We start from the raw sequence: 52,422 nt of genomic DNA on the forward strand, positions 1-52,422 counted from the left end.
GCGCCCGGGTTAAGCCATTAAAGGCCCCCATGTATTCCAGCCGGTCCAGCGGATGGGTCTCGTTACCTTCCTTAATCGGTGTATGTGTAGTGAACACAACCTCTTCCCGTGTAGCCTTCCAGGCTTCTTCAAAGGTACTGCCGCCGGACATCTTCTCCCGGATCAGCTCGATTGCAGCAAGCGCCGCATGTCCTTCGTTGAAGTGATAGACATCGATGGGAATGCCCAGGGCGCGCATGGCTTTGACGCCGCCGATGCCCAGAACGATCTCCTGGGCAATCCGCTCCTCCCCGAACCAGCCGTAGAGCTGGCCGGTAATCCAGGCATCGCTGTTCTCCGGGATATCGGTGTCGAGCAAATAGAGCGGACGGTTGCCGAAATGGTCGGTTTTCCACACTTTGCAGACTACATCGGTCTTTCTGACTTTTACCGTGACCTTGACGCCTGTATCTTCCAGGAAGTCGTACACATAGTTGTGGTAAGAGTCGTAGGGGTTACCGTCTGCATCAATCTTCTGGTCCGTGTAGCCCTGCTTCCATTTGAGTCCGATAGGGATGATGGGTGCCCCGATATCCTGCGCGCCCTTGATGTAATCTCCGGCCAGAATGCCTAAGCCTCCGGCGTACATTTTGAAATCGGAATGCAGTCCGTACTCCATGCTGAAATAAGCTACTGACGGTAAGTGGTTGTCGCTCACTTGATAAGCCTCCTAAATGCGATTTAGATGGTACTGCGAATAAGAATTACTGCAGGCTGTATCTAAGATGCAAACGTTTGCTCAATAAGGCAGGACGGGCTCTGGAAGCGATTGCACCATCATTCTAGCATATTTATCCTTAAAAAGCACAGCGAATTTTCGGTGACAACTGGCTGCCTGTGGAGCCGATAAATAAAATTTGATTAACCTGCCGGAAGGCCATAAGATAAGGGGAGAATAAATGTACAAGGTTCATCTAAATCATAAGCTAAACCATAAATCAAACAATAAACCAAGTGGTGGTGTAAAGGATTGAGTATAGTCGTAATTGGAAGTCTGAATATGGATATGGTCGTGCGGGCAGAGCGTGCGCCGGAGGCCGGGGAGACCCTGTTCGGTCAGGGATTTGTTCTGTCTCCAGGCGGAAAAGGGGCGAATCAGGCCGTTGCGGCGGCCAGACTGGGCGCGGATGTGACGATGATCGGCAGAGTGGGGAAAGACGCTTTTGGCAGCGGGCTGCTGGAGATTATGGAGCAGGAGCGGGTGCATACTGCGTATATCTCACAGAGTGAATCCCAGGCTACAGGGGTTGCTTCCATTGTGGTGGACGGGTCCGGAGAGAACCGGATCATTGTGGTGCCTGGTGCGAATATGGAGATGAAGCCGGAGGATATTGAAGCGCTTGAGACCGTGATCAGCGGGGCCGGGATCGTGGTGATGCAGCTGGAGACGGATCTGGCGATGTGCGAGGCTGCGGCAGCGATGGCGTCCCGGCATGGGATTCCGGTGATTCTTAATCCGGCTCCGGCCCAGCCGCTGAGTGATGAGCTGCTGCACCATGTGACCTATCTGACTCCGAATGAGACAGAGGCGGGGATTCTGGCTGGCATCTCTGTGGAGAATGTGGAGGATGCAGAGCGTGCGGCCCGGATTATGCTGTCAAAAGGGGTCCGGCACGTCATTGTAACGCTTGGCTCCAAAGGGGCGTTAATCGTGGATGCTGCCGGAAGCCGGCATGTCCAGGGGTTCCCGGTGCAGGCGGTCGATACGGTGGCAGCCGGTGATTCCTTCAACGGGGCTCTGGCCTGGCAGCTGACCTGCAGTAGGACACTGGAGGAAGCGGTCCGCTTCGCCAATGCTGTCGGTGCGCTGGCGGTTGGCAAGACCGGTGCGATTGCTTCTCTGCCCAGACTCGAAGAGGTGGAGCAGTTCCTGCGGACAGCTGCTGATGCGAAGCCTCATGAGCAGTAGATCCCAGCAGATTCCGTATGTGAGATAGAGTAAGCAGATGCTTATAGACAAATTAAGCGGGGAGCGTCAGAGGAAGCTCTGAGACTCCGGGTCCGCTAAGGAGCTGACACGTTTGAGCGGTACAGTAACTGTTAAGAATATAACCCTCGGAGAAGGGATGCCCAAAATCTGTGTTCCGCTGGTCGGAACGACGCGGACGGAGCTGCGTGCAGAAGCTGAGGCGCTAATCGCACTGGCGCCGGATGTGGTGGAGTGGCGCAGTGATTTCTTCACGGAGGTGGAAGATATTAATGCCGTGACCCAGGTGCTGGAGGATATTCAGCGCCTGCTGCCGGAGATTCCGCTGATCTTCACCTTCCGCAGCGCCAGGGAAGGCGGCGAGAGGGAAATCTCCTCAGCCTATTACTTCCGGCTGATCCAGGCAGCGGTAGAGAGCGGGCTGGTGGATATTGTGGATGTGGAGCTGTTCCAGGAGGAAGCGGAGGTCCGCAGACTGATTGCAGCAGCACATGGACAGGCGGTGTTCGTGATTCTCTCGAATCATGACTTCGACGGGACGCCGTCCGAGGATGAGATTGTCTCCAGGTTGCGCCGGGCGCAAGAGCTGGGCGGCGATCTGCCGAAGATTGCCGTAATGCCGCAAGGTCCAGCCGATGTGCTGACCCTGCTGGCGGCGACGAACCGGATGCAGGAGCAGTATGCGGACCGTCCGATCATTACGATGGCGATGAATGGGGAGGGCGTGATCAGCCGGCTGGCCGGAGAGATCTTCGGCTCGGCGCTGACCTTCGGTGCGGCGCATAAGCCTTCGGCACCGGGGCAGGTGGCGGTTGCCGAGCTGCGCGGTGTGCTGGAACTGCTGCACCGCAGCTTGTAGCGGCTGCCGGTTCGGAAGCAGCAGGAGTGGGGATAGACAGGGGTGTTTCCGGCCGGTGAAACGGTGGAAGCACCCTTTTGCATACATAGAGAGTATTGCAAGTGGCGTGCGGAGTTTGAAACTGTAGCTGTCCATGCCCTACAATGGAGGCAACTAAGTAGAAGGGGCGGAGCGCCGATGACAGAATTGATTCTGGTTGTGGAGGACGAGGTGAGAATTGCCCGTCTGCTGCAGATTGAGCTGGAATGCGAGGGATACCGTGTGTCCATTGCCGGTAGCGGCCATCAGGGGCTGGAGATGTACCAGGAGCAGCAGCCGGATTTGCTATTGCTGGATGTGATGCTGCCTGGATTCAGCGGCATAGAGCTGCTGCGGCGGATCCGGTCGGGCGATCCCGATACACCTGTTCTGCTGCTTACAGCCAAAAGCTCTGTGGAGGATAAAGTGTCAGGCCTGGACCTTGGGGCCAATGATTATATTACGAAGCCGTTTCAAATTGAGGAGCTGCTGGCGCGTGTCCGTGCTGCGCTGCGGCTGGCCACGGGGCAGAGGAGAGAGGAAGCCGTCAATCTGCTGCTGGCAGATGATCTGGAGCTGAACGAAGCTACGCGGGAGGTGAAGCGGGCAGGCCGAAGCATCGAGCTGACTCCCCGGGAGTTCGACCTGCTGGTCTACCTGCTGAAGAATAAGCGCCAGGTGCTGAACAGGGAACAGATCATGGCCGCCGTCTGGGGGTACGATTATTACGGTGATACGAATATTGTAGATGTCTATATCCGCTATGTCCGCAAAAAAATTACGCTCGGCCACGAGCCTGAATTGATTCAGACCGTGCGGGGCGTTGGTTATGTGCTGAAGGATACCCCATGAAGCTGCGGAGTACCATTCATCTGTATTCCAGCGTGCTGTTCGCCGTGCTGCTTATCCTCATGAACCTGTTCATCTACGCCCTGTTCAGCCGGATGTCACTAGACAGCCAGCTCGGGCAGGCAACTGCCGAGACGGCCAGAATCGCTGCCGCGATGAGAAAAGCGGGAGACGGGGTAACGGCACCGGAGCTGCTCCGGGCTTATGTGCCTGTTGAGGGAATGCTGCGGCTGCTCTCTGCGGACGGTAGCGGACCGGCGCCGGTTACCTCAGCGTCCGGGCAGGAGGTCAGCCGGATGAAGCCGGTCTACCATTCCGGGAAGCAGGCGGAGCAGGTCCGGGTGGACGGACGCTTGTATGCGTTCGTGAGCGTTCCGGTCATCTGGACGGACGGGAACGTGCTGAATCTCCAGATGACCAAAAGTCTGGAGAGCACGATGGATACATTACGAGTGCTTCGGATGGTCCTTGCCGGGGCTACGCTTGCGGCGCTGCTTCCGCTGCTGCTCTCCAGCCGCCTGTTGTCGGGCCTGATTATGCGGCCCATCGTCCAAATGACGGCAACCATGCGGGAGATTCAGCGCAGCGGGAAATTCCGCAGGCTTCCGCTGGAAGCACACTCGAAGGATGAGCTGATAGAGATGGGGCATACCTTCAACGAAATGATAGGCCTCTTGGAGAGCAATTATGTGAAGCAGGAGAAATTCGTGTCGGATGCCTCCCATGAGCTGCGGACACCGCTGACGGTTATTGAGAGCTATGCCAGTCTGCTGAAGCGCAGAGGGCGGGATCACCCGGAGCTGTTCGAGGAATCGGTTGAGGCCATCCATTCCGAAGCTGTGCGGATGAAGGAAATGACGGAGCAGCTGCTGCTGCTGGCGAAGCACCCGGAGCAGTGGGAGCTGGAGCTGAAGGTGATGGATCTGGAGGAGCTGGTGCGTTCTTCGGCGAAGGCTTTTCATAATGCGTACGGGAGAGAGGTCATGGTTCAGGTCGAAGGGCTGGCTGAGGGCTACAGCGATGAAGCTAAGCTCCGGCAGCTGCTATTCATCTTCCTGGATAATGCCCGTAAATACAGCGATGAGCAGATAACTGTGCGTATTGAAGCTGCCGGGCAGGAACGGATGATTGTGATTACCGACCGCGGCATTGGAATTCCGCTGGAGGAGCTGCCGAAGATATTCGACCGTTTCTATAGAGTGGATGAGGCGAGAACCCGTGAGAACGGAGGGGCAGGCCTGGGGCTGTCACTTGCCGCAGAGATCGCGGGAGCGATTGGAGCGGAGCTGTCTATGGAGAGTACGGTAGGACTGGGAACCTCGGTGACGATCCGCATGACTGCGGACCCCAGGGGAGGTGGACAATGAAGCAGAAACCAACGAACAAGAGCAAGATGTACAAGGCAGTTATAGGTATGGTTGTCTTCCTGTTGCTGTCTGTGGTTGCCTTCTGGATATTTGGCAAGGATTCGGAGCCGCTGTTATCCAGAGATCAGGCTACGCTGGCTGTGCTGAGCGAATATCCCGGTAAGGTAGACAGTCTGAAGCTGCAAGCTGGAGCTTATGTAGCAGAGCTTCAGACGGAGCAAGGACGGTATGAGCTGAAGCTGGACGGAGTGACCGGCGAGATTCTCTCCATCGTGCTGCTGAAGCGCACGGACGAACCGGCGGTGCAGCCTACGTCTGCCGCTACTCCAGCTCCATCTGGCGGAGCTGACGCGACCCCGTCACCAGCACCTACCCCGGCAGCGCAGAGCGTAGTCTCCGAAGAGGAGGCTGTCAGGCTGGCTCTGCTTGAGGTACCGGGGGAGCTGGACGATGTGGATACGGGAATCGATGCGGCGGGCGCTTATTATCTGGTGGAGATTCATACTTCAGACGGACGGGAGGCCGTAGTCCAGGTGAATGCAATCTCGGGCCATATTATGTCTGTGACCTGGGAAGAGCCGGATGGGGACGATTCCTAGTGTTCTGTTTATTTGTTTTCTCAGCGAATTCTAATGTTGCTCCCGCTGTTCTCTCAGATTGTAGCGTTATAGTTACTACATGAAGCAGCGAAGAATGAACTTAGGAGGCGTTAACATTGAAGACAAAGATATGGAGCAGTATCACGGCGGCAGCACTTATTCTCGGCGGCGCTTATGGTATAGGTGAGCTGAAGGGGAGTACGGCAGAAGCAGCTGCATCCGTGAAGAGCCAGAGTCAAACGTTGATCAGTGTAAGCCGAGCTGAGCAGATTGCCTTGAAGGCAGCTCCGGGACAGGTGGAGAGCATTGATCTGGAGAAGAAGGCCGGCGGCACGTATTACGATATCGAAATTCAGCAGACCAAGCAGGAGATAGATGTCCGGGTAGATGCATATTCGGGAAAATTGATCAGCGTGCGCAAGGATGCAGATGATGATGACTCTCATAAGGCAGCTCCGGCCTCAGGCGGGAAGCTGATTACCGCAGGCAAGGCGGCTGAGGTGGCTCAAGCTGCTGTGAAGGGGACGGTCACCGAGATTGATCTGGACCGGGATCACGGGGGCGCTGTCTATGAGGTTGAAATCAGGAACGGGCAGGTCAAGACAGAAGTAGGTGTCGATGCGTATACTGCCAAGGTTGTGTACACCGATACCGATTCCGACGAGGATGATGATTGAGTCAGAAGAGCGTTTCAGCAGAAGAAAAGAGAGGCAGCCGTTCAATCCGGCTGCCTCTTTGCTATGCCAAACGATTACGTCTACTGCTTCGCTCCCGTATACACGTGGACAGCATCCCGCAGGAACGCGGCCATGCCCGGACGGCGCTGGTCGTAATAAGCCGTGAAGCGCTCATCATCGACATACATCTGGGCAACGCCGGCGTGGGCTTCTTTGGTGTACGTATCCCAATAGAAGCTGAGCCACTGGCGGTGCAGGTCAGCGGCCTTCTGCGCCAGCTCGCTGGCCGAATCCCCTTCCTCCATCGCTTGCTCCAGTGACGCGAACATGTCAGCCTCTAACTGCTGAAGGGCAGTATACTGCTCCTCGGTCATATGGCTGAGCTTGCGGTTGGACTGCTCCACAGCTTCCGCGCCGTATTTCTCCCGGATCTCCTGTCCGTATTTCTCTTCGTTATCTGCGATCAGCTTCTGCTTGAAGCCGGCGAATTTCTCCTGATTACTCATTGAACTTCTCCCTTCTGTGTGTGCAATGGTCTGCTCGACGTTCGCGATGAGCCGGTCCAGCTGTTGTCTCCGCTGAAGCAGCTGGTCATGGTGCTCACGCAGGGCGCGGGCGCCGTCGAAGGAGGGCGATTGGATAATATCTCTGATCGCCTCCAGGCTTAAGCCCAGCTCCCGGTAGAACAGAATCTGCTGCAGCAGGTCCACCTCGGCCTGGCCGTAGATCCGGTATCCTGAGGAATTGATTCTGGCCGGCTTCAGAATGCCGAATTCATCGTAATACCGCAGGGTCCGTGCACTGATCCCCGCAAGTGCCCCCAGCTTCTGCACCGTATATTCCATGGTCCTGCTTGCCTCCTATCTGTCTCTCGCGTCTCCGGCAGAGGATGGTCTTCAAGGCCTCCCCGCCGGGTAAGCGGCCGCTTACAAATCTAACTGTACACTTTGACGTAACGGCAAGGTCAACTCTTATTTGGTAGAATAACCAGACTGCGGGGCGGGTAACCGTCGGTGCTGGAAAAGCAAACAGCGGCAACCGCCCGGGTTATGCCTCGGGAGATTGCCGCTGCTGCGCGGGCATATGGGGTTATTTCTTGCCAAGCTGGGCGGCGAAATACGCCTTAAGCTCTGCCAGCTTCCGGGGGTCCGCCAGGGCATCCTCCGCAGGGAAGTAATGCTCGGCAACCAGCTCCCAGGTGGGGACGATTTTCTGGGCGGTCATCGCTTTGATGGCGATCTTAACCGTCTTGCGCTCTCTGGCGTTCGAGAAGGTATCGACATAATGCTGTGACCGCGCAAAGTCCAGCTCGCTGAAGACTGCGCGGAAGATCTCCGCCGTCATCTTAGCATCGTCAAGCGCGCGGTGGGCGGAGCCGGAAGGCTCCAGGCCGAAGAGGGCCATAGCTCCTTCGACGCTGATGTCGTTACTGAGGCCGCGGGCGCGCAGGACGCCCTTGAGCAGATCGAAGTAGGTGGCCTCCATCCAGTAGGCATCATCCATCTTGTGCATCCGCACATCCTGGATAATCCGTTTCATATCCTCGCCGCCCCAGGTTAAGAGCAGCACGCCGTCAGTACTCTGGTCAAGCCACGCTCTGAAGGCGGTAATAACCTTCGGGAACCGGCTGGCGACGTCGATATCCTCCTGGGGGATGCCGGTTTTTTTCTTAATGAATGAATTCAGGGTGGAGAAGTATATGGGTCTGATTAAGGCTGAGAATTCATCCTTAACCTGCAATGAAGCGTCTAACCGGACCGCTCCGATCTCAATGACCTCCATGGGATGCTCGCTGGCAAATTTGCGGCCGTTGAATTCGATGTCCAGAATAATATAATCCACAGGTAATGCCTCCGTTTCAGTGACTGGCGCCAAGATTGCACGAAAATGCGCCGACCCTTCTATTTTAGCAAAAAAAGAGGCTGCATGGGAAATAAGGAAGAGTGGGAAGCAAAGGTTAGTAATAGGAAGATGTCGAATAGGTCAGGAGAAAAACTAACGGGGCAGTGAACTTAAGGCTTTGACCAGTTACCGGGAGGAACCAATGTTGGATCTGAACAGGGAAATCTATTGGATTGGCGGTTCGGCTTGTGCGGGAAAGAGTACACTTGCCAAGCGGTTTGCAGAGGAGAATGGTTTTGCGCTCTATGCCTGTGACGAACATGTCGGGATGCATTTGCAGCATATTACAGAGAAGGCTCAGCCTGTAATGTACAGGGTGTCGCGGATGGCGATGAATGAAGTGTTTTTCACCAGGAAGATTGCGGAACAGTTGAAAACTTATATTGAATATTTGCGGGAGGATTTCTTGTATGTACTGAGCGATGTGGCGGGTGGGGGAAGCGATCCGGTTGTTGTAGAAGGAAATCAGTTATTACCAGATCTGATAGAACCTCTCCTGAGGCAAAAAGAAAGAGCAATCTGGATGATTCCGTCAGAACAATTTCAGCGTAATCAATACAGCAGGCGGGAATGGATTCAAGGCATCTTACAAGCTACAGAGAATCCTGAGCGTTCTTTTGAAAATTGGATGAGGAGAGACGCGTTGTTTGCTGATAAGGTTAAACGGGAAGCGAAGGATCGGAAGCTGAAGGTGCTGGAGGTGGATGGAAGCCAGACCCTGGAGCAGAATTATAATGTTCTTTCCGGTTGGTTAGGGTGTGACATTTATCTCTAAATTGGGTAATGAACTAGATAATCTGTCGAATAGAACTATTGAGCTATTGAGCTATTGAGGTAAGGAGGGAAGGCCATGAAGCTGTATGTAACCGTCAAAAGCCTGGGCAAACGCAGGCCGGTGCTTGAGCGCAAGGAGCTGCTGCTTGCGGCCCGTCCGCAGACGCTTCGCGCGCTGATCGCGGAGATTGTTGCCGGGCAGGTGCAGGCGATGCTTGAGCGGCAGGAGCGGGGGGAGTTGATCCCTTACCTGACTGCAGGTGAAATTGCGGAGCAGGGCGATAACGGTAAGGTCGGGTTCGGCACGGTGTACGGCGAGGCAAAGCCTGAGCTGGAGAAGGCGACGGATGCGGCACTGCTTGCCTACGAAGACGGATTGTACAAGGTGTTTGTGCAGGAAGAGGAATGTACTGCGCTGGATGAGCCGCTGAGGCTCGAAGAGGGCGATGAGCTGACGCTGATCCGGTTCACGATGCTGGCCGGAAGATTATGGTGAGGGAGATGACAGGATGAAGATCGGAAATGAAGAGTGGGAGACTCAGTGGTACGCGGATGTTGAGAACAAAGCCAAGGGGCTGAAGGGGGAAGGCGCGGAACTGGCAGGCCTGCTCGCGGAGTTCAGCAAGAACCGCTACCTTCATGAAGGGGAAGATTCGCTGGACCGCTTCCTTGTTATCATGGATGATCGCGCTGCGGCGGCTCAGGCTGATTTTACCGGATACTGGGGGCCACTGATTGGGGTCATGCAGCAGCTGTACAGCGCACATACTGTTGAGCTTACAAGGTACATAGTTAATCATGCAGTGGAGTACCCTTATTCCATAGGGTATCTGCGCCGGCCGTTCCGGACCCGGGAGGTTCAGGCGCACCGGATGCAGATCCTCCGCAAAATCAATGCTCTGATCTATATGGAGCTGATTGAATTCTCGCTGCCGGAGTATCTGCAGGGGAATCATGAAAAGGATTACAGTACATCCTACCGTGTGGATATTGCCGTTCCCGATGTAATAGCCTATGAGCTGGACCGCAGCGGCAGCGGAATGGAAAATCTGCTTAAGGATGCGGTGTACGGGGACAACCAGGGGGCAATGCTCAGCCGCAATATGATAAAAGGTGCATTCCTCAGCCATAATCAGGCTGCTGTTCAGATGATTGGCGAGCTGCTGCTCGCTGCCCGGCTGCAGGAGGGACTGCGGCAGTCCATTATGGAGACAATGGATGAGGGAACAATAGAGAACAATCTCTATATGCTTAAGGTGATTCTGGATAATGATCTCGTGCGCTACAGCTCGGTGGTGCGTGCCCTGGGCGTATGGACGGGCATGGGATTGGAAGCCCAGAACCAGCGGGTGGCGAAGCAGTTGATTGAAGGAGCTTATCAGGTGCTGACAGATGAAGCGCTGCGTGAGGAATGGCTGACCAGCGAGAATGCCAACCATGTCTACCTGAGCTTGTGGGCGACGGCAGTCTATGAGGAGAATGAGCTGATTGGCAAGGTGGATATCCTGATGGAACAGGGCCAGTCCTACCAGAAAATCGTAGCCCAGTATGTACTCTCGGGTAGCCAGAACCGGGAGGTGCGCCTGAGCAGCGCCCGGAAGTATCTGAGCGAGCAAGAGCCGGAGCTGCTGTACTGGATTCTGACGAACTATAATTATGATTATAACCGGATGTGGAGAGGGCCGAAGGATAATGGGCCGAAGATCGAGGTCGTAACCAGCCCGCAGCTTGAGGATAAAAGCGAGCGGCAGCGCGACTTCGGTCTGCTGAAGCACATCTTCCTGAACCCGGACAGCCGGGAGCTGACCGGCACCTCCAAGGTGCTGGATTTCCTGCAGGTCAGCTACACCCGTGATCTGCCGGTCCAGAAGATGCTCTATCTGATCTCCTATGATATGGACCCGGCCTGGGTCAATGAATTGCTGGCGCTGAAGGACAAGCTCAGCACGGACATACGGGGGGAGCTGCTGAATTACTTCGTGCAGCATACGGAGGATACCGTACAGCGCGAATTCATCTTCGTCAGCCTCTCTGACAAGAGCATAAAGAACCGGGAACTGGCGCTGGACCTGGCGCAGGAGCTGACGCTGGCAGAGGATGAGCTGCTGATGGCCGAAGGGCTGCTGAAGCTCAAGACGGGTACGCTTCGGCAGAGCGTGACCCGGATGCTGCTGAATCAGCCGGATGAAGCGCTGAAGGACTCCGTCCGCAGACTGGTGCAGGGCAAGAATGCCCTGCAGCGGCAGGCGGGACTGGAGATTATGACGGTGCTGTTCGAGGATGAAGAGCGGCAGGCGCTGTTTGAAGCGGTGCGGCCGCTGGCGGATGAACTGGTGAAGCCGTCTGACCAGGAGCGTGAGCTGATCGCCAGGCTGAGCCGGAAGAACGAGTACACGAAGGCGAACGGCTTCGGCATGTTCGATCCCAAGCAGTCTGAGAAGTGGCTGACGCAGGGGCCGGTGCTTGACGGGTTCGCCTGGGATCAGGTGTTCAAGCTGTCCTTGGAGCAGATCAATACGTTCCTTAAGGGACTGGACAACACGATCCACAAGCACCGCGATGTGGAGTATGAAGTTGAATACTACAGCGGATACAAGGATACGCTGCTGATCGGGACCAACCTCAGACCGCTGCAGGGGTACTTAATTAACGATGAGGAGACCGTCAAATCCGCCCTTGAGCAGTACCCGCTGCATGAGGTATGGGCTGAATATTGGGATAAGAGCGGCTGGAGCGCCCGGGATCTGATAGAGCTGAACTTCTATATCAGCCTGGAGGAGCTGGATGAGACCCTGGAGAACTATGACGGCTACGATACCTTAGGGATCGATGATAACGAACTCAGCAAGCAGAAGCTGCTGTCCGGCTGGCGTAAGGAGTTCGCAGCTAAGATCTACCCGCTGGAGCAGACCGAGGCTGTGATGAAGCTGGTGGACAAGCTGAAGTACAGATGGCAGGTGGAGTCGCTGCTGGATGCGTTCCGCGCGGACCATAAGAGCCCTGAGGGCTTCCGTCTTGCCGATGGTGCGGTGAATGCGCTGCTGGCCGCGTTCCCGGAGGAGAAGCTTGCTGTGGACTGGCCTTTCCTGTCTGTGTTGGCAGATCCGTGGATCGATATGGTGCAGAAGCTGTGGGACGGAACAGAGGAGTTCAAGGAGATGTTCCGTACCTGCTACAGATTCGAGGGCATCAGCGGGGACGGAGAACGGTCCAGCATTATCGGGCTGAAGCATTATGTCCAGGCCTTCAACGATGGGATCATTGGCGAAGAGACGCTGCTTAAGGAACTGCTGCTGAGTACGGATGCACGCAACCATATGAGCTGGATCAGCTCGCGCAGGTACGATTGGATTGAAGACAGTCCGCAGATGGTTGCGCTGCGTGCACGGATTATTGACCGTCTGCTGGCCATTGAGCTGGGGCGCGGCGATCTGCCGACCGAGGTGACCGGCATGACGATGGGGCTGCAACGGATCGAGGGGCTGGAGTACTGTATCCGCATCCTGTCCGGGCTGAATAAGGATACCTTCGTGCGCGGCTACGTGTACGGGTACGGCAACAATATTACGAAGAAGGAATCCTTCAGCCATCTGCTTAAGGTATGTTATCCGCGCGAGGGCGATAATGCGGAGCGGCTGAAGGCCTTGCTGCAGGAATACAAGCTCACTGATCAAAAGCTGCTGGAAGCCGCTATGTACGCCCCGCAGTGGATCGAGATTATTGCCGAGTACCTTGGCTGGGAAGGGCTGCGCAGTGCCGCCTGGTACTTCCATGCCCACATTAACGAGAGCTTCTCGGCCGAAAAGGAGACGGTGGTGGCGCATTACTCGCCGATCACGCCGCAGGAGTTCAACGACGGCGCCTTCGATGTGAACTGGTTCCAGTCAGCCTATAAGGAGATTGGACAAGAGCGGTTCGAGCTGCTCTATGACTGTGCCAAATACATCTCTGCCGGTGCGAACCACCGCCGTTCCCAGCTGTTCGCCGACGCCACGCTCGGCAAGCTGAACCTGGAAGAGATGAAGCAGTCTGTAGAGCAGAAGCGGGGCAAGGATCATCTGCTCAGCTATAGCCTGATTCCGCTGGGAGAAGACCGCGAACAGGATATCCGCATGCGTTATGAGTTCATCCAGCGCTTCCTGGCGGAGAGCAAGAAGTTCGGCGCACAACGCCGCGCCAGCGAAGGCCAGGCCGCACAGATTGCCCTGGGCAACCTGGCTCGCAATGCCGGATATGCCGATGTCACCCGCCTGATCTGGGATATGGAGGCGCGCAAGCTGGATGATTATGCTGCGTACTTCGAGCCTTATGAGCTGGACGAAGAGACCTTCGTCTCGCTTAGTATCGATGAAGAAGGGCAAAGCGATTATGCAGTGACCAGCAAGGGGAAGGCATTGAAGTCGGTGCCCGCACGCTTCAAGAAGCATGAGTGGATCGAAGCGCTGAAGGAGGCCAAGAGCGAGCTAACCGGACAATTCCGGCGCGCCCGGGCCGAGCTGGAGCGGTCGATGGAGTCCGGCAGCAGCTTCACACCGGCAGAGGTTGCCGGGCTGAGCCGGAACCCGGTGCTGGCTCCGCTGATTAGCAAGCTGGTGCTGATGAGCGGCGATGCTCTGGGGTATTACGATGCGGATCAGGGGGCACTGGTCAGTCCTGCGGGCGAATCTACGGCACTGAGCGGGGAGACGGCGCTGCGGATTGCCCATCCGCTGGATCTATACCGCAGTGGACAATGGAGCCTGTATCAGAAGGATCTGTTCGACCGTCAGCTCCGCCAGCCGTTCAAGCAGGTCTTCCGCGAGCTGTATCTGCCGAATGAGGATGAACTGGCCCATGGCGTGTTGTCCCGCCGTTATGCGGGCCATCAGGTGCAGCCGAGCAAGACGGTCGCCCTCCTGAAGGGGCGGCAGTGGACGGTCAGCTATGAGGAAGGGCTGCAGAAGGTGTTCTATGCCGAGAACCTGATCGTCCGGCTCTATGCCATGGCGGACTGGTTCTCGCCGGCGGACACTGAGGCGCCGACACTGGAGACGGTGCAGTTCTTCGACCGGAAGACGTACAAGGGCGTGCCGCTGGATCAGGTGCCGCCCATGTTGTTCTCGGAGGTTATGCGGGATGTGGATCTTGTCGTCAGCGTGGCCCATGTCGGCGGCGTCGATCCGGAAGCGAGCCTGACGACTGTAGAGATGCGCCGGGTGATCGTCAGCGAGTCGCTGCGTCTGCTGAAGATTGGGAACGTCCGGCTGGATGGCAATTATGCGCGTATAGACGGTACGCTGGGCGAGTATGCAGTGCATCTGGGCAGCGGTCAGGCGTACAAGCAGGCCGCAGGCGCCCTGTCGATTATCCCGGTGCATTCGCAGCACCGGGGCCGGCTGTTCCTGCCGTTCCTGGACGAGGACCCGCGCACAGCGGAGGTACTCTCCAAGGTCGTGCTGCTGGCCGATGATACGAAGATCAAGGACCCGCAGATTCTGGAACAGCTGAAGGCTTAAGCTATATGCCGTACGTACGGGGCTTGCGCTTATGCTTCAGCTGCGGAAGCCCTGTAGAAATATGCAAACACCTTAGGGCCCGGAGTAGGATTGGAATTGCATTTTTGTGCATTTGGATATGTATATTGTGTGTGATGTCTCTTTGTTTTGTAATTTTATATATTGGTCATGCAGGAGAAAAGTCATAATACAGCGAATTTCTACATGCAGACAGTAGGTGGGAAATGAGGAATGTATGATGAAGAACAAGCTGAAGTTAAATTTGCAGATTCTGCAGGATGCTTACTCTTCTTTATGCGGATTGACGGTTATGATTACCAATCAACAGGACGAACGCTTAACAGAGCCTTCAGGAATGACTGATATGGTGGGCTTATTATTAGATTTCCAGAGTAATTCCCTTGAAGATAGCATTGTGAAAATTATGGGCAAAGTACAGGGCATACCAAAGCCAATTGTATACGAAACGATTACAGGGTTTAAGCTTCTGGTTGCCCCCATTACAACCAGAGGAAGACCACCGTATTATATTATTGCAGGGGTTATGATAGATAGAAGCATCAAAGAATTGATTGCCGCCAGAATATATGAAACGCTCCCTTCGGATAAATGGCAGGACTGGACCCGCGCCCTCGATGGTGTAGCAGCATACAACAAACAATATGTTGAGAATCTCCTTAATCAGTTAGACTCCCTTGCAGGTGCCGTGACGGCTTTACTCGAGCATGAGCAGGAAGACAATAAAGCTTTGAATAATCTGCAGTTGTTGAATCTTGTAAATCTGATGGATTCGGCAAGCCCGGTTTGGATGCAAGGGGTACTTGATATCTTTGTACGTGTAATGGGACTTGAATTTGCTGGATATGCCAGTAACCTATCCAATGATGAACAATATACCGTAATTGAAACAACCGGAATTCATATCGATAATCCTTTAATGGGAGCTTCGTTTTTTTTGGGTGAAGGTTTTTTGGGGCAGGTAGGGCTCTCCAAGCAGATGGGGTATTGGGAGAAATCAGACCGGGATCCGCGGATTTCTTTTTTTACGTCAAAGGGAATTAAGCCTAAAGTTATTATCTGTTACCCGGTTAAGTATAAGAATAGGCTGTTCGGGCTGTTGTTTGGCGGAGATTCGTTAAGGCAAGAATTATCAGAAGAGCAGGCGGATCTGGGCATGCTGCTGGCTCAGCAACTCTCTTCTTCTATATATCACTTGGATAATGAAGCAACCTATGAACGGAGAAGAATGCGGATTGAGGCCTTCGTGGAAATCTCCCGGACCATTGTGTCAGTCGAAGGCAGGGAGAACTTCCTGCAAATATTCATGGAGACCGTCCAGCAGCAGGTCGGCAGTTCTTTTGTTTGTCTGTTATTGCATCTGCCGGGTGAGAAGGGCATGCAAATATATACGGCTTCCACTGCTCCTAGTGAGCTGTACAATGATTATGCAGCCGATATTGAAACAACCTATTTTGGCGGCGGGATGCCATCATTGAATACGCTTGGCAGACCTGTACAACGGGATTGGAAAGGAAGAAGCCTGGTTGAATTCCCAGTGGCCGCCGAACAAAGATTGCTTGGGGTGTTCACGGTCCAATTTCAAAACGAAGCCCAGAATAAGGAGTTTACAATATTTTTACAGGCAATCAATACATTAATAGTCACAAAGCTTCTGGGAGCTGCAACAGAGGTTCCGGTCGATAAACAGAATATTATAAACATATTGCATGATATGTTGTTAATGTGGAAGCCCGAAGCGTATAACAAAGGAATCCAAGTGAATGCGCTTACACGTGGTTTGCTAATAGAGTTGGACCGTTCTGCTGAAGAATTGGAATGTATGGCTCAGGCAAGTCTGCTCGCTGATTATGATCCGGAACTGTTAGCAGGTTATGTCGGGGACATCCCTGCTATAGGTTTACTGCGTCAATTGCAGAGCTACAGATCAGGCCAGACTGGAGAGAATGAAGCAAGAAGAAGCAGGTCCTATTCATTCCTGGGAAAAGCGCTGCTGATGGTTCTCTGGTATATCGAACGAGGAGAGCAGGGGTGGAGGGAATCCCTTCCTATTCCTATAAATGACCCATCCCTGCGAACCGTTGAACATTATTTGTCCGCATTGTCTGCATCGCCAGCACCTCTTTCTCCACTTGTCAGCAAAGGCAATCTGACTTCGAGGGAAGAGGAAACTCTGCAACTTGTCTTACAGGGGCTAAACAATAAGGAAATTGCTGAGAAGCTCTATATCAGTACCCATACCGTTAAGAATCATATCACTAAAATATACGAGAAGCTGGGTGTCAACGGCCGGGCCCAGGCGATTTCTCAAATGTATAATTCATCCCTAACCTATAATATGAAAAAGCAATGAACCCGTATAATTCGTGTTCGTTGCTTTTTTTTTGCTGAAGGGGAGGGAGAAAATTCCTATAGAGAACAGGGATACACTGTCGAAGAACAGGAACTAGTGATGATAGGCACAAGGGCCTAGTTCGATGATGATGTAAGAGAAATATTTCACATATTCAACCGTTTGGAGCAGAGGCATAACAAAGGATAAATTGGTAAAAATGCAATTTGCAATTAAAAGAATTTACTTAAAGGAGTGTTTCATGTGAAATTAAACATCCGCACTAAATTATTGGGAAGTTTTTTGGGTGTTATAGCTATGCTTCTTGTGATCAGTGGCTTATCAATTGTAAAGATGGAGCAAATGAACAGCAATTCAGTGGAAATGCGTAATTATAATCTCCCGACATTAGTCAATATGGAGAGTATACAAACGAATCTTTATAAACTCCGTGGCGATTTGATGAAAATCGTACTGGAAACGCGTGTTGCAGAATTCAGTGAAATACGTGCAGCCATTCAAGAAGACCAGGATAATATTGCTTCAACAATCAAGGCTTATGCAGAGCTTGCACTGAGCGCTGACCAAAAATCATCGCTGGAAATCATCAAGCAGAGTGTGGAGAAGTATAATGCAATTGTTCCGGACGTTATTGAAATGGGAACGAAAAATGATAACGTTAATGCCTATCAGACCATGCTTGATTCAGTCCCTGATTTGCAATTGGCGCTGGATACAGCAAATCTGGCAGTCAAAGATGTAGTAACAGGAGCAAATAACACTATTGAAGCCACTGAAAGCAGCTATAATTCCGGAAGAACTACCATCCTTATCTTTGCTTTTCTGGCGGCTGCAATTGCTGTCACACTGGCTTTAATGATCTCTCAAGGAATTGTGGGACCCGTATCCAAACTTCTGGCTGTAATGATGAAGATGGCAGACGGCGATCTCAGGGAACAGATTTCGATTAAAAGCCGTGATGAATTCAGCAAGCTTGCAGCGGCAGCAAATGAAATGATATCTAATTTAAGAGGATTAATCGGCAATACCGCAGAATCTGCCCAGAACTTAGCTGCTTCTTCCGAGGAGATATCAGCAACTACCGAACAAATCGCCGGCGGCAGTCAGTCACAGGCCCAGGCTGCCCAGAACATCAACCATCTGATTCAGGATCTGCTCAGAGGCATCGATGAGGTTGCAAGGAATGCTGAGCAGGTGTCGGAGCTGTCCATGCTGACTCGTCAAGGGGCCGAGGAGGGAAGTATCGCTGTAAGGAATTCCAGTCTGGGCATGAATAACTTGTCGGAGAAGATGGAGCTGCTAGAGCAGGACTCCCAAAAAATCGGTGAGATTATTGAAGTAATTGATGAGATCGCCGAGCAGACCAATCTGCTCGCCTTAAATGCAGCAATAGAAGCGGCGCGTGCGGGAGAGCAGGGAAGGGGCTTCGCCGTTGTTGCCGATGAGGTCCGTAAGCTGGCGGAACGAAGCAGTGAGGCCACCAAACAAATCGCCTATATCATCCGGGGAATGCAAAAGAATACGGTACTAAGTGTACAGGCTGTAAACGAGGTCTCGGCCTTGTCAGACCAGACGGAAGGCTTAATCCAGGGCATAGCATCCCGTGTAAATGAGACGACCCAGCAAATTACAGGTATTGCGGCGGCTTGTGAGGAACAGGCGGCGCAAACGAGTGAGGTGCTCGTATCTATTGGGGCAGTAGCAGCAGGAAGCCAGCAATCGGCAGCAGCGGCACAGGAAACAGCTGCTTCCTCACAAATGCTTGCTACACTGGCTGATGAGCTGAATGGCGCAGTAGCAGCCTTCAAGCTGTAAGGAGGGAAAGTCATGCTAACAGCAGATTCTGACCAATATATCGTATCCAGGCTGGGAAGTGAGAAGCATGCCTTTAATATCCGGGATATTGATGAAATAATAAAAATGGAGCATATCACGGGGGTACCTAATAGTAAGAGCTTCATTGAAGGAGTTATTAATCTGCGTGGCAAGATTGTACCGGTGATCAGTATGTGCAGAAGATTTGGTATTCCCGAGACTGCTGCAGGGATACAATCACGAATTATTGTAGTGCGGTATAAACACGAGGCTATGGGCATTATTGTGGATGCTGTAGAGAAGGTGACTTCTTTCCAGGAAATTGAGTCTCCTTTGGAATCCCATGAAATAGACGGTGCCCAGTATATGGATGGGATCGGGAAAAGCTCTGAAGGTTTAATTAGTATTCTGAATATCGAGCGGTTGTTCGGTGAAGGGTAACGCACAAAGGAGAGCGAAGAAAATGAATGATTATCAGAATAATTCCGCATATTTGGGAGTGTTTCTGGATGAAATGCAAGAGCAGCTTCAATGCTTGGATGAGTACCTCTTGGTGCTCGAGAGTGCGGGTTGTCAGGAGATTGTCATACAAAATATTTTCAGGGCTGCACATACCTTGAAGGGATCCTCGGCGGTAATGGGATTTAAGCAGCTTAACGGATTGACACACCAGATGGAAAGTGTCTTTGATCTGATCCGTGGCGGCCAACTGGAGGTATCTCCCGAACTACTGCACATCATGTTTGACTGTATTGATTTCATTAAGCAGCTTCGCCAGTCCATTCTGGGCGGGATGTTGGAAGAGGGGGACACTTCGGAGCTGATACGCCGGTTGGAAGAAGTCCGGGTTCCCGCTGCAGCCGAAAGCACAAAACGTGAGGCTGAAGAGAGAAAAGCTGCACCTCCTCCCCTGCATATTGTTTTTGACGATGCACGGAGAAAACAAATTCAAGCTGCTTTGGATAACGGATCAGAGGTAATGGCAATTCATGTTCAGTTGGCTGAAGAGGAGTCCATGAAATATGTACGCGCTAAGCTGGCGGAGATCAATCTGAAGGAGCAGGGGGAAATTGCTGTTTGCTTTCCGGCATTGGAATTGATCGAAAAGGATACATCTTTTTCCGGAACTATTGTATATATTCTGATTACCAGACAAATGCAGGAGGACATTATTGCCAGTCTGAATCAAATCTCTCAGATTGACTCAGTGCGTATGGAATACATTACAAATTTAAATCTGGATACCTTTGTAGAAGGAGTAGTTGTGCCTAAGGTAGAAGAATCTAATAATCTGCTAAAGGAGACGGCCAAAACTAAAGAATCCACAAGGGCCCCCGAAAGTAAGGTACAGGTAGCACAGACGGTCCGTGTTGATGTGGAGCGGCTGGAGGGATTGCTCAATCTGGTGGGTGAGTTGATCATTGATAATACGAGACTGCACAGTATACGGGCGAAATTAAGCGAGCAGTTCAAAAACAATGTCGATATCAATCTGCTGAATGACATTGCCAATCATTTGAATATGGTTATTTCCGATCTTCAAGATGGCATGATGAAAACGCGGATGCTGCCGATAGAGCATTTATTCGGCCGCTTTCCGCGGATGATTCGAGACCTGGCACAAAAGTCGGATAAAAGTATTGAACTCATCATCGAAGGCAAAGAGACGGAGCTGGACCGGACCCTGATAGAGGAAATTAGCGACCCGCTCATTCATATTCTGCGCAATTCTGCCGATCACGGGTTGGAGGGTCCAGAAGAACGTGCAGCCAAGGGCAAATCTCGCAAAGGTATCATAGTACTCCGGGCAAGTCATCAAGGAAATATGGTCGTGATAACCGTTGCCGATGACGGCCGGGGAATAGATGCCCAAAAAGTAAAGGAAATGGCGGTTCGTAAAGGATTTGCTACGGCTGAAGAGGTTGCCCGCATGAGTGAAAAAGAGCTGGTGCTGTTAATTTTCCGTTCAGGGGTATCTACAGCACAGCAGGTTTCAGATTTATCCGGCCGCGGGGTTGGAATGGATATTGTGAAATCGCATATTGAGAAATTGAATGGTGTCATTGATATTGAAACGACACCTAATGAAGGAACGGTGTTTACAATAAAAGTCCCCCTGACCCTGGCGATTATCCGCTCCCTGCTCATTAAGCTGGGGAGCAGCACCTTTGCGGTTCCGTTAGTTAATGTTATTGAAATTTTTAGGCTGAGAACCGCTGATATTCTCACAGTACAAGGGAAAGAAGTATGTGAATTCCGTAATCAGGTGTTGCCCCTTGTCCGTCTGCACCGCAAGCTGCAGGTGCAGGAGGAGCCGGGTGCAAGTAAGGAGCGTCTATTTGTTGTAATTGTCGGATTAGCAGATAAACGTGTATGTCTGGTCGTGGACCAGACCATTGGCAACCAGGAGATCGTGATCAAATCACTGGGGAATTATATCGGCAACGTTTCTTATATCGCGGGTTCAACTATTCTTGGAGACGGCCATGTAGCGCATATCCTGGATGTAGGTTCTATTGCTCGTGAAGCAGGATCTTCCTATGATAGGGTTCTGCCAGAAGAGGCTGAAGGCAAACAGCCTTATGACGAAACCGGGAAATACGTAACCTTCAAGATGTCGGCAATGGATTTTGCCATTCCGATCCGGAAGATGAAAGAAATTGTGCCTGTACCGGAAATTCATCAGCTTGTTTCAGCGCCTCCTCATGTTCTGGGGATGATTAATCTACGAGGATTATTGTTTCCGGTATATGATATATGTCTCCGGTTAGGTATGAGTGCTCACGACCACTCTGCCAGCTCCCGGATTCTGATCTGTGAAGTCTCAGGTCATGAGATAGGCCTTCTGGTTGATGAGGTTTCGGAGGTTCGTCTGCTTCCCAAGGCTCATTTGGACGAGGCACCGGATCAGGTAATGCGGAATTCCGAAATGCTGGATGCCATTTATAAAAATGATCAGCAGTTTATTCATTTATTGAATTTAGAAAAGCTGTTAAATCTGGAGCCTAAGAGAAAAGAGGTAGGATAGATTAATGGAGAACTCTTTACACGAGAAGATACAACTGTTGAAATGGAATAAAGATATAACCCTTAAGAATGTAGAAGAGTTCCACAGGACCATCCAGAGGCTTTTAGAATGTGAATCGAGAGGTCTTATCCTTGAGTTGACAGATGTAGCCTACCTGAACAGCGCTGCACTTGGAGTTATAGCTGATGCTGTACTGACTGCAGGTCGTACCGGCAAGGAACTGGTTATTGCAGGTGTACAACCTACCGTAGGTGAAATACTTGAAATTGTTCACTTCAGTACTTTCATGAAGATATTCACGGAACTTAATGATGCTTATGACTATTTAAATGGCGGGTTAAAATGAACAACCTCTCAGATAAAACATATGGTCAAATTCTCGTTATTTATAACCGCGATGATATAGTTCTTGCCATAAAAACTACTAGGAAAATAGCGCAAATTTCAGGCTTCTCAGAGCATGAATCCATCCTGCTGCAGTTGGTAACCGAAGAGGCATGTATGAATGCATTTGAGCATGGAAGTTCTTCAGACATATGCAGGTTCAGAGTTTCTTGGCTGGTCGAATCGGATATCATGGAGATTAAAGTTTGTCAGAGTGGCGGATCCTTTGAATTACATCATGAACAGGTCTCCCCTTTTGGATTGCATGGCAGGGGAATGATGCTCATTCACGGAATTATGGATGAAGTAAGGTTAATCTCTGAAGATGCCTATGTAACGCTTTACATGACTAAGAAAAGGAGAGTGACATGAACACTAGATGGTTATACCCGCTCAGAGAATGGTGTGTCAAAAACAGATTTCTTCTGATTCTCTTCATAATAGTTGTCTTGAATTTGTATAATCTTTTATTTGTAAATAAAGGGTTTAGTTATGATTTTATTGTCGGCTTTGTGAGCCAATGTGTTATTCTGACTTCACTAATTCTCTTACACAGGCAGCATGAAGGGAGTACAAAGAAGCTAAGGGACAGTGAGCAGCGGTATGAATCGTTATTTTTGTATAACAATGCAGGAATTTACGTGGTGGATCTCAATGAATTAATCATTAGTGTAAGCCCTAATCTTCTGGATAACCTCGGATATTCAGAGGCAGAGATTAAGAGTACTCCGTTTATCAAGTTACTCCTTCCGGAGGATGTGCCGATAATTAGGCAGACCTTTAGGAATATTATGAATGGAAGCATACTTTCCACTTCACGAAAATTGCAATTGATTAATAAGAGCGGAGAGATTCAAATCTTTGATATATCGAGTGTCGCTCTTATGGCAGAAGGAGTGATCCGGGGAGTTATCGGTTTTGCTAAGGATATTACAGAATTTGAAAGAATGCAGGAAAAGCTGAAGGTAGTACAGGCGCAGCTGAATACTATTTTGGAGAGTATTGATATTATACTGTGGTCATATGATGTGACTCAAGATAAACTACTTACCATCTCTCAAGCATGCGAAAGGACATTCGGCTATACTCCAGAGGAGTATTACCGATACCCCCATTTATGGTCGGCGCAGATTTATGATAAGGACAAGGATATGGTTAGTGCCAGAATGGCTGCTGCTGCAGACGGGGAAACCTATACTACGAATCTGGAATATCGTATTGTCCATTCAAGTGGGGAAATCCGATGGGTTGAAAGCCGGTTATTCCCCTTTTATACTGCAAAGGGTGATTCAGTTATCGTGAATGGAGTGGTACTGGATATTACCCATAAAAAACTGATTGAGAAAAATATTCAAGTTGATCTGGAACTGGCCAGACAGGTGCAGAAGAGCGTACTCAGTCGACCGGTGAGCACGCCATTATTTTTAATTGACGCCAGATACATACCTTCGCAGAACCTTGGAGGTGATATGTATGCCTGGTACCGTATAAGTGAACATCGGTACGGTATTCTGATTATGGATGTTATGGGACACGGTGTTTCTTCAGCACTCGTATGTATGTCTATACGTTCTCTTCTTAGAGGGATTATTCAGGGCAGTATAAGTACGGAAGAAGTGATTACAGATTTAAACAATCATATGAACAAGCTGTTTAGCGAGTCAAAGGAAACAGCCAATTTCTATTTCACAGCCATATATTTGATCGTGGACACAGAGACGAGTTCAATCGAATATATCAACGCGGGCCATCCCAGCGGTATGCTTATGGATGACAGCGGAGAAGTGTTCCATTTGAAATCCTCCTGTCTTCCAGTCGGCATTATTCCCCACTTAAATGCAAAAAAGCAGACTATCCAATTTACAGGGAAGTCCAGAATACTATTGTATACTGACGGTTTGATCGAGAAGCCTGGTTATATGTTGAAGGAACAGGTTGAAGGAGTAGTACAAGTAATGAATGATACTAGACATGAGCCGATTGCTGTACTGCTGGACAAACTGCTTGAATCCGGTAGAGAGAATAATCTGTCCGGTCTGGAAATGCCGGATGATGTTTGCATGATCTGCATGGATATTGGCAGCGAAGCAGGGCCTAATCCCGGATCACATACCCCGGCCCGGGCGTGATCTCTCTGAAGCCGGCCATGTGGCGGGACTGGCAGGGGATTGGCCGGTTGCTGCCAACCAATATAATATTACGGAGGTCCGCCGCACCTTCTGCCGGGAGGGCGAAGGATCGGGTGTAGGGATACACTTCACGAAGTGTGGTATGGATGGCACTGATGAAGCGGTCATTACCGCTGCGGCCCATCAGATTCATGATGATCTGGCCGTGTCTGTTCAGCTTGGCGCGGGTAAGGCGGAAGAACTCCAGCGTGGTGAAATGGGGCGGTGTCCCGGCAGCGGTGAAGGCATCAAGCAGGATGTAGTCATGGCCCTGGTCCGGGGCGGCTTCCAGCAGGCTGCGGCCGTCACCGATCAGGATGTTATCCTGCGTGTAGCCAAAGCGGGTTCTGCTGTACTCCACTACCTTCGTGTTCACCTCAGCCACCGTAAACTGCTTCTCGGCGAAATAACCGGCAATCGTCCCAATCCCGTGTCCGATCAGGAAGACATGCTCGAAATAAGGATTACCCGCTTCCATCAGATGGATCATCGCCCGGGGATACTCGAAGATCACCCGGCGCGGATGGTCCAGATCCATTGCGCCTTGAACAGCTTCCCCTGAGAATTGCAGAACCCGGAACCGTCCGGTTTCACCATATAGCTCGGTTGTATCGTAGACCTCGAGGTCCTGAGAGTCGTGGTTAGTATGGAGTGGTGCGTGCAAGCGGATCAGACTCCTTCTGCAGATGGAATGCGTTACAACCTTCATAGTAACATAAAAGCATAAAGCAGCCGCAGGAAGGGCCTCCCTGCGGCTGCTTGTGTTTCTCAGAGACTGCTTAGGTTTACTTAATGTACCAGACTCTCTAGTTCGGGCTGTAGCTTGTGCCGTAGGGCGTACAGCATGGCGGCACCGACCAGGAAGGCAGCGGCATCGGCAATGACCAGCGACCACACCACTCCATGGAAGCCATTCGTCTGGTTGGCGAAGAAGAGCACAGGAATCAGGGTGACCCCTTGAATAATCGACATTACGAACGCGGCTGTTCCCTGCGCGGTAGCTTGGAAGATCCCCATGAACAAGGTGGTCAGCCCTGAAATGAATAAGGACAAGAAGGTGACATGCAGAATGTAGCTGCCCATTTGAATCATTTGCGGGTCCTGGGTGAACAGACCGATCAGATGGTCGGATATCAGATAGACGATGATGCCGAATACGGCAGCCATGGCGGCCATCGCTTTTACCGTGAATCCGATGGTATGCTTCATGCGCAGCTTATCCGCTGTGAATGAGAAGGCAATGAGCGGCACCACTCCCTCGCACAATCCCATCAGAATAAACTCGGGAAATTGCAGCAATCTTGAGGATATCCCGTAAGCGGCTACAGCCGAATCTCCATATTCGATCAGGAACAGGTTGAAGATCAGCGACATGGCTCCCAGAAAGACACTCATGATAAAGACCGGAACGCCGATTTTGAACACATTGCTGAGAATATCCTTGGTGGCCTTGAACCATTTGAAGGAGATCGCCAGGAATTGGCTTTTGTAGCCCATATGGAAGGCGTAGTAGGCACTCGCAACCATGTTGGCAACAACCGTTGCCGACGCTACGCCAATTACACCCCAGTGGAGCACGAAGATGACCAGAGCATCGAGCAGGATATTAACCACCACGCTGAGCATCATCCCGATCATGGACACGATGGCTGCACCCTCGGAGCGGACCATATTCTCCAGCGTAAAGAACAACACAACAAACGGCGCGCCAATCAGCATGACTGTGACATAATCCTTCGTGAATCCATAGGAATCCGGCGTTGCCCCCAGACTGTGAAGGATCGGGCCGATCAGCGGTAGACCTGCGGCCATCACGAGGAGGCCAAGCAAGAGACTGCTGTAAAAGGCGAAGGAGGACACTTGCTTGACTTCATCATATTTGTGCTCGCCAAGCAGCCGCGAGATGTAGGTGCCGCTGCCGATCCCCACCAGATTGCCCAGTGCCATAATGATGGCGAACAGCGGTAAGGTCAGGGCGAGTGCGGTCAGCATGGCCGTATTGTGGAGAGTGCCCAGGAAATAGGCATTCAGAATCGAATAGATGACATTCATGGAGGTGCCTAACATCATGGGCACGGCGAAATGGGCGACAGCTTTGGTGATAGGTGCTTTTTCAAAATAATAAAGGTTTTCGGTATCCATTAGGGATCACTTCTTTCACTGATTTTTGTCAATCTAACGGCGTTAGATTGAACCTTACAGTGTTAGATGATATCATGAACCTAAGAGACTGTAAAGCATAAACTTACACTGTTAGATAAAAGGGCGGATAACGATGAAAAAAGCACAACCTCAAATCTCGGAGGACCGGATTCTGGAAGCTTCATGGGAGCTTCTTAAGGAGGGGGGCATCGAGAAATTCAGCATGCGGCGGCTGGCGGAACGGCTGGGCATTCAGGCTCCCTCGCTGTATTGGTATTTCAAGAGCAAGCAGAACCTCTACCAGCGGCTGTCCAACCACATCTCCAGAGTCATCCTGGAGGAGCACCGCCCGGAGGGCGACTGGAAGGAACAATTGACAGGATTTGCGGTAACGGTACGGAGCGTGCTCAGCCGGTATTCCTGTTCCACCCAACTTATGATGATGACACTGCCCCACGAGCCGGACATTATCCGGTTCAACAACCGGATGCTGCACTGCGTGGAATCCACGCCGCTTGAGGAGGCGCAGAAGGTGCAGGTGGTCACAACACTGGTGAACTTCGTGTTCTTCTTCGTGCTGGACGATTATGAGCATGAGCGAAATGTCGCTATGATGGCTAAGGAACAACAGGAGCCTCCGGGTGAGGAACTGCTTCGCCTGATGGAATCGATGAGCGATAAGGAGGTTGGGTTGTTCCGCAGGATGTTCAAGAACGGACTGTTCGAGCTGCTGGGGACTGACGGGGCCTTTGAATTCGGACTGAGGCTGATTCTGCTCGGGACGGAGCAGGTGATTAAGGAGCATGAAGAGCAGCATAAGCAGAAGTAAGCAGAAGTAAGCGCAGGGGAAGATAACAAAAATAACAAATGATACATTGGTGACTGGGGCTTAATATAGGGGGGCATGTGTTTGAGGGGTTCGATGAGATGTTTGTTTTGTTTGTATTGTAGCTACCTTGAATATTGTTATTGCTAACATTATTATAACAAAATATAATTAGGGTAGCTAAGCGCCGAAATGCGCAAAAACAGTATAGGAGGAACTATGAAACAACTACAAATCGACCTGTCGAACTGGGAGTTCAGAGCCTGCGGAGATGATGAATGGCTTACGGCTGTGGTACCGGGAACGGTGCATACGGATCTGCTGCGCAATGGCGTTATCGATCAGCCCTTCTATGGAACGAATGAACATGAGCTGCAATGGATTGATAAAAAGGACTGGGAATACAGAACCGGATTTGTATTAGAAGAGGCATGGCAGACGCTGGCGGTAACTGAGCTGGTGTTCGCCGGGCTGGATACGTATGCCGATGTGTATGTGAACGGGGTGCATGCCTTGTCCGCAGACAATATGTTCCTGTCCTGGACCGTGAATGTGAAGGGGCTGCTGCGGACAGGTAAGAATGAGCTCCACATCGTCTTCCGCTCGGTGGTGACTGAGGATCTGCCGAAGCTGGCGGCGCTGGGCTACGCGCTGCCTGCGCCGAATGACCAGTCTGAGTTAGGTGGTCTTCAGGAGCAGCGGATCAGTGTATTTGCCCGCAAAGCGCCGTATCATTACGGCTGGGACTGGGGCCCGCGATTTCTGACCAGCGGAATCTGGCGGGAAGCTATGCTGACGGGCCGTAACGTTGCGGCGATTGAGGATCTGTACATTCGCCAGCATGCAGTGAATGAGCAGGAGGCCCGGCTGACGGCCGTGATTGAAGCGGATGCACCGGAAGCATGGAACGGAATGCTGCGCGTGAGCACTGAAGGGCAGGAATGGATGAAGGCGGTTACGCTCGTTCCGGGCAAGCAGTCGATAGAGCTTGAACTGGTGATTGACCGCCCGCGCCTGTGGTGGTGCAACGGCCTGGGCACGCCGGAGCTGTACCATTTCCGTGCAGAGCTGCTGCAAGAAGCGCAGGTTGTAGCAGTATCGGAGGCAACGACGGGGCTTCGGGAAATGAAGCTGGTGCGTAAGCCGGATGCGCAGGGGGCGTCGTTCCATTTTGAGCTGAACGGGGTGCCGGTCTTCGCCAAGGGTGCCAATCATATCCCGAACGACAGCTTCATTACAGAGGTTACGGAAGAACGTTACCGCCATGAGATAGCCACGGCCGTGGAATCCAATATGAATATGCTGCGGGTGTGGGGCGGCGGATTCTATGAAGAAGAGGTATTCTACCGGCTGTGTGATGAATACGGGCTGCTGGTCTGGCAGGACTTCATGTTCGCCTGCAGCATGTATCCGGGGGATGAGGCGTTCCTGAATAATGTCCGCGCAGAAGCGGTATATAATGTCCGCAGATTGCGTAACCACCCGTGTATCGCGCTCTGGTGCGGGAACAATGAGATTGACTCGGCCTGGTCGCAGTATGAGGAGTACATGGGCTGGGGCTGGAAGGAGAAGCTGAATGCTGAGATCCGCCAGATCTTATGGGCTGCATATGAAGAGATTTTCCACCGGATTCTGCCGGAAGCCGTTGCTGCGAACCATCCGGGTATGGACTACTGGCCGTCTTCACCGCTGCGCGAGCTTACCGGTGCTCAGGATCAGCATGCCACGCGAATTAAGGGTGACGGGGATGTTCACTATTGGGGCGTCTGGCACGCCAAGGAGCCGTTCGAGAACTATAATCTCAAGGTGGGCCGCTTCATGAGCGAATACGGCTTCCAGTCCTTCCCGGAGCTGAAGTCGGTGCTGAGCTATGCAGAGGAAGCAGAGCTGGCGCTGGAATCGAAGGTAATGCTGGCTCATCAGAAGAATGGAGCGGGCAATCAGCTGATTAAGGAGTATATGGATATGTACCTGCCGCAGCCGAAGGATTTCCGGGGCTTCTTGTACATGAGCCAAGTGCTTCAGGCCGAGGCGATCCGCATGGCTATGGAGAGCCACCGCCGCAACAAGCCTTATTGCATGGGCACGCTGTACTGGCAGATGAATGACTGCTGGCCGGTAGCCTCCTGGGCGGGCATGGATTATTACGGGCGCTGGAAGGCGCTGCAATATACGGTGCGCCGCAGCTTCCAGGAGGTACTGCTGTCTGTAGACAGCACGGACGGGGAGAGCGTCAAGGTCTATGGGGTGTCTGACCGGAGGGAAGCCTTGGACGCAGAGCTGGTGCTGCGGCTGCATGATATCAGCGGCGTACTGCTGCGTGAGTGGTCGCAGCCGGTAACCCTTGCTGAGGATTCGTCAGCTGTGATCTTCACGCTGCCGCTGGCCGAAGTGCTGGAGGGCCGCGAGCCGGCTAGTGTGCTGCTGGTGGCCTCGCTGCTGGAGAGCGGGCAGATCGTGGAGCAGGGGACAGAGGCAAGGCAGGTGCAGGAACAAGGACCGGAGACAAGGCAAGTGCTGGAGCGCAAGGAGCATTACTTCGCGGCTGCCAAGGATATTCCGCTAAGCCAGCCGGTTATCACGGTGACAGAGGTACCGGGAAGCGGCGGGCAGAGCTTCACGCTGAGCAGCGATGTGCTGGCGCGGGGGGTTCATCTGACTGTAGAAGAAGAGGGCATCTTCTCCGATAATTACTTCGATCTGCTGCCGGGCGAGCCGAAGACGGTGGAGTTCTCGCTTAGAAGCAGCGGCAATGGAGGGGGCGACTTCATTCCGGCAGCTCCGACGGGGCTTGTGATCCGCTCGATGGCGGATTATATCTAATCAAGAACTCTCACGCAGATGCAGACACTTCCGCAACCGTGGACTTGCCCGCAACTATGATTCCGCTGCAGCCGGGATTCCTCTGCAGCGGGGATTCCTCTGCAGCGGGGATTCACCTCTGGAGCCGTGGCTCCCCTCACCCACAGCCGGCTTGCGGACTGACATGAACTTATTTGCTCATAAACTAATCTGATTTCTGTTCTTGCGGACTCAGAAGACCTTATTGTCTTACGGGCTGGCCGTTTCAAGGTGAAATTGCACGAATAGGGGCCCCTGAGTCCGAATGATAGTGAAAATCGGCTATTTAAGCCGGATAGCGGATTCTCAGTCCGCCATGAGCTGGGCATCATGCTTGGGTATATGGACATTATGATTCAGTATCATCCAACAAACAGCGGTCCTCCAATGACGGGGGACCGCTGTTTTTGAATACCCAGCCGTCTTCAGGCCGGTTCGATGAACATCTCACCCAGAATCTGCCGGGTGCGGTAAGCATGCGCAGGAAGCGCATCGGCGGTGAAGGCCTCCACCTCATCCTGCCCGATATCGTACATGGCCTCGATTTCTCTGGAGAAGAGAAGATGTCCTCCGGCCAGCAGCTCCGGCATAGCCGGTAGAGCAGCAGGAGCAAGAGGCTCAGGGATAAGCTGCTGCAAGGCGTCCACGTAGTTTTGCAGGGTACGGGACCCGACGAGCTTGATGCCTTGGTTCTCTTCATTGACCATGACAAGGGTCGGGAAGCCGCGTACGCCGAGCTGGGCTACCTTCTGGAAATCCTCCTCCAGCAGTTCCTGTGCCGCTTCCAGTCCTGCGGCCTGAACGATGTCATCGCCCGGTAATCCCAGACTATTCACAATATCCGTGAGTACCTCGTCTTCCCCGATATTCCGGTTGAAGACGAAGACGGCTTCTCTCGCGCTCCGCAAGTAGGCCAGCTCCTTCCCCGGATGTCTCTGCTGGATAACCTTGAATACTCTGGAGGGCGGATAAGAGGACATAATCGGATTGTGGAGCCATAGGGTGCCGTCAATAGGCATGCGGTAATGCTCTCCGACTTCCTTCCAGTGCCCCGCTACATCGGCTGGCTGCTGTATTCCATTCGCCTTGTCAGCAAAGCCATTCCAACCCGCTAATAACCCGCCCATTAGAGGCTGTAGTTCAAAGTACTTGCCATATTGCTGAATAAACCGGTTCAGGGTAGGCTCGATGGCCCAGCAGTGTGAACAGATCGGATCTGTCGCATAATAGAGAGTAACTTTGGGCTGCGGCTGCGGATTGAAATCTATAATTTGCGTATGCTCCTCGTCGCTGACCCCGCATACACCTGTCTTCAGATCACAGATCATAGGATTTGTATTCATAGCTGTTTACCTCACTTTCTTTTTTATAGTATGATTATAATATCTGGAATAATATTAACAAGTACTATTGTTTTTAATACCTGGTATATTTAATATACTGATGGAGGAATCCCCAATGAAATATGAGGTCGACTTAACGCAGATGTGCCCCGCCACCTTTGCTTTTCATGTCATCAGCGGGAAGTGGAATCTGCCTATCCTTGCTTTACTGAGCGAAGAGGGGCCGATCCGGTATAACGAGCTAAAAAGAAGGCTGAACGGCATCACCGGAACCACGTTAACGAACTGTCTCAAGGATCTTATCGACCACGGGATTATCCATCGTGAGCAATATCATGAGGTGCCTCCGCGCGTCGAATATTCGCTGACCCCCTCCGGGCAGGAGCTGGTCCCGTTAATTGAAGAGATCGTAGCTTGGGGAGCCAAAAACATTTATGTCCCGGGAGCAGGAAAGGCATAGGAATATTTTCCCCGTGAATCGGTTGTCTCCGGTTGACTTGCGTATGGCCCGCCCCTATGATGATAAATAATATGTAACATTAACGCTCGCACAATGCCCGCATACAGAGGAGAGAAACAGCATGGCTATGGAGATTGAACGCAAATTCCTGCTGCCGGAATACCCGGAGCGGCTGATTGAAGAAGGACAGCTGAAGGTGCTGACCCGTCACAGTATTGACCAGACCTATCTTGCGATTGAGGACGGGCAGGAGCTGCGGGTGCGAAAGATCACGGATCTGGACACGGGTGAGGTAACTTACACGCATACGTTCAAGGATGGCAAGGGCATCAGCCGCCAGGAGATTGAATATTCCATTTCCGCAGGCTTGTATAACCAGATGATTGAGGCTGTGAAGGCGATCCCGTTGGTCAAAACCCGCATTACAGGCGTATGGAACGACACTACGGTGGAGATTGATCTCTACACCCAGCTGGAGCTTACGGTGCTTGAGGTTGAGTTCGATTCGCTGGAGGAGGCGGAAGGCTTCGCTGCCCCGGAATGGTTCGGCCTGGATGTCAGCACAGAGAAGAAGTACAGTAACAAAACCGTCTGGAAAGAGCTTCAGGGCAAATAGGCCTGGTGAGCTTTTATCTAAAGATAGGAATTTGTATGCTTCGCGCTAAAATTATCCTTATCTTTCTCGCCGAAACGGTACCGTCCTTTAAAAAGACGGCAATGCCGTTTCCACTTGTGCGGAATCAGCGGACTTTAACGCGTAAACGTGGTACTATGTACAGTAAATAAAGAGGGGTTCAGGAGGATGAGACGGGTATGGAGTATATAAGCACAAGAGGCAAGGTAGCGGCCAGAGGCTTTATTGATACAGTTCTGATGGGGCTGGCGGATGACGGCGGGTTGATGGTGCCGGCTGAGATTCCGGTGATTTCCCCGGAGAAGCTGGAGGAATGGAGAAGCCTGAGCTTTCAGGAGCTGTTCCTTGAGATTTTCTCCTACTATACCAATGACGAAATTCCTTATGAAGATCTGCGCTCGATGGTCTACACCAGCTATGGCAACTTCCGCGCTCCGGAAGTTACGCCGCTGCACCGGGTGAACGATTCTCTATACGTGCTGGAGCTGTTCCATGGGCCGACGTTTGCCTTCAAGGATGTGGCGCTGCAGTTCATGGGCGAGCTGTATTCCTATATTGCCAAGGTGCGCGGTGAGATCATCCATATTCTCGGGGCTACCTCCGGCGATACCGGAGCGGCTGCGATTCAAGGAGTGCGCGGCAAAGAAGGGATCAAGATCTGTATCCTTCATCCGCACGGCAAGGTCAGCAAGGTACAGGAACTGCAAATGACCACCGTAGATGACAGCAACGTGCTGAATCTGTCTGTAGAAGGCAACTTCGACGATTGCCAGAAGATTATCAAGGAGCTGTTCGCCGATCTCGACTTCAAGGGACGGTATCACCTGCGGGCAATTAACTCCATTAACTTCGTGCGCATTCTGGCGCAGACGGTCTATTATTTCCATGCTTATCTGCAGCTTCCGGGAAGCGATCAGAAGAAGGTCAACATCAGCGTGCCTTCGGGTAACTTCGGTAATATTTTCTCAGGCTACCTGGCGCAGAAAATGGGTCTGCCGATCCACAAGCTGATCATCGCCACCAATGAGAACAACATCCTCGAACGGTTCGTGGTTACCGGTGAATACAAGCCGGGCAGCTTCACGGGCACCTACAGCCCGTCAATGGATATCCAGGTGGCGAGCAACTTTGAGCGCTATCTGTATTATCTGCTGGATGAGGATGCAGAGAAGCTGTCCGGGTACATGGCAGCCTTGCAGAGTGAGGGCGCAATTAAGGTGGAGGGCGAACTGCTGGCCCGGGTACAGGCGGATTTCTCCGCGCTGGGCGTGAAGAACGCACAGTGTCTGGAGATCATCAGCAAGTACCAGCAGGAATCCGGCTATCTGCTCGACCCGCATACGGCATGTGGCGTAGCCGCTTGCGAGAAGTTCAGTGCGCCGGATGAGATAAGCATTGCTTACGCTACAGCGCATCCGGCCAAGTTCGACGAGGCGATTGCCTTGACCGGCATCAAGCAGGAGTTCCCGGCGCCGATCGCCGCCCTGTTCGAGCTGCCGCAGCATCAGGTTGTAGTGGATCATGATAAGGCGGAGATCGTGCGCCAGCTTGTGGCCTTTTACGGGTAAAATAGCGAGCCGGGGCCAGACTGGCCCGTCCGCATTATGAAGACAGCCCCCGCCGGGATGAGCGGGGGCTGTTTGCTGTCGCTCGTATTGTGGGACACTGGATAGTGGGCGCACTGTTCGCTGTCGCTCGTATTGTGGGACACTGAATAGTACGCTCCGCTGTCCTCTCGTAGCGCATCAGTTGTGAATCTGTGAGAAGGATGTTAACTAATTGCTTACTGAGGGGTTTGTGTACCTTTTTGAAGGTGCGAGTGGGTAAATGCTTAAATGCAATCTGTACAACTAAATCGCCTGATTTGCCACTAAATTTCTGTTTAGCTGTATTTGGTGCAATTAAAAAATCTCTATAACTGCGTTCTCGCCCATTCGGGTGGATTTAGTTGTACAGACTACAGTTAGAAGATGAAATCCTTCCTATTCGCTGTTTTTAATTGCACAGACTACAACTATCTCCAAATGTTCGCTCTGCGCACAGTCATAGTCCAACATCTCAGTGCCCCAGTGCGCTAACTGCCTAACTGCCCAATGCCTAATGTCCAGTGCCCAGTGCCCAGTGTCCAGTGCTCAACTGCCATTGCGCTCTGCTCATTGCTTGCTCATTGCTCACCGCTCACTGCGCCTAACCCGCTTCCACCAGTCGGGTGATTGCATTATGTGCAATAGAAAGTCTTCAAAACACCTCGAAAATCGCTTCTATTGTATTTGATACAGCAGATTTATGGGAGAAGGCCTGCTACAGGCTCAAACTGCTAATTTTATTGTACGAAATACAGCAGAATGGCAAAACGGGGGCTTTACACGCGATTCTATTGTACGAAGTACAATTGCAGGCTCGGCTGTTAAAGTTAATGCAAGGCTAGTTGGAGTGGAATGGCTCTGTTGAAGTTAATGCAAGGCTAGTGGAGTGGAATGGCTCGGTGGGAGTTAATGCAAGGTTCGTTGAAGTAGAATGGCTCCACTGTGGGGTATGATTCTGCCTGGGGTTAATGCATGGATTCCAGGAGGTAACGGCTGGATCAATGGTCTCATAGTCTGAGAGGTGTTGGCCGAATGAAGGTGAATTCTGTGCTTATCCTCAGGTGCTTTTTTTCACAAGCGAAATCTAGCGGAATTTGTCGGAAATTACGGTATATAAGTGGACATACCTATCATGGAATGAGAAAATAGCAGGTATAGCTGACATTTCAAGTGGACACGGCTTTGCCATCCTTTTAGAGGACGCTACCGTTTCGGCATGAAATAGAAGGATAATGTATAACGTGAACATATAAATTCTATATATTTTGAAAAAGGACGGGATCATTCATGACTATTCGTTTCGGGGTTGTAGGGACTAACTGGATTACAGACCGCTTTGTGCAGGCGGGACTTGAGAATGAGGAGTTTCTGCTTACGGCCGTGTATTCCCGCACAGAGGAGAAGGGACAGGCTTTTGCCGCCAAGTATGCCGGGGCTTCGATCTATACGGATCTGGAGGCGATGGTATCAAGCGCAGAGGTGGACGCGGTCTATATCGCCAGCCCCAACTCGATGCATGCGGAGCATTCATTGATCTGTCTGAACCACGGCAAGCATGTGATTTGTGAGAAGCCGGCGGCCTCCAACAGCCGGGAGCTGAAGGAGATGATTGAAGCGGCGCGCCGCAATGATGTGCTGTTCATGGAAGCGATGAAATCCACGTTCATGCCGAATTTTGGTGTGATCCGGGATAATTTATATAAGCTAGGCCAAGTCCGGCGCTACTTCGCAGGTTATTGTCAATACTCTTCGAGGTATGATGCTTACCGTCAGGGGACGGTGCTGAACGCGTTCAATCCTGAATATTCTAACGGCTCTCTGATGGATTTGGGCATCTACTGCCTGTATCCGATGGTGGTCTTGTTCGGCAAGCCGGATACAGTGAAGGCGGCAGGCCTGATGCTTGCTTCGGGTGTGGACGGAGAAGGCAGTATGGTGATGCGCTACCCGGACATGGGGGCGGTCATTATGCATTCCAAGATTGCGGACTCCTATCTGCCTGCCGAGATTCAGGGAGAGAACGCAACAATGGTTATCGACAAGATTAACCAGCCCTATCAGGTCAAAATCCACTACCGCGACGGAACCGTCGAGGAGCTTACGCTCCCGCAGGTGTATGAGGCAATGTACTATGAGGTTGAGGAGTTCATTCATCTGCTGAAGAGCGGGCAGCGGGAGAGCGCGACCAACAGCCACGCCAATTCCCTGGCGGTGGCAGAGCTGATGGAAGAGGCGAGGGCCCAGATCGGCCTGCGGTATGCTTCGGATCTCTAGCGTAACGGGCAGCCTGGCCTGCATTATATATTGAAATGGGGAGCGGAACTTGAAGACGTTCAAAAAGGTGTACATCGAGATCACAAGCGTCTGCAACCTGGCCTGCAGCTTCTGTCCGCCCACGGAGCGGCAGAAGAACTTCATGAAGCTGGAGACGTTTGGTACCATTCTTGATGAGATCAAACCGCATAGCAATCATATCTATCTGCATGTCAAAGGCGAGCCGCTGCTGCATCCGAAACTGGGCGAGCTGCTGGATGCCGCACACGCCAAGGGCTTCAAGGTTAACATTACGACCAACGGCACGCTAATCCGTAAGGCGGGGCCGAAGCTGCTCGGCAAGCCGGCGCTGCGGCAGATGAACTTCTCGCTGCACAGCTTCGACGGCCATGCAGGCTCGGAGAACCGTGAAGGTTATCTTACAGAGATTATCCAGTTTGTCCGGGAGATCTCAGCTCAGGGCGTTATTGTCTCGTTCCGGCTTTGGAATCTGACAGAGGACAACCGGACGAATCTGGAGAAGGAGCGTAACCGCGAGACACTGGCTCTGCTGGAGGAGGCCTTCGGACTCGACTACAGGATCGAGGAGAAGGTCATCCCCGGCAGCGGCGTGAAGATTGCCCCGCGTGTGTACCTGAACCAGGACCACGAGTTCAGATGGCCCGCACTGCATGAGCCGGAGGATGACGGCAAGGGCTTCTGCCATGCGCTGCGCAGCCAGGCGGCGGTCCTGGTAGACGGCACCGTTGTGCCGTGCTGTCTGGATGGCGAAGGGGTGATCAACCTCGGCAATATTCATGAGCAACCGTTCTCCGAGATTGTCGAGGGGGAACGGGCGAATAATCTGTTCTATGGCTTCTCCCGCCGGGAGGCCGTGGAGGAGCTGTGCCGCAAATGCGGTTACCGGCAGCGGTTCGGCACCTAGCCGGAGCGCGAGGCCGGAGTGGATGCTAGTGCAGTGCATACCGGCAAGGCAGCAGGGTGATGCTAGAGGGAATAGAGATTTATAAGGCCGGATCATACGAAAAGAGGGAATAGATGCCTACTATACTTGTTGCAGACGACGATGCGAATATCCGCGAGCTTGTCTGCCTATTTCTGCGCAATGACGGTTTCGATACCGCTGAAGCGTCAGACGGCCAAGAGGCGCTGGCGGTCTATGCCAGAACACATGTGGATCTGGTCATCCTGGATATTATGATGCCGGTGATGGACGGCTGGGCGCTATGCAAGGAGCTCCGCAGAGCGGACCCGGAGCTGCCGCTGTTAATGCTGACGGCAAAGGGGGAGACCTGGGAGAAGGTGAAGGGCTTCGAGCTGGGAACCGATGATTATCTGACCAAGCCCTTCGATCCGCTGGAGCTGACGGTCCGCGTCAGAGCCTTGCTGAAACGCTCGGGAATCGGCAAGTCGCATACGATCCGTATCGGAGAGGTGATGCTGGACCGGCAGACCTACAAGGTGATGAACGGGACAGAAGCGCTGTCCCTGCCGCTTAAGGAGTTCGAGCTGCTCTATAAGCTGGCTGGAACACCGGGACAGGTCTATACCCGCGAGCAGTTGATCGACCAGATCTGGGGGATCGATTACGCCGGGGATGACCGGACGATAGATGTACATATCAAGCGTCTGCGTGAACGGTTTGCGGCTTCGCCGGATTTTCGGATCGAGACTGTCCGCGGTCTGGGCTACCGGCTTGAGGTTACTGAATGATCAAATCCCTCTATACCCGAGTGGTCCTGACCTTCCTGGTCTCCGTGATCGGGGGGACAGTGATCTCCTTCAATCTGGCGATCTGGATATATAAAGACGAATTGAACGAGAATCTGCAGGTTCCCTTGCTGCGCTTCGGACAAGATATCGTACGGATCTATAAGAGCTTTCCGCTGAACGAAGCCAACGAGTTCGTTGCAGGCATGAATCAGCTTGAGACCTATCATGTGCGGATTTATGATGAGAACGGCGGGGTTCAGTCTTATGGCGGTCCAGAAGGGATGAAGCTGGAGACCGTGACTGAAGCGCAGGTCCAGCAGGTGCTGGCAGGCGGAATTGTGCAGGTCAATCCGACAGGCATCTCCACCAGCCTCCTAGGGCTGCAATTAACTACGGATACGGAAAAAAAAGCCTTGTTCGTAGAGCCTGTCGGCCCCCCCTCTTCCGCCTTTGTGCTGAAATGGCTGGTGTATTTCGTGGTGTATTCGCTGATCTCCGGCAGTCTTGTGATCCTGGTAGCGGCCATGTTCCTGGTCCGGCCGATTAAGAAGCTGACCAATGCGACGCGCAAGATCGCAGCCGGAGACTTCAACGTGAAGCTGAATATCAAGCAATCGGGAGAGCTGGGTGCCCTCGCGCGCAGCTTCGAGGAGATGATGCATGATCTGCAGCAGCTGGAGCAGATGCGCCGTGACTTCGTGTCGAATGTATCTCATGAGGTGCAGTCGCCGCTGACCTCCATCTCCGGCTATGCCCTGGCACTGAAGCAGATGAATATTCCTGAGAGCGAGCGGGGCCGCTATCTCGATATCATCATCGGGGAAGCCGAACGGATGTCCAAGATGAGCGACAGCCTGCTGAAGCTGAGCCTGCTGGAATCGCAGTCCCAGCAGCTCCGGTTCACCACCTTCAGCCTGGATGAACAGATCCGGCGCGTGATCGTTGCTCTTCAGCCGCAATGGTCGGCCCGGCGCATCAACTTCGATCTTCAGCTGACGGCTGCCGTGCTCACGGCGGATTATGACCTGTTGAGCCAGGTATGGACGAACCTGCTGGGCAACAGCATCAAGTTCTCCGGGGATGGGGGAGTAATAAGTGTCCATACGAAGCAAGATAATAAAAGTGTGACCGTTCGTGTATCCGATACCGGCATCGGGATCGCCCCCGAGGACCAGAAGCGGATCTTCGAACGCTTCTTCAAGGCGGACCGCTCCCACAGCAACAAGTATAACGGCAGCGGGATGGGGCTGGCGATCGTGAAGCAGATCGTGCTGCTTCACCAAGGAGATATCCGGGTCGAGAGTGAGCTTGGCGCAGGCACAAGCTTCATTGTAACGCTGCCGCTGAATATACCGGCGAATTAAGTTTGTTTCTCCCGTTCATCCTCCGTTCATATTACCGTCACGGAGAGTACATTTTCATTATATATACTATCCTTAGCTCCTCATCAAGGCAGCACATCCGATTCATAAGGACAGGTGATTGTATAATGAAAAAAGGACTCAGAATTCTGCTTAAATCTATAGCGGCATTGCTGATTGTGATCGTGTTATTTTTTGCCGTAGTATTTGTGGTCAATATCATCAGCAGCAAATCGGAGCTGAAGAAGATTGATCAGTACGGTCAGCTTGTGCCAGTCGATGGTAAGAAGATGAATGTACTCATCCAGGGATCGGGTGAGGAGACCGTGGTGCTGCTGACGGGGTATGGCACCGGGGCGCCCGCACTTGACTTCAAACCGCTGGTAGACGAGCTGTCCCCTAACTACAAAGTAGTCGTTGTGGAGCCGTTCGGCTATGGCTTAAGTGACCGGACAGATAAGGAACGGACCTCGGACAATATCGTCAGTGAGATTCATGAAGCGTTGCAGCAGCTTGGGATCAAACGTTACACGCTCATGGGTCATTCCATCGCCGGCATCTACGGGCTGGATTATGTGAACAAGTATAAGGATGAAGTGCAGGCTTTTGTAGGAATTGACAGCAGTGTGCCGAACCAAGGGGGATTGGACGATAAAATACCGGTGGGGACGCTGAAGTTCCTCGACAAATCCGGCATTATGAGATTGTTCCAAAAGATAGGCCCCGACCCGTATGCCGGGCTTCCGTTCGACGAGCACACCAAGCAGCAGATGAAAATGATCGCCACAAAGAACTTAAACAATGACACTGTCATGAATGAGATCGACCATTTCAAGGAGAATTTCACAGCAGCCCAGGCGCTGGCCTTCCCCAAAGAGCTTCCGCTGCTGCTCTTCATACAGTCGAATAATACCGACGTTGAAGGCTGGATGAAGCTGCATGAGGAGCAGGTGAAGGATTCCGTGTACGGTAAGCTGGTGCCGCTCGAAGGCGGTCATTATCTGCACCATACGCTGTCCAAAGAGATTGCCAAGGATTACAGAGAATTCATGGCAGGAGTGAAATGAGCGGAATCTGATTCCCGGCCATAGATCTGATACAATTGAACAAGAGCTCTCCGTAGCCGCAAGCTTCTATCCAGAAGCTTGCGGTTTGTTCAATTCGTCAGAGCTTCTGATTCAAACCTGAAGTACATGGGCTATTGTATATAGATTGCTATTACATAGGGAGGCATGCAAATGCTGAAATCATTACGGGCTATAGAGGCATATCGTGAAGGAGGGTGGCCTGCCGGAGAAGGCTATCCATGGCTGGAGTCCATCGTGCAGGCGGAGCAGACGATTGTGAACCTGGAGCGGGTAGAATCGCTGCAGTCGCTTGCGCAGCAGAATCCGGTGCTGGATTATGTGGAGCGGAGCCTGCGGGTGCTGGACAGTCTGCCGCTGTCGTATTGGATCAAGGAGCTGGCCGAGGAGACGCTGATCTGGTCGGAGACGGCTAAGGGCGGGACTCTCCGTCAGCGCCGGAGCTGGCAGGAAGAGGGCATTAATATTTTCGTTCATAATATCGGCTCCGCGGAGTTGTACCGGCGGTATGCGGAAGGGTTGAAGCAGGACGAGGCAGGCTCTGCGGAGAAGAGACGGGTGATACATACGCTGATTGAGACTCATGGGCTGATTGGACAGCAAATCCGCGGCGAGGTTCCGCCTTCCGTCAATCTTCCGTTGTCCGCACTGGTGGAGCAGGGACTGCTGGGCGCAGAGGAGCTGGAGCGGCTGCTGTTCGCACTGAATCACTGCATCATTGCTGCGGTATCCCCGGAGCTGTGGCAGGAGGTCCGTCCGCAGGTCATGGAGCTGATTGCTGTAATTGCCTCAGGGAATCTGCAGCCTGAGGTCCCGATGAAGGAGCGTCTGCGGAGAATGCGCGCCGGGTCCATTGCGCAGGGGGAGGATTATGAGGCGGAGTGGGACGGGCTGGTGCAGGAGGGCTTCCTCCCAGCTGCGCTGGAGCCGCTGCAGCCTGCCACCTTCTGGTATGTGGAATCGGCGCTCCAGACCTTCTCGCTGGAGCAGTTCCTGAAGGTCATGAGTCTGGTGGCCGGCAGCAGCCCGCTGCAGCTAAGCCAGCTAAGCCATCTCAGCTTCGAGGCGGTCATGAACAGTATTCATTATGATTACAAGGGCAGCAAGAAGATCAATGTCTATAAAAAACGGATTATTGAGAAGTATCTCTCGGAGCTTGGCTGGGAGGAGATCTACAGCGGCGTGAAGCCTTCCGGCGGCAACCCGCATCTTACGCACCGGCTGCTGGGTAAGGAGCATCTGCCGGATACGCTATTCTTCCAGTTCGAGTTCTCAGCGGCAGCGGAGAAGCTGATTGAGTTCTGCATAGAGGCCGAGAAGTCGGCGCTGTATGAACGGGCGGTCCTGCTGCTGTTCGACCTGTTCGATCTGCGGAGGGACGCCTTTGACCGCTTCCACAATGAGGACACGTACTTAAGCCAGATGAATGATACGGCTGACTATAAGGCAGTGATTCTGGACTACGTTACCGGACGGAAGGTGCTGGACATCGGCCCCGGCGGCGGGGTGCTGCTTGATCTGATTGAGGAGCGGATGCCGGAGGTAGTGCCTGTGGGGATTGATATCTCAAGCAATGTGATTGAAGCGCTGCGGCAGCGCAAGCAGCGGGAGGACCGCCGCTGGGAGGTGCTCCAGGGCGATGCGCTGAACCTGAAGGATTACGTGGAGCGGGGCACGGTGGACACGGTGATTTTCTCATCGATTCTGCATGAGCTGTATTCTTATGTGCCGCTGGACGGCCGGAAGTTCAATCACGGCACGGTGGCGGCAGCGCTGACCAGTGCCTTCGATGTATTGGCAGATGGAGGAACGATTATTATCCGCGACGGCATTATGAGTGAGCCGGAGGAGCAGCAGCGCCGGGTGCGGTTTCTGGAGGCGGACGGTATGGCGTGGCTGGAGCGGTACGCGAAGGATTTTGCCGGTCGGAATATCCGTTATGAACAGCTTGGCGAACAGGAGGTTCTGATGCCGGTAAATGATGCGATGGAATTCCTCTATACCTACACCTGGGGAGAGGAAGCCTACATTCATGAGGTTCAGGAGCAGTTCGGTTATTTCACACCCTCGCAGTACGCCGCATTCATTCAGCAGACGCTTGGGGACCGGGCCAAGATAGAGGTCTTCCGTCATTATTTGCAGGAGGGATATACGGAGGCGCTGGAGGACCGGGTTAAGATTATGGGTGAGAGCGGAGAGCCTGTGCCGCTTCCGGACAGCACCTGCTTTATTGTGATCCGTAAGGAGGCAGGCTAAAGTGAACCACGCTAATCTCAGCGTACTTGTGGTAGAAGATGATGCCGACATTAACCGCCTGCTGTGCCGGATGCTGACAGGTGAAGGACTGACGGCCGTGCCTGCATTCTCAGGGAGTGAAGCCTCCCTCCGAATGTCGCTTGAAGACTACCAGTTAATCCTGCTGGACCTGATGCTGCCGGGCATGAGCGGTGAATCTCTGATTGCACAGATCCGTGAGCAGTCAACCGTACCCATCATTGTAATCTCGGCCAAAAGCACGCTGGAGGACAAGGTGAGTCTGCTGCGTCTGGGAGCGGATGACTACATTACTAAGCCCTTTGACCAGGAGGAGGTGCTGGCCAGAGTGTACGCGCAGCTCCGCCGGCTGCAATATGCGCCTGCCGCAGGTTCTGAGGGACAGATGCTTAAGGTACGCGGGCTGGTCATGGACAAGCAGCGGCGGGAGGTTATGCTGGACGGCCAGGTCCTGGCTTTAACCAAATACGAATTTGAACTGCTGGCGGTGCTGATGTCGAGGCCGGAGCATATCTTCTCCAAAAGCGAGCTGTACCGGCAAATCTGGGGCGGCACCTACCTGGGAGACGATAACACCATTAATGTACATATCAGCAATCTGCGGGCCAAACTGGCTGCAATCACGGAAGAAGAGTATATCCGCACGATTTGGGGCATCGGGTTCAAGCTGGTCTAGGGGATTTCTTTACACTTTCTTAAGACTTTGCTTAAAGCTTATTAAAAGTGTTCTTTATACAATGGAATTATCAAACGGCAAGGGAGTCTTAACGATGATGCATTGTATATTGGAGATTAAGGCGCTCAGTAAGACCTATCAGGATTCTTCCGCACTCCGGGATATTAACCTGCAGGTTGAGTCAGGGGATATCGTAGCACTGATCGGTAAAAATGGCGCAGGCAAAACCACGCTGTTCAAATGTATTACAGAGCAGGTGTTTCCAACAAAAGGCGCGATTGCGCTCTACGGACACCGGGATGACGCCGGTCTGCGGAAGGGACGCCGGAGCATCGGGGCGATGATTGAAGAGCCGGCGTTCTTCCCGGAATTCACAGCCAGGCAGAACCTGGAGTATTTCCGCCTGCAGAGGGGGCTGGCTGGCAAGGATTCCATTGAGCAGGCGCTTAAGGATGTCAATCTGCTTCATGCCGCAAACAAGAAATTCAAAGCCTTCTCCCTCGGAATGAAACAGCGGCTGGGACTCGCGCTTGCGCTGATGACCCGCCCCGAGCTGCTGATTCTGGATGAACCGACCAATGGCCTTGACCCGGAGGGAAAGGCGGAGATCCGCCAGCTCCTGCAGACGCTGAATGAAGAGAAAAGGATCACGATCCTCATCTCAAGTCACGTATTGTCTGAGCTGCAGAGTGTGGCTACCCGTTATATTTTCATGGACCAGGGGCGGATTGTGGAGCAATTGACGGCAGAAGAACTGCTGCAGAAGACCAGAAGAAATGTAGAGATCGTGGTGGATGACAGCGGCAAAGCGTCTACCGTTCTGGAGAAGCATTTCCCGGGCATCCCTTACCGGATTCTGCCGGGACACCGGATTGTGCTCTCTGGTGGTATGGATAAGACCGATCAGCTCAACCGGGTGCTTCATGCCCAGGGCGTCAGCGTGTATTCCATTGCGGCCACCGGCGGGGATCTGGAAGAATACTACCTGGGTCTGCTGGGAGGTGAGCGTCATGCTTAATCTGATGAAAAGTGAGCAGTACCGTTTTGTCCGCACCAAGAGCTATTATTATTACGGGTTGCTCTGTGCGGTGTTAATGGTCGCTGCCGCTATAACTCTCAAGGTCTTTCATCAGTCTGTGCCGGATTTCCCCTATGGGAATGAGCGCTTCTTCTACCGCAATGTGCTGTCAATGATGCCGGTGATCTTCGCATTGCTGACTATTTTCACCGGAATCCTGATGGGAGATCACAAGCATGTGCTCAAAAATACCGTAGCCTACGGCTTCAGCAGACGCTCGATTTACACCGTCAAGCTGCTGGTTACACTGGCCGGCTTCCTGCTGTTCGCGCTCGTTCTGGTCGGGATATCGGTCCTGCTCGGTTCAAGGCTGCTGCTGCGCAGCTATGAATATGCGCTTACGGAATACTGCCAGATGCTGCTTGGTCTGCTGCCTATTATGATTGCCGGCGTAACCACCTACTTCTGTCTTACCGCTGTGATGAACAAGAATGCACAGATATCTACCGTGTTCCTGCTGATCTATTTCCTGCCCTATATGATTCTGAGCGCTCTGAAAGGCAGATTTACCTGGGCGGCCTGGCTCTACAGTCACAGCCCTGCTTATTATTTGTTCCATGCCTACGATGTGGCAACCTATCCTGCCTGGGAGCCGTGGGTTACAGGAATGGTGTTTACAGTGTTCTTTTATGTATTGGGATTGTATCTGTTCAGGAAGGAAGAGTTCTAACAGGTGCAGCTAAGGAGGGAAGACAAATGTATCTTGCTATAGCCATCATTGCCGCTCTGGCGGCTGTAGGGATATTGCTTGTGTATCTACTGCAGCGGCAGAGCATGATTCAAGTGCGGCGGCAATTGACGGAGTGGGAGTCGTCTTCCCTGCAGCACCTGCATGTCAAGCTGCCTCTGCCCGGGAAGGAGATGGAGAAGCTCATCGTGGCCCTTAACCGGCTGCTGGATCAGCGCCAGAGAGAGCGGGTGATCCACCAGTCGAGAGAGCGCGCCGTGAAGGAAGAGATTGCCAATCTGTCCCATGATCTGCGGACTCCGCTTACGTCCATGCATGGATATGCCTATCTGCTGAAAGATCCCCTTGCCTCCGAGGCCGAGCGGCAGCAGTATATGGAGATCATCATGCATAAAATGGCGGTCATGAACAATATTGTGGAATCATTCTATGAATTATCCAGTATGGACTCGGGGGACTCTCCCTTGGACAGCCAGCCGGTCTATCTCTACAGTCTACTGAGCGAAGTGATTCTGGCGTTTCATCCGGACCTTACGCAGAAGGGCATTGAGGTGCAGCTTCATCTGGATGAGAACGTCAAGACGATTTCCCTGGATGAAAAAGCCATGATCCGCATTTTCTCCAATGTGCTCCAGAATGTGCTCCGTTACGGCAAGAACCGCTTAACCATCTCCCTGTTTACGGAACAGCAGCAAGTGAAGCTGAAGTTCGTCAATGAAACGGAGCATATCCGTGAGCAGGATCTGCCGAGGCTGTTCGAGCGGACGTACACCAGCGATCCTTCGCGGTCGAGCGGTCAGCTCGGTCTCGGCTTAGCCATTGTGAAGCAATTGGTTGAGAAGCAGGGGGGCACGCTTGGCGCGGCGCTGGACGGCGGAGTGTTTCAATTATTCATAGCATTTGGGGAGGATTGTCTCATACCAAAGAAATCGCTCCTTTGAAAGGGCTGGGCGGGAGCCCAATCTTCCGAAGGAACGATTTCTTTTTTAAATATAAGAATTATACGTTCCACATGATAAATTATCCTTCTATTTCTCGCTGAAACGGTACCGTCCTCTAAAAGGACGGCAAAGCCGTTTCCACTTGCAGGAAATTAGGATGGAGGATCATGCTCCTTCATTTATCTCGAGGATGCTGGCGTGAGGGAGGGCGGGCCGAATGTATGTGGAAAACAGCATAGTGCTCGCACGCAGGCACACGTCCCGAATGTATGCTAAAAACAGTACACATTGAGCTCGTACGCAGACGTATGGCCCAAATGTATATCAAAAACAGCATACATTCGGTGCTATCCCGTTCACCCGTTAGGGTGATTTTGTGCTGGATACATTAAAGCTTATTTTAGCGTGATGATCAGCTCGCTGATTTTGCCGCCTTGTACCTTGAATTCATGGGTGAACTGCTGCGGGGCGGGAACACGGTTCTTATTGAACTCCCCCTCCATCTCAGCGGTCACCGCAATGCGGCCCTGGATTTCTTCAATTTCCATAATAGTAAAGCGGACCTTAGCAGAGAAAAGCTCGGATTCACCCCAAGCCGCAATGGCTTCTGTGCCTTCGGCCGACTTCCCGTTATCCTTCACGGTAGCGCCGGGAGCGAACAATTCGATCAGAGCGTCGGGCTGGTATTGGTTTACTGCATTGTAGAAGTCCTGTACCTCAATTGGCAAGGTAACATGTTGATTCATGAATATCTGCCTCCTGTAAGTAGATTGGTGGGGGAACGGCATGTCCACCGGAATGAGCCATTAGGCCACCGCTGAAGCGGCAGGTGCCTGGTCATCCATACACTAACTTAAACGTATCCGGGCAACCGTAAGCAGGAAAAAGAAAGGGAGCGGGGTTCAGCCTACGGATAAAGCTGGTTCTGCCCGGCGAAGGGACTGGCGTCCTTGCGGAATTCTGAGGGCGAGCAGTTCATGACTTTGCGGAACACTTTGATGAAGTAGCTGACGTTGTCGAAGCCGACATCCATGGCAATATCGGAGATTTTGCGGTCCCCCTGCTTCAGCAGGGCTGCGGCCTGGCGGACCCGGTAGGAGTTAATGTAATCGACGGGCGTCTTGCGGGTCATGCTTTTGAAAAAACGGCAGAATTGCCCCTCGCTCATCGGAATCAGCCCCGACAGGTCACGGGTACGGATCGGCTCCTGGTAGTTGTCCTGGATATAGAGAATTACCCGTTTCAGGCGGTCAATCTTCGCGGGCTCCGTGCCTACGGACTGGCTGTGGTTGACGAAGCGCCCCGGCTGCGCAATCTGTGAGAGCATAATCAGCAGGGTTCCTTTCATAAAAGCTTCGAATCCGGGCATTTGTTGCTCATACGCGTTCATCATGCGGTTCAGATGCAGCAGCAGCTCCGCCTGCCAGGGAACAGAAGGGGTGAGGTGGCGCGGAAAGCTCTGGCGTTTCTCCTGAAGCGGCAAAATGACGCTCTGCTGGATGGTATCATATTGGGCGCTGGCCAGCAGGTCGGGGTGGAAGACAAGGGCGCAGAAGCGGCAGGGGGTCTCCGTAAGTGCGTGAGCGGCGTGGATATCCCCGGATTCAATGAACACAGCCTCACCGGGACGAAGCGTGAAATAGTCGCTGTCCACTTGAAACAGAATCTCGCCTTCCAGCAGCAGGAAGAACTCGGCTTCCTCATGCCAGTGGGTGTCCAGGACATGCGCTCCGGCGGGAAGGTCAATCCAGTAGGCAGCCAGGGGGAACATGACATCCCCGTGTTCGCGGTCTTCTTTGAGCAAGCGCTGCGAGGTGCGGTCCATTAGGGGCCTCCTTGTGAGATTACGTCAAAATAGTGTTATAAATGAGCTTTATATTATTAGTTTTGAACTTTTATTATCGGTATAATGCAACTATATACACCAAATCGAAGGGTGGCAAGTGCACATATGAAATTTACAGACGGCTTATGGCTGGTACGTGACGGAATTACAATCAATGGTGCAGTGCAGAACTATGTGGTAGAAAAAACGGAGGAAGGCCTGACTGCCATCACGCAGACGACGCCCATCACGGGACGTTCGGCGACGCTCAACTCCACACTGCTGACGGTGAAATTCCATTCCCCGCTTCCGGGCGTGGTAGGCGTCAAGATTATTCATAACGACGGCGTGATTCCACGCGGACCTTCGTTCGAGCTGACTGAGGGAACCGGCGATCATGTGGAAATCGAGGAGACAGAGGCGCAGACGGTGCTGATCAGCGGAGGACTCCGCGTGGTCATCAACAAGGGTACTCACTGGTCTGTGGACTTCTACCGCGGCGACGAGCGGATTACCGGCAGCGGTTACAAATCGATGGCCTACATCACGGATCAGGAAGGCAACACCTTCATGCGTGAGGAGCTGGACTTAGGCGTTGGCGAATTCGTGTATGGTCTGGGCGAGCGATTTACAGCTTTTGTAAAAAACGGCCAGGTGGTCGATCTGTGGAACAAGGATGGCGGGACAAGCTCGGAGCAGGCCTACAAGAACGTTCCGTTCTATGTGACGAGCAAGGGATACGGTGTATTCGTGAACCAGCCGGAGCTGGTATCGTATGAGATTGCGTCTGAGAAGGTGAAGAAGGCCCAGTTCAGCGTAGCGGGCGAGAGTCTGGAATACTTCGTGATTGAAGGGCCGACGATTAAAGAGGTCATCACCAAATACACCTCCCTGACCGGCAAGCCTGCGCTGCCTCCGGCCTGGACCTTCGGTCTGTGGCTGACGACTTCGTTCACTACGGATTACGATGAAGCTACGGTCAACTCCTTCGTGGAAGGGATGGCGGAGCGCGATCTGCCGCTTCATGTGTTCCACTTCGACTGCTTCTGGATGCGCGAATACCAATGGACGGATTTCCAGTGGGATTCCCGTGTGTTCCCGGACCCGGTGGGGATGCTGAAGCGCCTGCACGACAAGGGGCTGAAGATCTGCGTGTGGATCAACTCCTATATCGGACAGCGCTCCCCGCTGTTTGAAGAAGGCCGCAAGAACGGTTATCTGCTCAAAAAAGCCAACGGCGACGTCTATCAGACCGACCTCTGGCAAGCAGGCATGGGACTGGTCGACTTCACGAACCCTGCGGCTTGTGAATGGTATGCCGGTTACCTGCGTGACCTGGTGGACATGGGCGTAGACAGCTTCAAGACGGACTTCGGCGAACGGATTCCGACGGATGTGGTCTACTTCGACGGCTCCGATCCATACAAGATGCATAACTACTATACCCAGTTGTATAACAAGGTTGTGTTTGAAGTGCTCGAAGAGAAGCTTGGCAAAAATGAAGCAGCTGTCTTCGCACGCTCCGCCACAGCCGGCGGGCAGCAGTTCCCGGTTCACTGGGGCGGCGACTGCTACGCTGACTATGAATCGATGGCAGAGAGCCTGCGCGGCGGCCTGTCGCTTGGATTGTCCGGCTTCGGCTTCTGGAGCCATGACATCGGCGGATTTGAGAACACTGCTCCGGCGCATGTGTTCAAGCGCTGGCTGGCCTTTGGCCTGCTCTCCAGCCACAGCCGCCTGCACGGCAGCACCTCTTACCGTGTGCCTTGGGCGTACGACGACGAAGCTGTCGATGTCACCCGCTTCTTCACTAAGCTGAAGTGCAGCCTGATGCCATACCTGTATGATGTAGCCGGACAGGCGCATGAGCAGGGCTGGGCCTCAATGCGGGCGATGGTGATGGAGTTCCCGGAAGATCCGACCTGCGAGGTACTGGACCGCCAGTACATGCTGGGCGATTCCCTGTTGGTGGCTCCGATCTTCCAGGAGAACGGCGAAGTGAAGTACTACCTACCAGCCGGACGCTGGACACACCTGTTGAACGGTGAGACCGTACAGGGCGGATCATGGCGCAAGGAGAAGCATGACTTCTTCAGCCTGCCGCTGTTTGTCCGTCAGAATTCCCTGCTTGCGCTCGGTAGCGAGGACAGCCGTCCGGATTATGATTTTGCCGACGGTGTGAAGTTCGGGCTGTACTCCCTGGAGGATGGTAAGTCTGCTGTTGCGACTGTGCGCGATATCCACGGCGCTCCTGAGCTGAAGGTTGAAGCGGTACGCAGCGGCAGCGCTGTAAAAGTAACTGCCGAAGGCAGCGGCAAAGCATTCACCCTGGCGGTGAAGGATCTTGGCGCTATCGCCTCCGTGGAAGGTGCGGAGCAGGTAGATGAGACAACAGTGAGCGTGGGCGCGGGTGAGAAGTCCGTATCGTTCACGATTACGTTGAAATAACACAGCTATAGACTGAATTAACATACCTGCAAGACAGAATGAATACACCCGTACGCGGGCTTAGCATGTGGTGTGCCCTTAAGTAACCAAGCTCTCTGATGACAGAGGACATTCGTCTCCTGGATCGGGGAGCTTTTTGGGGATTGGCGGCGTTGGGGGGATTGTTGCTCGCTATGGCGCACAATGGGCTAAATGCTGCAAGAAGTGCAACATTCCCCTCAGCAGGAGCAGGGCTATAGCGAATTGTTGTCAAAAATGCAGCATTTCAGCTTCCCAGAGCGAATCAGCGGCGAAATTCCTGCATTTTGTGCAACATTGCACCGGAATAGCGGGTTTCACAGGCATCAGTGTTGCAGATAATGCAACATTAGTCGGGCAGGAGTGGGGGCAAAGTTTGGTCAAAGGCGAGCTATAGCCGGGAGGAAGCCGGGCAGAAGTTGGGCCAGTCGGTCGAAGTCGTGTCAAAGTTGGGCCAAGTTAGTGCCGAGTTAAGTTTCTGTACAGCACCAGCCGCCCTACCCACCACCCATCAGCCAGAGAAGCAACATCAGAATAAGAAGGAGTCGATGACTATGAGCAATATTGAGAACAGTCCAGCCGGAGTGTTGAGCCAGCCGGAGTTCACCTCGGCCACCGCGCTGTCTACAACCGCCAATTATATTATGAACGCACCGGAGCCGTTCACCCATACGTACCGCACCTATATCCGGCTGCGGGAGAACGGCAAGCTGACGCTGAAGTTCTGGCACAGCAACGCGGTGGATTCCACCTGGGATCTGGGCGCGGACGCCGTAGCCAGTGAACCGGGCGGCAAGTGGAGCATCGAAGCGGCATATGTCGCCGATGGCGGAGCCGCGCCGGACGGCAGCATTGTGCCGGGCTCACAGGTGCCGGTTACCTTCGGCGGCGAACGGTCGCGGTGTGTGGAGCCAGGCGAGCAGTTCTGGAGCGACGAAGCGCTTCTGGAGCTGCCGGAGGGGCACATGTTGGCCTTCACTTGGACCTTGAACACGGCTGGTGCAGGAAAGTCATTCCCCTTCAATGTGGAGGGAATGCTGGTCTCCGGCTACGATGCACCGGGCAATTTGGCCGCTCAGGAATCTGCGGATGCGTTCAGTGAATCGGACAAGCTGCAGGTCCTCCCAAGCTTCCTAGGCTACAAGAAGGGCGTAACGAAGAAGCTGGTATTCCTGGGTGACTCTATCACGCAGGGGGTACGGACGGCCAAGGATCAATACACACACTGGACGGCAAGAATTGCGGAGGGGCTGGGCACAGAGTATGGAGTGTGGAATATCGGCTCCGGTTGGGGCCGGGCTTATGATGTAGCCACGGACGGGCCTTGGCTGCATAAGGCGCAGCAGGGCGATGAGGTGCTGATCGTGCTGGGTGTGAATGATCTTGATATCGGCCAGCGCTTGGCAGAGGAATTGCTGGAGGACCTGGCGTACATTATCTCCCGGATCAAGGAAGCTCAGCCGGAGGCGGCGGTTATTCTCAGCACAGTGCCACCTTTTAATTTCGAGGGGGGGCGGGAAACCTATTGGCGCAAAGTCAATGATTGCATTCGTACGAGCCCTCCGGCCGGAGTGGACCGCGTATTCGACATGGCCGCCGTGCTCTCTGTTGCGGCCCCCGCTGACCATAGAATTAAGCCGGAATACATGAGCGACGAGTTCGACCCGCATCCGAACGGTGCGGCGGGCAAGGCAGTGGCGGAGGCTTTTTTGGCGTGGTACAGAGGTTGGAGAAATTTACCAGCAAACGAACGCCAGCAATTAAAAGAGTGGAGTAACCGTGGCAAATGTATGCGAAAAACAGGCATGACAAGACAGAGGCCTTGTCACCCCCAGGAATGAAAATAAGCGGGTGGCATCCGTCGCAACCATTCTAAATGAGGCTGTAGTCGTCAACACTACATATACAAATCAAAGGGCGGAAACGGTTACTGGGAT

General features: G+C 52.8%; 41 protein-coding genes. 33 read left to right on the plus strand and 8 right to left on the minus strand.

Going from position 1 to position 52,422, the window contains the following annotated elements:
- A partial coding sequence (gene glgP / locus C162_RS32370; protein ID WP_036701968.1) for an alpha-glucan family phosphorylase occupies positions 1–697 on the minus strand: 697 nt, incomplete at its 3' end.
- 312 nt (positions 698–1,009) lie between these two features.
- Between glgP and rbsK the strand changes: the two genes are divergently transcribed.
- From rbsK to C162_RS32400, 6 genes are all read left to right on the plus strand, one after another.
- Entirely contained in the window at positions 1,010–1,948 is a 939-nt protein-coding gene (rbsK, locus tag C162_RS32375; RefSeq protein WP_084649113.1) for a ribokinase, read from the plus strand.
- Positions 1,949–2,060: 112 nt separating this feature from the next.
- On the plus strand, positions 2,061–2,825 hold the full coding sequence (gene aroD / locus C162_RS32380; RefSeq protein WP_036701971.1) for a type I 3-dehydroquinate dehydratase: 765 nt from the start codon (positions 2,061–2,063) through the stop codon (positions 2,823–2,825).
- 177 nt (positions 2,826–3,002) lie between these two features.
- A complete protein-coding gene (locus tag C162_RS32385) occupies positions 3,003–3,695 on the plus strand; it encodes a response regulator transcription factor (protein WP_036701973.1) in 693 nt (230 codons plus the stop codon).
- Positions 3,692–5,059 (plus strand): sensor histidine kinase, encoded by a 1,368-nt coding sequence (locus C162_RS32390; RefSeq protein ID WP_036701975.1) that lies wholly within the window; start codon positions 3,692–3,694, stop codon positions 5,057–5,059. Before C162_RS32385 ends, C162_RS32390 begins: the two co-directional genes overlap by 4 nt.
- Positions 5,056–5,658, plus strand: coding sequence for a PepSY domain-containing protein (locus tag C162_RS34885; RefSeq protein ID WP_051494099.1), 603 nt, complete (start codon positions 5,056–5,058; stop codon positions 5,656–5,658). The genes C162_RS32390 and C162_RS34885 overlap by 4 nt, the downstream gene beginning before the upstream one ends.
- Before the next feature lie 116 nt (positions 5,659–5,774).
- Positions 5,775–6,335 carry a PepSY domain-containing protein gene (locus tag C162_RS32400; RefSeq protein ID WP_051494100.1) on the plus strand — a complete coding sequence of 187 codons (561 nt, stop codon included), beginning with the start codon at positions 5,775–5,777 and terminating at the stop codon, positions 6,333–6,335.
- 80 nt (positions 6,336–6,415) lie between these two features.
- On the opposite strand, the gene C162_RS32405 is transcribed toward C162_RS32400, so the two are convergent.
- Together C162_RS32405 and C162_RS32410 are read right to left on the minus strand one after the other, a co-directional pair.
- A complete protein-coding gene (locus C162_RS32405; RefSeq protein WP_036701977.1) occupies positions 6,416–7,180 on the minus strand; it encodes a MerR family transcriptional regulator in 765 nt (254 codons plus the stop codon).
- A gap of 244 nt (positions 7,181–7,424) precedes the next feature.
- Positions 7,425–8,177, minus strand: coding sequence for a 3'-5' exonuclease (locus C162_RS32410; RefSeq protein ID WP_036701978.1), 753 nt, complete (start codon positions 8,175–8,177; stop codon positions 7,425–7,427).
- Positions 8,178–8,379: 202 nt separating this feature from the next.
- On the opposite strand from C162_RS32410, the gene C162_RS34890 reads away from it, so the two are divergent.
- From C162_RS34890 to C162_RS34900, 10 genes are all read left to right on the plus strand, one after another.
- Positions 8,380–9,012 (plus strand): hypothetical protein, encoded by a 633-nt coding sequence (locus C162_RS34890; RefSeq protein WP_051494101.1) that lies wholly within the window; start codon positions 8,380–8,382, stop codon positions 9,010–9,012.
- A gap of 75 nt (positions 9,013–9,087) precedes the next feature.
- Complete coding sequence (locus C162_RS32420) at positions 9,088–9,507, plus strand: hypothetical protein (protein WP_036701980.1); 420 nt, start codon at positions 9,088–9,090, stop codon at positions 9,505–9,507.
- Between the two features lie 19 nt (positions 9,508–9,526).
- Positions 9,527–14,506 carry a DUF4132 domain-containing protein gene (locus C162_RS32425; RefSeq protein ID WP_442792488.1) on the plus strand — a complete coding sequence of 1,660 codons (4,980 nt, stop codon included), beginning with the start codon at positions 9,527–9,529 and terminating at the stop codon, positions 14,504–14,506.
- Between the two features lie 235 nt (positions 14,507–14,741).
- Positions 14,742–16,877: a LuxR C-terminal-related transcriptional regulator gene (locus C162_RS34895; RefSeq protein ID WP_084649114.1), complete on the plus strand. Its 2,136-nt coding sequence runs from the start codon at positions 14,742–14,744 to the stop codon at positions 16,875–16,877.
- Between the two features lie 243 nt (positions 16,878–17,120).
- Positions 17,121–18,692, plus strand: a complete 1,572-nt coding sequence (locus C162_RS32435; RefSeq protein WP_162174505.1) for a methyl-accepting chemotaxis protein — start codon at positions 17,121–17,123, stop codon at positions 18,690–18,692.
- Between the two features lie 12 nt (positions 18,693–18,704).
- A complete protein-coding gene (locus C162_RS32440) occupies positions 18,705–19,133 on the plus strand; it encodes a chemotaxis protein CheW (protein ID WP_036701984.1) in 429 nt (142 codons plus the stop codon).
- A 22-nt stretch (positions 19,134–19,155) separates the two neighbouring features.
- Positions 19,156–21,720, plus strand: a complete 2,565-nt coding sequence (locus C162_RS32445; protein ID WP_036701985.1) for a chemotaxis protein CheW — start codon at positions 19,156–19,158, stop codon at positions 21,718–21,720.
- Positions 21,721–21,724: 4 nt separating this feature from the next.
- Positions 21,725–22,066 (plus strand): STAS domain-containing protein, encoded by a 342-nt coding sequence (locus C162_RS32450; protein WP_036701987.1) that lies wholly within the window; start codon positions 21,725–21,727, stop codon positions 22,064–22,066.
- A complete protein-coding gene (locus C162_RS32455) occupies positions 22,063–22,476 on the plus strand; it encodes an ATP-binding protein (RefSeq protein WP_051494104.1) in 414 nt (137 codons plus the stop codon). The genes C162_RS32450 and C162_RS32455 overlap by 4 nt, the downstream gene beginning before the upstream one ends.
- The gene (locus C162_RS34900) at positions 22,473–24,233 is read left to right on the plus strand and encodes a SpoIIE family protein phosphatase (RefSeq protein WP_051494105.1); all 1,761 of its coding nucleotides are present in this window, start codon (positions 22,473–22,475) and stop codon (positions 24,231–24,233) included. Before C162_RS32455 ends, C162_RS34900 begins: the two co-directional genes overlap by 4 nt.
- Here C162_RS34900 and C162_RS32465 read toward each other — a convergent pair.
- Both C162_RS32465 and C162_RS32470 read right to left on the minus strand, forming a co-directional pair.
- Positions 24,199–24,981 carry a fused MFS/spermidine synthase gene (locus C162_RS32465; RefSeq protein WP_036701989.1) on the minus strand — a complete coding sequence of 261 codons (783 nt, stop codon included), beginning with the start codon at positions 24,979–24,981 and terminating at the stop codon, positions 24,199–24,201. The two genes, C162_RS34900 and C162_RS32465, sit on opposite strands and share 35 nt — an antisense overlap.
- A gap of 80 nt (positions 24,982–25,061) precedes the next feature.
- Complete coding sequence (locus C162_RS32470; protein ID WP_036701991.1) at positions 25,062–26,414, minus strand: MATE family efflux transporter; 1,353 nt, start codon at positions 26,412–26,414, stop codon at positions 25,062–25,064.
- A gap of 133 nt (positions 26,415–26,547) precedes the next feature.
- On the opposite strand from C162_RS32470, the gene C162_RS32475 reads away from it, so the two are divergent.
- Entirely contained in the window at positions 26,548–27,243 is a 696-nt protein-coding gene (locus C162_RS32475; RefSeq protein ID WP_036701993.1) for a TetR/AcrR family transcriptional regulator, read from the plus strand.
- 216 nt (positions 27,244–27,459) lie between these two features.
- Positions 27,460–30,063, plus strand: a complete 2,604-nt coding sequence (locus C162_RS32480; protein WP_036701995.1) for a beta-mannosidase — start codon at positions 27,460–27,462, stop codon at positions 30,061–30,063.
- 443 nt (positions 30,064–30,506) lie between these two features.
- Here C162_RS32480 and C162_RS32485 read toward each other — a convergent pair whose 3' ends face one another.
- Complete coding sequence (locus C162_RS32485) at positions 30,507–31,424, minus strand: DsbA family protein (RefSeq protein WP_036701996.1); 918 nt, start codon at positions 31,422–31,424, stop codon at positions 30,507–30,509.
- A 115-nt stretch (positions 31,425–31,539) separates the two neighbouring features.
- On the opposite strand from C162_RS32485, the gene C162_RS32490 reads away from it, so the two are divergent.
- From C162_RS32490 to C162_RS32550, 13 genes are all read left to right on the plus strand, one after another.
- Entirely contained in the window at positions 31,540–31,884 is a 345-nt protein-coding gene (locus tag C162_RS32490) for a winged helix-turn-helix transcriptional regulator (RefSeq protein WP_083678192.1), read from the plus strand.
- 121 nt (positions 31,885–32,005) lie between these two features.
- Positions 32,006–32,500 (plus strand): CYTH domain-containing protein, encoded by a 495-nt coding sequence (locus tag C162_RS32495; protein ID WP_036701999.1) that lies wholly within the window; start codon positions 32,006–32,008, stop codon positions 32,498–32,500.
- A 197-nt stretch (positions 32,501–32,697) separates the two neighbouring features.
- Positions 32,698–34,086, plus strand: a complete 1,389-nt coding sequence (gene thrC / locus C162_RS32500; RefSeq protein ID WP_036702001.1) for a threonine synthase — start codon at positions 32,698–32,700, stop codon at positions 34,084–34,086.
- A 1,305-nt stretch (positions 34,087–35,391) separates the two neighbouring features.
- Positions 35,392–36,378 (plus strand): Gfo/Idh/MocA family protein, encoded by a 987-nt coding sequence (locus tag C162_RS32505; protein ID WP_036702003.1) that lies wholly within the window; start codon positions 35,392–35,394, stop codon positions 36,376–36,378.
- A gap of 49 nt (positions 36,379–36,427) precedes the next feature.
- Positions 36,428–37,303, plus strand: a complete 876-nt coding sequence (locus C162_RS32510; RefSeq protein ID WP_036702005.1) for a radical SAM/SPASM domain-containing protein — start codon at positions 36,428–36,430, stop codon at positions 37,301–37,303.
- Between the two features lie 113 nt (positions 37,304–37,416).
- Complete coding sequence (locus tag C162_RS32515; RefSeq protein ID WP_036702007.1) at positions 37,417–38,091, plus strand: response regulator transcription factor; 675 nt, start codon at positions 37,417–37,419, stop codon at positions 38,089–38,091.
- Positions 38,088–39,455: a sensor histidine kinase gene (locus C162_RS32520; RefSeq protein WP_036702009.1), complete on the plus strand. Its 1,368-nt coding sequence runs from the start codon at positions 38,088–38,090 to the stop codon at positions 39,453–39,455. The genes C162_RS32515 and C162_RS32520 overlap by 4 nt, the downstream gene beginning before the upstream one ends.
- 125 nt (positions 39,456–39,580) lie before the next feature.
- Positions 39,581–40,519: an alpha/beta hydrolase gene (locus C162_RS32525; RefSeq protein ID WP_051494107.1), complete on the plus strand. Its 939-nt coding sequence runs from the start codon at positions 39,581–39,583 to the stop codon at positions 40,517–40,519.
- A 171-nt stretch (positions 40,520–40,690) separates the two neighbouring features.
- Positions 40,691–42,793 carry a class I SAM-dependent methyltransferase gene (locus C162_RS32530; protein ID WP_036702010.1) on the plus strand — a complete coding sequence of 701 codons (2,103 nt, stop codon included), beginning with the start codon at positions 40,691–40,693 and terminating at the stop codon, positions 42,791–42,793.
- Between the two features lies 1 nt (position 42,794).
- On the plus strand, positions 42,795–43,487 hold the full coding sequence (locus C162_RS32535; RefSeq protein WP_036702012.1) for a response regulator transcription factor: 693 nt from the start codon (positions 42,795–42,797) through the stop codon (positions 43,485–43,487).
- 94 nt (positions 43,488–43,581) lie between these two features.
- Complete coding sequence (locus C162_RS32540; RefSeq protein ID WP_036702014.1) at positions 43,582–44,505, plus strand: ABC transporter ATP-binding protein; 924 nt, start codon at positions 43,582–43,584, stop codon at positions 44,503–44,505.
- Positions 44,498–45,235 (plus strand): ABC transporter permease, encoded by a 738-nt coding sequence (locus C162_RS32545; RefSeq protein WP_036702016.1) that lies wholly within the window; start codon positions 44,498–44,500, stop codon positions 45,233–45,235. The genes C162_RS32540 and C162_RS32545 overlap by 8 nt, the downstream gene beginning before the upstream one ends.
- 26 nt (positions 45,236–45,261) lie before the next feature.
- Entirely contained in the window at positions 45,262–46,194 is a 933-nt protein-coding gene (locus C162_RS32550) for a sensor histidine kinase (protein ID WP_036702018.1), read from the plus strand.
- A 395-nt stretch (positions 46,195–46,589) separates the two neighbouring features.
- Here C162_RS32550 and C162_RS34905 read toward each other — a convergent pair whose 3' ends face one another.
- Both C162_RS34905 and C162_RS32560 read right to left on the minus strand, forming a co-directional pair.
- On the minus strand, positions 46,590–46,940 hold the full coding sequence (locus C162_RS34905) for a nuclear transport factor 2 family protein (protein ID WP_051494108.1): 351 nt from the start codon (positions 46,938–46,940) through the stop codon (positions 46,590–46,592).
- A gap of 161 nt (positions 46,941–47,101) precedes the next feature.
- Positions 47,102–48,019, minus strand: a complete 918-nt coding sequence (locus C162_RS32560; protein WP_036702019.1) for a helix-turn-helix transcriptional regulator — start codon at positions 48,017–48,019, stop codon at positions 47,102–47,104.
- A gap of 126 nt (positions 48,020–48,145) precedes the next feature.
- Here C162_RS32560 and yicI point away from each other — a divergent pair, with 126 nt between their 5' ends.
- Both yicI and C162_RS32570 read left to right on the plus strand, forming a co-directional pair.
- Complete coding sequence (gene yicI, locus C162_RS32565; RefSeq protein WP_036702021.1) at positions 48,146–50,467, plus strand: alpha-xylosidase; 2,322 nt, start codon at positions 48,146–48,148, stop codon at positions 50,465–50,467.
- Between the two features lie 572 nt (positions 50,468–51,039).
- Positions 51,040–52,326 carry an SGNH/GDSL hydrolase family protein gene (locus tag C162_RS32570; RefSeq protein ID WP_156949766.1) on the plus strand — a complete coding sequence of 429 codons (1,287 nt, stop codon included), beginning with the start codon at positions 51,040–51,042 and terminating at the stop codon, positions 52,324–52,326.
- The last annotated feature ends 96 nt before the right edge of the window (positions 52,327–52,422 follow it).

Source organism: Paenibacillus sp. FSL R7-269, assembly GCF_000517865.1.
GTDB lineage: Bacteria > Bacillota > Bacilli > Paenibacillales > Paenibacillaceae > Paenibacillus_AQ.

What these genes read in the sequence shown, in the direction of transcription:
- C162_RS32530 (WP_036702010.1), top strand. Translation starts at nt 40,691, where the DNA reads ATGCTGAAATCATTACGGGCTATAGAGGCATATCGTGAAGGAGGGTGG.
- C162_RS32520 (WP_036702009.1), top strand. Translation starts at nt 38,088, where the DNA reads ATGATCAAATCCCTCTATACCCGAGTGGTCCTGACCTTCCTGGTCTCC.
- C162_RS32545 (WP_036702016.1), top strand. Translation starts at nt 44,498, where the DNA reads ATGCTTAATCTGATGAAAAGTGAGCAGTACCGTTTTGTCCGCACCAAG.
- C162_RS32550 (WP_036702018.1), top strand. Translation starts at nt 45,262, where the DNA reads ATGTATCTTGCTATAGCCATCATTGCCGCTCTGGCGGCTGTAGGGATA.
- thrC (WP_036702001.1), top strand. Translation starts at nt 32,698, where the DNA reads ATGGAGTATATAAGCACAAGAGGCAAGGTAGCGGCCAGAGGCTTTATT.
- C162_RS32485 (WP_036701996.1), bottom strand. Translation starts at nt 31,424, where the DNA reads ATGAATACAAATCCTATGATCTGTGATCTGAAGACAGGTGTATGCGGG.
- C162_RS32465 (WP_036701989.1), bottom strand. Translation starts at nt 24,981, where the DNA reads ATGAAGGTTGTAACGCATTCCATCTGCAGAAGGAGTCTGATCCGCTTG.
- C162_RS32450 (WP_036701987.1), top strand. Translation starts at nt 21,725, where the DNA reads ATGGAGAACTCTTTACACGAGAAGATACAACTGTTGAAATGGAATAAA.
- C162_RS34900 (WP_051494105.1), top strand. Translation starts at nt 22,473, where the DNA reads ATGAACACTAGATGGTTATACCCGCTCAGAGAATGGTGTGTCAAAAAC.
- C162_RS32440 (WP_036701984.1), top strand. Translation starts at nt 18,705, where the DNA reads ATGCTAACAGCAGATTCTGACCAATATATCGTATCCAGGCTGGGAAGT.
- C162_RS32560 (WP_036702019.1), bottom strand. Translation starts at nt 48,019, where the DNA reads ATGGACCGCACCTCGCAGCGCTTGCTCAAAGAAGACCGCGAACACGGG.
- C162_RS32455 (WP_051494104.1), top strand. Translation starts at nt 22,063, where the DNA reads ATGAACAACCTCTCAGATAAAACATATGGTCAAATTCTCGTTATTTAT.
- C162_RS32570 (WP_156949766.1), top strand. Translation starts at nt 51,040, where the DNA reads ATGAGCAATATTGAGAACAGTCCAGCCGGAGTGTTGAGCCAGCCGGAG.
- C162_RS34885 (WP_051494099.1), top strand. Translation starts at nt 5,056, where the DNA reads ATGAAGCAGAAACCAACGAACAAGAGCAAGATGTACAAGGCAGTTATA.
- C162_RS32420 (WP_036701980.1), top strand. Translation starts at nt 9,088, where the DNA reads ATGAAGCTGTATGTAACCGTCAAAAGCCTGGGCAAACGCAGGCCGGTG.
- C162_RS32540 (WP_036702014.1), top strand. Translation starts at nt 43,582, where the DNA reads ATGATGCATTGTATATTGGAGATTAAGGCGCTCAGTAAGACCTATCAG.
- C162_RS32525 (WP_051494107.1), top strand. Translation starts at nt 39,581, where the DNA reads ATGAAAAAAGGACTCAGAATTCTGCTTAAATCTATAGCGGCATTGCTG.
- C162_RS32505 (WP_036702003.1), top strand. Translation starts at nt 35,392, where the DNA reads ATGACTATTCGTTTCGGGGTTGTAGGGACTAACTGGATTACAGACCGC.
- C162_RS32495 (WP_036701999.1), top strand. Translation starts at nt 32,006, where the DNA reads ATGGCTATGGAGATTGAACGCAAATTCCTGCTGCCGGAATACCCGGAG.
- C162_RS32445 (WP_036701985.1), top strand. Translation starts at nt 19,156, where the DNA reads ATGAATGATTATCAGAATAATTCCGCATATTTGGGAGTGTTTCTGGAT.
- C162_RS32480 (WP_036701995.1), top strand. Translation starts at nt 27,460, where the DNA reads ATGAAACAACTACAAATCGACCTGTCGAACTGGGAGTTCAGAGCCTGC.
- C162_RS32470 (WP_036701991.1), bottom strand. Translation starts at nt 26,414, where the DNA reads ATGGATACCGAAAACCTTTATTATTTTGAAAAAGCACCTATCACCAAA.
- C162_RS32390 (WP_036701975.1), top strand. Translation starts at nt 3,692, where the DNA reads ATGAAGCTGCGGAGTACCATTCATCTGTATTCCAGCGTGCTGTTCGCC.
- C162_RS32490 (WP_083678192.1), top strand. Translation starts at nt 31,540, where the DNA reads ATGAAATATGAGGTCGACTTAACGCAGATGTGCCCCGCCACCTTTGCT.
- C162_RS32405 (WP_036701977.1), bottom strand. Translation starts at nt 7,180, where the DNA reads ATGGAATATACGGTGCAGAAGCTGGGGGCACTTGCGGGGATCAGTGCA.
- C162_RS34895 (WP_084649114.1), top strand. Translation starts at nt 14,742, where the DNA reads ATGATGAAGAACAAGCTGAAGTTAAATTTGCAGATTCTGCAGGATGCT.
- C162_RS34905 (WP_051494108.1), bottom strand. Translation starts at nt 46,940, where the DNA reads ATGAATCAACATGTTACCTTGCCAATTGAGGTACAGGACTTCTACAAT.
- C162_RS32515 (WP_036702007.1), top strand. Translation starts at nt 37,417, where the DNA reads ATGCCTACTATACTTGTTGCAGACGACGATGCGAATATCCGCGAGCTT.
- yicI (WP_036702021.1), top strand. Translation starts at nt 48,146, where the DNA reads ATGAAATTTACAGACGGCTTATGGCTGGTACGTGACGGAATTACAATC.
- C162_RS34890 (WP_051494101.1), top strand. Translation starts at nt 8,380, where the DNA reads ATGTTGGATCTGAACAGGGAAATCTATTGGATTGGCGGTTCGGCTTGT.
- C162_RS32385 (WP_036701973.1), top strand. Translation starts at nt 3,003, where the DNA reads ATGACAGAATTGATTCTGGTTGTGGAGGACGAGGTGAGAATTGCCCGT.
- C162_RS32475 (WP_036701993.1), top strand. Translation starts at nt 26,548, where the DNA reads ATGAAAAAAGCACAACCTCAAATCTCGGAGGACCGGATTCTGGAAGCT.